The sequence below is a fragment of the Actinomycetospora sp. NBC_00405 genome (genome assembly GCF_036044095.1).
GTDB classification, from domain to species: domain Bacteria; phylum Actinomycetota; class Actinomycetes; order Mycobacteriales; family Pseudonocardiaceae; genus Actinomycetospora; species Actinomycetospora callitridis.
In genome coordinates this window covers 3,461,917-3,518,031 of the sequence record NZ_CP107938.1, presented here as the reverse complement: position 1 = coordinate 3,518,031, position 56,115 = coordinate 3,461,917, and the positions used below count along the sequence as shown (strand labels likewise).

Sequence of the window (56,115 nt, the reverse complement as noted above, 5' to 3'; positions counted from 1 at the left end):
CCACGGTCCTCGTCACCGGTGCGCTCACGACACTCCCTCCGGCGACGGAGCAGGGTGCCATCGCGCGTCCACTGCCCGGTACCCGCCCGTGCAGGTGGGTATCCGGTGTCGTGGCTGACACCGAGCGGGCTCTCGCCGACGCGATCGTGGGACTGCTCGACCAGCGGACCGACGGCGCGACCATCTGCCCGTCGGAGGCCGCGCGGCGTGTCGATCCGGAGTCGTGGCGCGACCTGATGCCCGACGCCCGCGCCGTCGCCGCCCGGCTCGTCGACGACGGGACGGTCGAGATGACCCAGCGCGGCACCGTCGTCGACCCCGCCACGGCCCGTGGGCCGGTGCGGCTGCGTCGGGCGGGCGGGGGTGCGTCAGCCTGGGGACCAGGCTGATACCCAACCTCAGGAAATCCCCCATCTCGGGCCACGAACCAGCCGTGATCGTCGTCCGCCCCTAGGCTCCCGGCGTGGTGTTCCGTGTGCTGCGGCGCGTCCTGGCCGCCCTCCTCGCGCTCCCCCGTCCCCTCAAGAGACGGCTGGCCGGCCCCGAGATCACCCGCGACGGCCAGACCCTCGACCTCGACGTGCAGGTCGTGCTGCGCCTGCTCGGCCTGCTCGCCCGGGGTGAGGAGCCGTCGCTGGTCGACCAGCGCCGCGCGACCGACGAGGCGGCGGCCCTGTCCGTGGCCACGACCTCCGGGGTGGCGGCCCGCCCGACCACCGTCCCCGTCCCCGCGGGGCCCGGCCGGGACGTGCCGGGCGCCCTGTCGGCGTGCCTCTACGAGCCGGCCGAGGTGGGCGACGCCCCGTCCGGCCTGCTCGTGCACTTCCACGGCGGTGGGTTCGCGCTCGGCAGCATCGCCTCGAGCGCGCCGTTGTGCCGGGCGTTGGCCCATCAGGCCGGCGTGCGGGTGCTGTCGGTCGAGTACCGGCTCGCCCCCGAGCACCCGTTCCCGGCGGGTCTCGCCGACGCGGCGTCGGCGCTGCACCACGTGCTGACCCACCGCGACGAGTTCCGCGCGACGACCGTCGCCGTCGGTGGCGACTCGGCCGGCGCGAACCTCGCGCTCACCGCGGCGCACCAGCTCGCCCGCCGCGACCTCGAGACGGCGTCGTTCGTGCTCGCGCTCTACCCGGTCACCGACGCGGGACGCCAGGGCGGCTCGCGGGAGACCTTCGCCGAGGGGTTCGGGCTGCGCACCGTCGACATCGAGGTGTTCGAGCGCTACTACCTGCCCGACGGCATCGAGCCGATCCGCCCGACCGGCCTGCTCGAGGTGGACGACCTCGCGATCATGCCGCCCTGCTACGTCGCGACGGCCGGGTTCGACCCGCTGCGCGACGAGGGCGAGGAGCTCGCCGGGGCGCTGCGCGCGGCGGGCGTGCCCGTGGTGTCCCGCCGCTTCCCGGGCCTCGTGCACGGCTACGCGGGGTTCGCGGGCATCGTCCCGACCGCGCGCGACGCCGTCCTCGACGCCGCCTCCGCCCTGCGCGCGGGCCTGGCGCTGACGACGCGGGAGCGGGCCGGTTCCATGTGAGCGAAGTTCCCGGTCATGGCCGGGAACTTCGCTCACGGGGTCAGCGGCGCAGCATCCCCATCGCCGCGGCGGGGTAGCGCTCGCCGGACGCTACGCCCACCGGGGCGACCTCTTCGATGGCCCCGAGCTCCTCGGCGGAGAGGTGGACGTCGACCGCGCCCGCGTTCTCCTCGAGGTAGCGGCGGCGCTTGGTGCCCGGGATCGGGACGATGTCGTCGCCCTGCGCGAGCACCCACGCGAGCGCGAGCTGGGTCGGCGAGACGCCCTTGCGCTCGGCGAGCGCGTTCACCTCGTCGAGCACCCGCAGGTTTGCCTGCAGCGCCTCGCCCTGGAAGCGGGGCGAGTTGCGGCGCCAGTCGCCCTCGGGGAGGTCGTCGGTCGAGCGGATCGTGCCGGACAGGAAGCCGCGACCGATCGGGCTGTAGGGCACGAAGCCGATGCCCAGCTCGCGGCACGTCGCGAGGACGCCGTCGTCCTCGACGTCCCGGGTGAAGAGCGAGTACTCGGTCTGCACGGCGCTGATCGGGGCGGTGGCGTGGGCGCGGCGGATGGTCTCCGGCGCGGCCTCGGAGATGCCCAGGTAGCGCACCTTGCCGGCGTCGACGAGCTCGCCGAGCGCGCCCCAGGTCTCCTCGATCGGCACCTCGGGGTCGACGCGGTGCTGGTAGTAGAGGTCGACGTGGTCGGTGCCGAGGCGTCGCAGCGAGCCGTCGATCTGGCCGCGCAGGTAGTCGGGCCGGCCGTTGACGCGCCCGGTGCCCTTGCCGTCGGCGCCGATCTCGTTGCCGAACTTGGTGGCGAGGGTGACCTCGTCGCGCTGTGAGCTCAGCCCGGAGAGCACGGAGCCGAGGAGCTCCTCGTTGGTGTGCGGGCCGTACATGTCGGCGGTGTCGAGGAAGGTGACGCCCAGCTCGAGCGCGCGCTCGATCGTCGCGCGCGACTCGGTGTCGTCCTGGCCGCCGTAGGCGAAGGTCATGCCCATGCAGCCCAGGCCCAGCGCGGACACGCGCAGGCCCTGGCTGCCGAGAGTGCGTTGCTCCATGGGCGCTGGCTGCCCCGGGTGACGGTGCCCTGAACGTGTGCGGTGACGCTGGCCCACCGGAGGCGCTGCGGGTGGCACGGTGACCGGTGTGCGCCTGGTGCTGACGATGCTGGTGGTGGCCTTCCTGTCGCTGGGGGCGGGGACGGCGCTGGCCGACCCCGGTCTGGTGATCGGCGACGGTGCCCCGGTCGCGCCCGGCGCCACCGTGTCGGCGCAGATGGGCTGCGAGGAGCCGGAGACGACCCCGGCCGGCGGGCCCGGGGTGACGGGCGGCCCGTGGCAGCGCGACCCCGAGGGCCACCAGCCCTGGTCGGTCTCGTCGACCCTGACCGTCGCCGCCGACGCGGCCCCGGGTCCCGTCACCGTCACCGCGACCTGCGGGGGACGCCCGTTGGCGGCGACGCTCACCGTCGCCGACACCGGCTCGGGCGCCACCACCCTGCGCGTCCTGGGCGGCGCGGCGGTGCTGCTCGTGATCGTCGCGGCGATGCTCCTGCTCCAGCGCCGCCGGCGGGTCACTCGCTGAGTGCAAGCCCTGCGTCCACCGTATCGGCGTGCTCCCCTCTCAGCCAGGAAAGCCGCGTCGATCATGGGGCGCGCTCAGGCCAGCGCGCGTGCCACCTGACGCCCCGAGAACAGGCAGCCGCCGAGGAACGTCCCCTCGAGCGACCGGTAGCCGTGCACCCCGCCGCCCCCGAAGCCCGTTGCCTCGCCCGCTGCGTACAGCCCCGGCAGCGGGGAGCCGTCGGCGCGCAGCACGCGGCCGTCGAGGTCCGTCCACAGCCCGCCGAGCGTCTTGCGCGTCAGGATGTGCAGCTTGACCGCGACGAGCGGCCCGGCTGCGGGGTCGAGGATCCGGTGCGGCGGCGCGGTGCGGACGAGCCGGTCGCCGAGGTAGGCGCGGGCGTTGCGGACGGCGGCGAGCTGGCCGTCCTTGCCGTACGGGTTCGCGAGCTCGGCGTCGCGGGCGAGGACCTCGCGCTCGACGTTCGCGGCGTCCAGCAGCGGCGTCGGGGTGAGGGCGTTCATGCGGTCGACGAGGGTGGCCAGGTCGTCGGCCTGCACGAAGTCCGCCCCGGAGCGCTGGAACGCCGCGACCGGCTCGGTGGGCCCGGGGCGGACGCGCTGGAGCGTCAAGCGGACGTCGCGGCCGGTGAAGTCGGGGTTCTGCTCGGAACCGGAGAGGGCGAACTCCTTCTCGAGGATCCGCTGGGTGAGCACGAACCACGTGTGGTCGTGCCCGGTGCGCCGGATGTGCGCGAGCGTCGCGAGCGTGTCGAAGCCCGGCCACAGCGGCGCCGGCAGCCGCTTGCCCTCCGCGTCGAACCACAGTGACGACGGCCCGGGCAGGATCCGGATGCCGTGCAGCGGCCATACGGGGGAGTGGTTGGCGATCCCCTCGGTGTAGTGCCACATCCGGTCGCGGTTGACCACGCGGCCGCCGGCGTCCTCGCTGATGCCGATCATGCGGCCGTCGACGTGGGCCGGGACGCCGGAGATCATCTGCTGCGGCGGCGGCCCGAGGCGCTCGGGCCAGGCCGCGCGGACGGCGTCGTGGTCGCCGCCGATGCCGCCGGAGGTGACGACGACGCTGGGTGCGCCGAGGCTGAACGTGTCGACCGCCGTGCGCGAGCTCGACTCGCCGCGGGCGACGTCGGAGGGCTCGAGGACGGTGCCGGACACCCCGGTCACCGCGCCGGCCGTCACGTCGAGCGCGTCGACGCGGTGGCGGAAGCGGATCGTCACCCGCCCGTCGTCGACGGCCTGCTGCACGCGGCGCAGGAACGGCTCGAGGATGCCGGGCCCGGTGCCCCAGACGATGTGGAAGCGGGGGACGGAGTTGCCGTGGCCGGTGGCCGAGGCCCCGCCGCGCTCGGCCCACCCGACGACGGGGAAGAAGCGCACGCCCATCGCGTGGAGCCACGGGCGCTTCTCGCCGGCGGCCCACTCGACGTAGGCGCGCGCCCACTCGCGGCCCCAGCGGTCCTCGTCGGGGCGGTCGAAGCCGGCGCTGGAGGTCCAGTCGGACCAGGCGAGGTCGAACGAGTCGCGCACGCGCAGCCGGCGCTGCTCCGGGCTGTCGACGAGGAAGAGGCCGCCGAACGACCACCACGCCTGCCCGCCGAGCGACGCCTCGGGCTCCTGGTCGAGCAGGATCACCCGGCGTCCCGCGTCGGCGAGCTCGGCGGTGGCGACGAGACCGGCCAGGCCGGCCCCGACGACGATGACGTCGGCGTCGGACATGCCGGACATCGTGTCAGGGCGGCTCGGCGAGGATGTGGATTTGCTGGCGTCCAGTGCAAGCGTGGACGCAGGGCTTGCACCGGAGGTGCCGCTCCTACTGCAGGCCGAGCTTCTCCGAGCAGGTCGGCCAGGCGTTCCAGCCCTGCTCGTCCTGGACCTTCTTGGCCACGCGGATCTGCTCCTCGCGGGAGGCGTCGACGGGCGTGGACGCGAAGCGCTCGCCGCCGAACTCGCTCCAGGTGGATTCGGTGAACTGCAGGCCGCCCTTGAAGCCGTTGCCGGTGTCGGCCTCCCAGTTCTGGGTGCTCTCGCACATGGCGAGGCGGTCCCAGGTCGCGTTCGACTCGGGCGAGACCGAGGGTGCCGCCATGGCCGTGCCGGTGATCGCCAGCGGACCGGTGACCGCGGCGGCGGCGACGACCCCGGCCTTGAGCAGGGGGCGGGAAGCGGACGGGGCGGCGTGGCGACCAGACATCGGGGACTCCGGTTCATCGAAGGGCGGGACGGGACCTCGAGAGGTGACCCGTACGTCGCCCGGGGTGGTGCTGGGGAGCGGGACGACGCGGCAGGGACCGTAACCGAACCGAGACCTTTTGTGACGAGCCGTGACCGCCGGGCCGCGCTGCGTCGCGGTGAGTGGTCGATGGGTCGCGTCGGGCGGCAAACGGCCTAGTCGAGGCCATCAAGCGTTGCTCCGAACGGTGCGTCGAGCCGCTACGGCATCGGGCCGAACCGTGTTTGACGGGGGCCGGTCACTCAGCCCGGGACGAACCCGACCGCCGCGCGGTGCCCGCAGCAGAGCTCGCCCTCGGGCTGACCGGAGCGGCGGGGCTCCGGCCGCCACTGCGCCGCGTAGACGAGGCCGGGCTCGACGAGGTCGACCCCCTCGACCATGGCCGCGAGCTCGGCCCCCGACCGGTAGGTCACCTCGCCCCGCGGGTAGGCGCCGCTGAGAGCGCGCAGCGCCTCCACGTCGACGCGGGGGTCGTCCCCGGAGAGATGGGAGACCGCCAGCGCGCTCCCCGGCACGACCCGGGACACGTAGCCGGCGACCACCCCGGCGGGGTCCTGGGCGTCGGGCACGTGCTGGAGCACCGAGAACATCAGCACCCCGACCGGGCGGGACAGGTCGAGCACGTCGGTGACGCCGGGGGCGCCGAGCACGGTCTCGGGGCGGGTCAGATCGGCCCAGGAGACCGAGACGCCCTTCTCCCTCCCGAGCAGCAGCTCGCCGTGGGCGACGGCCACGAGGTCGATGTCGACGTAGGCGACGCGCGCCTCGGGATCGACGCGACGGGCGACCTCGTGGGTGCTGCCCATGGTCGGGATGCCCGAGCCGAGGTCGAGGAACTGGTCGATGCCCGCGTGCACGAGGTAGGTGACGACCCGGCGGAGGAACGACCGGTTCTCGCGGGCGATCGGGATCACGAGCGGTACGGCGTCGATCATCTCCCGGCCGAGGTGCCGGTCGACGGCGCCGTGGGACGTCCCGCCGAGCAGGAAGTCGTAGACCCGGGCCGAGCTCGGGCGGTCGACGTCCGGGACGCCGGGGGCCGACGTGGTGAGGCGGCGAGGGAAGGGGTCGACGACCACGGTCCTCCCTCCCGGCTGGCCCCCGTCCGGGCAGTACGGACGGGCCGGCGGCCGCCCGATGCCCGCCGGAGATGTCCAGTAGCCGACAGTCGGCGACGCCTGTCAATACAGGTGGGTCCCCCGACCATCCCAGCGCCGTGCAGGATCTCGACCCTCCGTGGTCGCCACGCCGCGGTGAGCGGGGACGACACGCCGTCGGATCCGTATCGTCCGGCCTGTTGTTGACGGTCGGTGACTTTCAGCGATCCCGCCCACAACCGGGGCGCGGACGGCCGGGCTCAGTGTTGGGTCGGTGTTGGGTCGGGCGACATGTCGTCGTCGGCCGACGGGGCTCCCGGGCCGGGAACGGTGCGCTCGTGCGCGTCGCCGTCGTGACCGAGTCGTTCCTCCCCGCCGTCAACGGCGTCACCAACTCCGTGCTCCAGGTGGTCGCCCACCTCCGGCGCCGCGGTCACGGTGCGATGGTCATCGCGCCGGGCGCCGGCCCCGACGAGGTGCCCGGCGCCCCCGACGTCCCCGTCGTCCGCGTCCCCGCCGTGGACCTGCCCGTCGTCGACTCGCTGCCCGTCGGGGTGCCCACCCCGGCCGTGCGGGCCGCGCTCGCGGAGTACCGCCCCGACGTCGTGCACCTCGCCTCGCCGTTCGTACTGGGCGCGCGGGCGCTGACCGTCGCCCGGCGCCTGGACGTGCCGGCCGTCGCCGTCTACCAGACCGACGTCGCCGGCTTCGCCTCGTCGTACGGGGTCGGGCTGACCGCACGGGCGGCCTGGCGCTGGATCCGCCGCCTGCACAGCGGGGCCGCACGCACCCTCGCGCCGTCGCGCTGGGCGGTGGACGCGCTGCGCGAGCACGGCGTGCCGCGCGTGCACCGGTGGGGACGCGGCGTCGACACCGCGCGCTTCCACCCGGGGCGCCGGGACGAGGACCTGCGCGCCGAGCTCGCGCCGCACGGCGAGATGCTCGTCGGGTACGTCGGCCGGCTCGCCGCGGAGAAGCAGGTCGAGCGGCTGGCGGCCCTCGAGGGCCTGCCCGGGGTGCGCGTGGTCGTCGTCGGCGACGGCCCCTCGCGCGCCCGCCTGGGCGAGCTGCTGCCCACCGCGCACTTCCTCGGCTTCCGCGGCGGCACCGAGCTGGCCCGCGCGTACGCCTCGTTCGACGCCTTCGTGCACACCGGCCCGCACGAGACCTTCTGCCAGGCGGTGCAGGAGGCCCAGGCCTCGGGCCTGCCGGTGCTCGCGCCGGACGCGGGCGGGGTGGCCGACCTCGTGGCCCCGGGACGCACCGGCTGGCTCTACGACCCGGCATCGCCGACGGCCGGGGCGGAGATCGTCGGGCGGATCGCCGCCTGGCGCGACGACCCGGACACCCGGCGGGCCGTCGGCGCCGCGGGCCGCGCGGCCGTGGCCGACCGGACCTGGCCCTCGGTCTGCGAGGAGCTGCTGGGGCACTACGCCGCCGTGCTGCACGGCGACACCCCGCTGCCGCGCACCCCGGAGACGCCCCGCGCGGCCTGAGCCTGCGGCCCTGAGCGGGCGGTGGAGCACCGAGTTCACCCGCATCACACCCGGCCGTCACGCCGGGGTGGGCCCCCGGGCGATCTCGGCCCGTAGACACCGGCCCATGGCCACTTCCCAGGTGCTGGCGCGGTCGAGCGGACCCGCCCCCGAGAGCCACGACGGGCACGGTCCCGTCGCCACGTCCACCCTCCCGCCCACCGGTCCCGCGCCGGCGGTCGACCGCAGGGAGGTCGCCCCCGCCGAGGCCGCCGGCCGCTACAGCCTGCTGCTGACCCGCGATCCCGACCACGTCCTCGCCGCGCAGCGGCTGCGCCACGCCGTGTTCGCCGGCGAGCAGGGAGCCCGCCCGTCGACCACCGACCCGGTGGCGGTCGCGGCCGCCGCGCAGGGCCGCGACGCCGACGCGTTCGACGAGCACTGCGACCACCTCGTGGTCCGCGAGGACGCCTCCGGCGCGATCGTCGGGACCTACCGGATGCTCACCCCCGAGGGCGCCCGGGCGGCCGGCGGCCTCTACTCGGACACCGAGTTCGACCTCTCCGCCCTCGACCCCCTGCGCCCCGAGATCGTCGAGGTCGGGCGCTCCTGCGTGCACCCCGACCACCGCCACGGCGTCGTGCTCGCGCTGGTCTGGGCCGGGATCGGGCGCTACATGATGCTCACCGGCCGCCGCTGGGTCGTCGGCTGCGCGAGCATCCCGCTGACCCCGCAGGCCGCCCTGCCCGGCGGGGTGTGGTCGATGGTCGCGTCGCGGCACCTGGCGCCGGCGTCGCGACGGGTGCGCCCGTGGTGCGAGGCCCCGGTCGGGCCGTACGACCCGGAGGCGCCCGGCGCCGGACGGGCCGCCCGCGCCGCGCTCCCGCCGCTGCTGCGCGGCTACCTGCGCCTCGGCGCCGAGATCGGCGGGCCGCCGGCGCTGGACCCGGACTTCGGGGTGGCCGACCTGTTCATCCTGCTCGACCAGCCCGCGATCGACCCGCGCTGGCGGCGCTTCCTGTTCGGGGAGGGCGGGTGACCAGTCCGTACGCGCCCACCTCGCCCTGCGACCCGGGCTGCCTGCCGGTCCCCGAGGCCCTGCGCGGCGGGCACCGCGCCCGTCGCCTCGCCCGGCTGACCGTGCGCTCCCTCGCGCTCGTCGTCGTGCTGCTCGCGGGCCTCGCCGTGGCCGTCGTGCTGCCCCTGCTCGGGCCGGCGGCGCGCGGGCGGGTGCAGACCCGCTGGACGGGTGCGGTGCTCGCCGCGTGCGGGGTCCGCGTGCGGCGTCGCGGCCCGGCCGCGCCGCCCGGGGCGCTCGTCGTCGCCAACCACGTCTCCTGGCTCGACGTCATGGCCCTGTACGCCGTGGCCCCGGTCCGGATGCTCGCCAAGCGCGAGGTCCGCCGCTGGCCGCTGCTCGGCGTCATGGCGGCGAGCGCCGGCACGGTCTTCCTCGACCGCGACCGGCTGCGGACCCTGCCCGACGCCGTCGCCGGCCTGGCCGCGGCCCTGCGCGCCGGTGCCACGATCGGCGTCTTCGTGGAGGGCACCACCCGCTGCGGCCGCGACCTCGGCCCGTTCCGCCCGGCCGCCTTCCAGGCCGCCCACGACGCCGGCGCGCCCGTGGTGCCGGTGGCGGTGCGGTACCGGCGCCGGGGCGAGGGGCCCGTCGACGCCACGGCCGCCTTCGTCGGCGACGACACGCTCGCGTCGTCGCTGCTGCGGGTCCTCGCCGCCCGCGACCTGGTCGTCGACGTCGACGTCCGCACGGCTCTCGACACCCGCGCGGTCCCGACCGGTCCCGCCCGCGCCGACGCCCGCCGCGCGCTCGCCCGGGCCTCGGCGGCGGCGATCGCCGCGGCCCTGCCCGCCGATGTCGGGGGCCATCCCGCCGCCGTGCGCCGGGCGGCGACCACCCCACCCACGTCGCCCGTCCTCCCGGAGCTCGAGCATGCCGCCTGACCCATCTGGCGAAGCCCCGCGCGAGGCCTCGCTGGCCGACCGGGCGGTGTTCGCCGCGCAGTTCGTCCGCGCCCCGCTCGCGACGGCGTCGGTGTGGCCGAGCAGCAGCGCGCTCGCCCGCGCGATGGCCGACGCGGCCCTGCGCGCCGCCCGCCCGGCGCCGGTCGTGGTCGAGCTCGGCGCGGGCAGCGGGGCTTTCACGGGCCTGCTCGCCCACCGCCTGGCGGGACGGGGACGCCAGCTCGCGGTGGAGATCAACCCGGTGCTCGCGCACCGCCTCGCCGAGCGCTTCGCCCACGTGGAGGTCGTGCCCGCCGACGTCGCAGAGCTGCCGGCCCTGCTCGCGCTGCGGGGCATCGCCGGGGCCGACGTGGTGGTCAGCGGCCTCGGCTGGTCGGCGACGCGTCCCGGCCGCGACGACTCGCTGGTGCCCGGCATCGCCCGCGCCCTGGCCGACGACGGCGTCCTCGTGCAGTTCGCCTACTGCGCGACGTCCTGGGCCGCGCCGGCACGTGCCCTGCGCGCCGAGCTCGGCGAGTGCTTCGACGAGGTGGAGACCTCGTCCGTGGTGTGGCGCAACCTGCCCCCGGCCGTCGTCCATCGGGCGTGCCGTCCGCGGCGGTGAGATCCCGGCGGTGAGATCCCGGCGGTGAGGCTGAGCTCCAGAGGGGCGCCAGAGGGTGACGGCACCGCTCGCCCGGAGGTCCCGGCGACCGACGCCTCGCGATCCGCCCAGGTCAGGGACGGGGCGCCCGTGAGGTTGGTGTACCGTCCCGCAACCATCGGCCCGGGCGACCGGTTCGCGGCGAGTCCGCGGCGTGGCGCGCGGTGCCGACCGACCGTCCGTGTGACCGTCGGTGCGACCGGTCCGACCGACGTCGCGGGTCCCCCGTGACGACACGCACCACAGAGAGGGGAGACACCGCGATGGCCCTCCCGACGTTGACCCCCGAGCAGCGCGAGGCCGCCCAGGCCAAGTCGCGCGAGGCCCGCCAGGCCCGCTCCGCCCTCCTCGCCGGCATCAAGAGCGGCGACGAGACGATCCCCGCGGTGCTCGACCGCGGCAAGAGCGACCCGATCGCCGGCAAGACCAAGGTCTCGCAGCTCGTGCGGGCGCTCCCGGGCTACGGCCCGGCCAAGGCCTCCGCCGTGCTCGAGCAGGCCGGCATCCCCGAGGACCGGCGCGTCGCCGGCCTCGGATCCCGTCAGCGTGAGGCGCTGGTCAGCGCGCTCGGCTAGAGCACGCGAGCCAGGCACGAACGACACCGGGGCGGCCGGTGGGCCGGGAATCCGGACCACCGACCGCCCCGGTCGTCTGTGTGGGGCCCGGTCGTCTGTGGGGGTCAGTACCCGCCGGAGGACGAGGTGTCGTCCTGCGACGCGGCACGATGACGCCCGCCGTCGCCGTCCTCCGAGGACCGCACCGCGGCGGACGCGGCGGCCTCGGCGACGTCCGGCGTGCGGATCTCGCCCGTCGTGGGCGTGCGGTCGGCCGCGAGCACGGCGCCGCCGCCGACCACCGCGACCCCGCCGCCCGCGAGGGCGCCGACGAGGGCCAGCGCGCCGGCGGTGCGGGTGGGCAGCGTGACGCGGCGACGACCGAGGTCGCGGCGACCCACGGCCTGCACCGGGTGCGACGGGGTGGGAGGTGCGAGGGCGCTCGGCACGGCCGCGGGGAACGCGGGGCGCGGCGTGCCGCCCGTCGTCGTTCCGGCGTCCGGGCGGCGGTCGGCCGCGGTGCGCGGCACGGCGACCGCGCCGGTGGCCGCGGGCGAGGAGCCCGCCGGCGGGAGCCCGGCCTGGCGCACGCTCGCGGCGGCCAGGGCGATGGCCGCGAGGTCGAGCGGCGAGGTGGGCGGGTCGGCGCGCGCCGGGTCCCGGGCAGGCTGCTCGATCCGCGTCTCTCCGGTACGGGCGCCGGAGCGCCGGTCGGAGCGCGAGCGCCCGGCCCGGGGCAGGGGCCCGGACGGGTGCTGCTCGCCGAAGCCCTGGCGGGGCACGAGGTCGAGGTCGGTCCGGACGGTAGGGGCCACCGGAGTAGGGGGAGGTGCCGCCGCTCGGGCGGTCGCCGCACGGTGTCGGGACATGCGCGTCTCCGTCGCGTCGCCGTTCGACCTGGTCAGGGGGGAGCGAACCAGGTGCCGTGTCGCCGGTGGGGAGTCCGACGCGACGGCGTTCCGGCCCGTCCACGCGTGGTTCGGGGGCCACGCTCGCCGGACGGGCCAGGGCGGGACGAGCGCGGGTCCGGCAGCTGCACGAGCATCCGGACAGCGCCCACACTAGGAGTCCGGGGAAGCCCCCCGACGCCGCCGGGCCACCCGTTCGAGGGGCGCGCGCAGGCCGCGTACTCCCTGTTCAGGAGCGCCGACCGACGGTCACGCCGACAGTGCGGCGAGGTCTCGGTCCGGTCACGAAGTGATACACATCACAGTCAAGTGCGGCCTTTTGGACGAGAACCCGTCGCGAAGGGTCGTCAGACGGGTGGTCACAGTGAGGATCGCATCGCCGCATGCCTCGACAGCGCCCGGACGAACCGGTTGCATCGGGAGCATCCCCCGACCGACGCGGGTCCGCGCCGGGGCCACCCGCCCCGCCAGGACGCCGCGGCGACCACGGCGGTCCCGGTTGCCCGCCGGGTCCGCGGAGAGGCGTCGATGAGCGACCGGGACTTCCCACTCCCCGATCATCACGATCCCCATCCCGAACGTCCCGGCTCCGCCGGCGAGCACGTGCTGCAGGACGCGATGGGCACCGGGACGCGTGCCGAGCGGTTCCTCTCCGACCAGATGAGCGACCGCCTCGTGCCCTCCATGCAGGAGTTCATCGCCCGCATGACGATGGCCTTCGTCGCGACGGCGGACGCCCACGGCGAGTGCGACTCGACGCTGCGCGCGGGCCCGCCCGGGTTCCTGCGGGTGCTCGACGACCGGCGCGTGGCGTGGCCGGAGTACCGCGGCAACGGCGTCATGGCGAGCCTCGGGAACATCACCGAGAACCCGCACGTCGGGCTCATGATGATCGACTTCACCGATGAGCTGATCGGGCTGCACGTCAACGGCGCGGCCCGGCTGGTGGAGGACGAGGAGCTGCGCCGCGAGCACCCCGACCTCCCGGTGGAGACCGTGCCCGGACGTCGCGCCAGCGTGTGGGTGGAGGTCACCGTCGGGGAGGCCTACATCCACTGCCGCAAGCACATCCCGCGGATGGTGCCGGTCGACGACCGGCGGGCCTGGGGCACCGACGACGTGCGCCGCAAGGGCGGCGACCACTTCGGCGTCGCCGCGGCACGGAAGGCTGCCGCGGCCTCCCAGGAGGAGATCGACGCGGCGCAGGCCGACCCCCGCGAGACGGTGCGCGCCGGGGCAGGGGCACCATCCGGGGAGTGATCTCCGATCGGCACGCCTGGAGCAGGCCCGAGCTCGAGACGGTCGTTCCCGGCGTCCACCGCCTGCCGTTGCCGTTGCCCACCGACGCGCTGCGGGCGGTCAACGTCTACCTCCTCGTCCCCGAGGGCGGCAGCGCCCGGGGGGACGACGCGGAGCTGACCCTCGTCGACGGCGGCTGGGCGATCGACGCCTCGCGCGACGTCCTCGGCCGCCTGCTCGGCGAGCTCGGCCTCGCGACGGGCGACGTGCGGCGGTTCCTCGTCACCCACGTGCACCGCGACCACTACAGCCAGGCCATCGCGCTGCGCCGCGAGCACGGTGCCCGCGTGGCGCTCGGCGCCGGGGAGCGCGACTCGCTGGAGGTCATCCACCACCGCGAGGACGGGCTGGACGCCCAGACCGCCGGGCTGGACCGGGCGGGGGCCCACGACCTCGCGGCCGAGGTCCGGAGGTGGGTCGCCGCGGCCGAGGCGCCGCCGGCCGAGGACTTCGCCGACCCCGACGAGTGGCTCGCCGACGGGCAGGAGCTGGCGGCCGGGGGTCGCTCCCTCGTCGTCCGCGAGACCCCGGGGCACACCCGCGGGCACGTGGTGTTCGTCGACGAGACCACGGCGGACGCGGGGATGCTCTTCGCCGGCGACCACGTCCTGCCGCACATCACGCCGTCGATCGGCTTCGAGCCCGCCGCGCGGCCGGGGGCACTCACCCGCTTCCTGACCTCGCTCGCGGCCCTGCGCGCCGAGCCGGACCGGCTGCTGCTGCCCGCCCACGGCCCGGTGGCGCCGAGCGTCCACCAGCGCGTCGACGAGCTGGTGGCCCACCACGACAAGCGCCTCGACGAGATCGCCGCGGCGGTCGTCGCCGGCGGGTCCACCGCCCTCGAGGTCACCGGCGCCATCCGCTGGACGCGCCGCGAGTACCACCTCGACGAGATGGAGACGTTCAACCGCATGCTCGCGGTGCTGGAGACCGACGCGCACCTCGAGGTCCTCGCCGCGCAGGGACGGGTGCACCGGGATGCCGACGCGGACACCAGCGTCAACCACCACGCACCGGCCTGACGGTCACCTCCCGGACAGGTCTCGACCGCCGATGTGGCGGCGCGGTGCCGGGGTGCGGCGCTACGGTGGATGGTCGTCCCGGCACAACGACGCCGGACCTCGGAGCTGGAGAAGGCCTGCGTGACCCGAACGTCCTCGTCCGCTGCCGACACCTCCCCTCGTGACACACACGACGGGACCGGCCCGGACGCCGATCCCGTCGCGCCTGATCCCGTCGCGGCGGAGCAGCCGTATGTCTCGATGCTCTACGGCAAGCTCGACGACCGCCGCGCCGAGACCGCCGGCCTGCTCGCGCGGGTGCTGCGCGACGAGACGACGGGCACGCCGCAGGCCGTCTCCGAGCGCGACGCGGCCGCGCAGATGTACTCCGAGCAGCTCGCGACGCTCTCCGCGGTCGAGAACGGGCTGTGCTTCGGGCGGCTCGACCTCGACCCGGACCGCCCGCCGCCCCCGCCCGCCGACGGCGTCGGCGACCCCGACGTCGAGGGCCTCGACCAGGACGTCCTCTACGTCGGGCGCCTCGGGCTGCTCGACGAGGACCACGACTACGAGCCGCTGCTGATCGACTGGCGTGCGCCCGCGGCCCGGCCGTACTACACGGCCACCGCCGCCTCGCCCGACGGCGTGCGACGTCGGCGCCACATCCGCTCGCGCAGCCGGCGCGTCACCGCGGTCGACGACGAGATCCTCGATCTGGAGGAGGCCGCCCGCGTCGGGGCCACCACCCAGCGCACCGGGCTGACCGGCGAGGCGGTGCTGCTCGCGGCGCTGTCGGCCGGGCGCACCGGGCGGATGGGCGACATCGTCGCGACGATCCAGGGCGAGCAGGACCGGGTCATCCGCTCCAGCGCCAACGGCGTCGTCGTGGTCGAGGGCGGCCCCGGCACCGGCAAGACGGCCGTCGCCCTGCACCGGGCGGCGTACCTGCTCTACACCCACCGCCGCCAGCTGGCCCGCCGCGGCGTGCTCGTGGTCGGGCCCAACCCGACGTTCCTGCGCTACATCGAGCAGGTCCTGCCCTCGCTCGGTGAGACCAGCGTGCTGCTCTCGACGGTCGGCGAGCTCTACCCCGGCCTCGCCGCCCGCCGCGCGGAGCCGGCCCGGGCGGCGGCGCTCAAGGGCCACGCCGACATGACCAAGGTGCTCTCCACCGCGGTGCGCGACCGCCAGGAGCTGCCGCGCCGGCCGATCCAGCTCGTCGTCGACGGCGAGCCCGTGGTGCTCGACCGCGACCTCGTCGCCCAGGCCCGCACCCGCGCCCGGCGCACCCGGCGCCCGCACAACGACGCGAAGCGGACGTTCATCCGGGAGATCACCGACCAGCTCGCCCGGCGCGAGGTCGACCGCGTAGGGCGTGACCTCGACGGCCGGTCGAACCTGCTCGACCGCGGCGACCTCGCCGACGTCCGCGCCGGACTGCGCGCCGACCCCGACCTGCGGGCCGCGCTCGACGGCCTGTGGCCCACGCTCAGCCCGCCGCAGCTGCTCGCCGACCTGTGGACCTCCCCCCAGCGCCTGCGCGCGGCCACACGCGGCTGGCGCGACGCCGACCGCGACCTGCTCGCCCGCGACGCGCCGCCGGCCGACCCCGTCGACGGCGCCTGGTGGAGCCCGGCCGACGCGGTGCTGCTCGACGAGGTCGCGGAGCTCCTCGGGGAGGACGACACCGCCGCCCGCGAGGCCGAGGAGCGCAAGCGGGAGGCCGACGAGGCCTACGCGGCCGGCGTCCTGGAGATCCTCGCGATGGAGGAGGACTGGGACCCCGAGCTGCTGCGTCCCACCGACGTCGTCGACGCCAGCGTGCTCGCCGACCGCACCCGCGAGGCCACCTACGCCTCGGCGGCCGAGCGCGCCGCCGACGACCGCACCTGGACGTTCGGCCACGTGATCGTCGACGAGGCCCAGGAGCTCTCGCCGATGGCGTGGCGGGTCCTGATGCGCCGCTGCCCCAGCCGGTCGATGACGCTGGTCGGCGACGTCGCGCAGACCGGGTCGCGGGCCGGGGCGTCGACGTGGGGCGAGGTGCTCTCGCCATACGTCGCGAAGCGCTGGCGCCGCGAGGTGCTCACCGTCAACTACCGCACGCCGGCCGAGATCATGGCGGTCGCCGCCGACGTGCTGGCCGCGATCGACCCCTCGGCCACCCCGCCGGAGTCGGTCCGCGAGTCGGGCGTGGCGCCCCGCGCGGTGGCCACCGACGAGGCCGGCCTGGTCGGCGCCACGGTCGCGCAGGCCCGGAAGGCCCGCGAGGCGGTGGTCGACGCCGAGGGGGCGGGCCGCGTCGCGGTGCTCGCGCCCGCCGGACGGGTGGACGCGCTGGCCGCCGCCCTCGGGGTGGACGCCGGGCCGACGGGGGCCGGTGACGCCGGGCGGGCGGGCGATCCGACGGTCGACCTCGCGGCCGAGGTCGTCGTCTCCGAGGTCGCCGACGCCAAGGGCCTCGAGTTCGACGCGGTCGTCCTCGTCGACCCGGCCGGCGTGACGGACGACTCCCCACGCGGCCTCAACGATCTGTACGTGGCCCTCACCCGGGCCACACGTTCCCTGGTCGTGGTGCATCCGGGCCCGTTGCCGACGGTGCTCGACCGCCTCGAGTGGGAGTGACGGCCCACCCGATCAGGTAACACCAGCCCCGTGGGGTTCGAAGGACCCAGGTGGGCCGGGCGCGGTCGTCGCCCCCGCGGTGTCGCCGAGGCGCGGCGGCACGCCGCGGGGCAACCCGCCGTTCGGGCGACGCGCCGCCCGGGAGGTCACGCAGACGAGGGACCCGGTCGTACGGGATGATCGAGGCCCAGAGGCGGCACATCGGGAGGCCGCGGACCGGGAGGGAGGGCCGGCAGTGAGCACCGATACCGGCCCGCCCGCGACGGTGGGCGGCCGCTACACGGTCGGCGACCTCATCGGCCGCGGCGGCGCCGCGGACGTGTTCCGGGCCCGCGACGAGCTCCTCGGCCGCGACGTGGCCATCAAGATGTTCAACGCCGCCGGCTCGGTCGTCGCGGAGAACGCCTCCCCGGGCGATCCCGCCGATCCCGCGGAGAAGATCGGCGACATCGAGGAGGGCCAGGAGGCCCGCCACCGGCGCGAGGTGCTCACCCTCGCCGGGCTCTCGCACCCCGGGCTCGTGACGGTCTACGACGTCGGCGACGAGGACGGCCGCGCGTACTTCGTCATGCAGCTCATCGAGGGCGACACGCTGGCGCAGCGGATCCGATCGGGACCGCTGCCGGTCGTCGACGTCGTCGCGCTGGGCGCCGCGCTCGCCGACTCGCTGGCCTACGTGCACCGGCGCGGGGTGGTGCACCGCGACGTCAAGCCCGGCAACGTGCTGCTCGACGCCGAGGGCCGCGCCCACCTCTCGGACTTCGGGATCGCCGCCGTCCACGACGCCGCGCCCGTCACCGCCGCCGGCATGGTCATCGGCACCGCCTCGTACCTGAGCCCCGAGCAGGTCCGCGGCGAGCCGATCGACGGCGCCGTCGACATCTACGCGCTGGGCCTGGTGCTCATCGAGTGCCTCACCGGGCGCCGCGAGTACCCGGGCAACGCCCTCGAGGCCGCCGTCGCCCGCCTGCACCGCCGTCCCGTGGTGCCGCCCGGTCTCCCGCCCGGCCTCGAGGTCCTGCTGACCGCGATGACCGCCGACGAGCCCGGCGACCGCCCGACCGCCGAGGAGACCGTCGCCGCCCTGCGCGGCGTGTCCCGCGAGGTCGGCATGGAGGCCGAGACGGTCCTGTCGCCGGTGCTCATGAGCGCCCCGACGGGCGTGGTGGGCACGCCGGCGATGGCCGTCGGACCCGCGACCGAGGCCCGCGCGCCCGAGCTCGAGGCCACCGGCGCCTCGCCGCTGGCCCGTCCCGGCCGCCGACGCCGCCGGGTGGCCGCCGTGATCGCGGCCGCGGCGGCGACGCTGCTCGTCGCCGGCTCCGCGGTCGCCTACGCCGTGCTCTCCGACGACCAGCCGCTCCCACCGGTGCCCTCGGCCACCCTGGCGCCGCCCCCGCCACCGCTGCCGGTGGTCCCGCAGGTCACGACGACCACGCAGGACGAGACCGAGGCGGCCACCGCGCCGCGCACCCGGACGACGACCACCACGCCGCGCCGGACGACGACCACCACCACGACCACGACGACCACCACGACGGCCGCGCGTCCACCGGTGATCGTCCCGCCGCCGGTGGTCGAGGAACCACCGGAGGTCACGACCACGACGACGACCCTGCAGCGCCGCCAGCCCTGACCGGCTGCTGACCGGCCTGGCTAGCCCCCGGCGGGCAGCGGGGTCAGCGCGTCGGTGATCGAGAGCACGGGGCCCACCGGCAGCAGGCCGACCACCGCGCCCGGCGCGGGTGGGAACGCCTCGCCGAGGCCCAGCGCGGCGGCGGTCTCCGGGTCGGGCACGGCCGAGATCGTCCCGGCCCCCGAGACGACCGTCGGGCTGCCCGGGGCGTCGGGACGGCCGGCGGGCACCGCCCGCACGGTGACCCCGCCGCCGGGGAGCGCCACGGCGTCGACCCGGTCGCCGGAGCCGTCGGCCTGGGCGAGGGTGGTCGGCGGCACCGCGGTGGCGGGCGGCTCGGTGCCGACCGTGAGCACCACGGCACCGGCGCCGTCGGCGCTCGCGCAGGTGGTGGGGGCCTCGGCCATCGGCACGGCGCGGGGCACCGGGTCGGGGTAGGCGCTCACCGCGATCCCGCGGGCGGTCGCGAGCGGGCGGAGCTGGCCGGGGGAGACGACGGGCACGGGCGCGGCCGCCCGCGCCGGGTCGGCGTCGGAGAGGCGCACGAGACGGGCGACGACCTCGGGCACCTCCTGCACGCCCTCGCGCTGCACGACGTACCAGCGGTCCTGGGTGCCGGGGCCGACGAGGCGGACGACGCCGCCCACCGGCTCGCCGACCAGGGGGCCGCCCGGCGGGACCCGGCCCCGACCCGCGATCACCGGCGCGACGATCGCCGGCCCCTCGGTGAGCGTGTTGAGCAGGCTGGTGCTCACCGGCCGGGGGAGCTGGCCCTCGAGGTCGAAGGCCACCACCACCGCCGGGTCGCGCAGGTCGAGGCGGGAGCGCACGCCGTCGTGCACCAGCCAGGTGCCGTCGAAGCGGTCGCGCAGCAGGAGGCCACGCCCGGGTCCCAGGGTCTGGCCCGGCGCCGTGGGGCCGGCCAGCACCGTCGTCCACACGCGCGGCTGCTCCCACGGGCGTACCGCGCCGGGCCGGGGGCTGCCGGTGTCGCACACCGACCAGACCGGCGGCACCGGCGCCCCGGCCGGCGGCAGCGGGGGCGCGTCGACGATGCCGACCCCGCGCTCGCGGGGGGCGGTGGCGAGGTCGGACTCCGCGACCTCGACCGGGTCCGGGTTCCCCGTGGGCCCGCCCGCCGCGGCGAGCCCGGCCAGCACGAGCCGCGCCGAGGCGAGGTTGGGCACGGGGACCAGCCGGTCGGGCCCGTGGACGACGACGTAGAGCGCCCCGGAACCCTCCGCCACGACGACACCGGCGGTGCGCCAGTCGGCGGGCCGGTCCAGGAGGCCCCACACCGCGGCCACCCCGAGCGCCAGCACGGCGATCAGCACCCCGGCGAGCGTCGCCCGGTGCTGCGCACGCAGCGGGTCGACGCCGGGCACGGCCTGGCGCCGGACCAGCGCGGACTGCAGCCGGCGCAGCCCGAAGCGGTAGGCGTGGACCTGGTCGGAGGTCGTCGTCGGCGGGGGCATCTCGCCGCGGATCGTGGCACGACCGGCGGCGCCGGGTGACCCCTTCGGCTCAGGCCGCCACGGCGGCGCGCGCGGGACGCGGGGAGATCCGCAGCGTGATCGTCGCGCGGACGACCTCGGTGCCGGCGACGTCGGTGAGCGTGACCTCGGCGTCGACGTCCTCGCGCGCGTCGGAGAACGCGGGCGGCGACGGGAAGGTGGCGACGGCGAGGAGGTCGGTCTCGGCCTTCGCGAGGTACTGGACGTTCATGCCGCGCGGGATCCAGCGGTGCGACGGCGGCACGGTCGCCTCGGCCAGCACGCCCATGGCGTACTCGGCGAGGTTGCAGGAGGCGATGGCGTGCACCGTGCCGAGGTGGTTGTGCACCAGCCACCAGTTGCGCAGCGACACCTCCGCGCGCCCCGGCTCGAGGCGCCGGATCACCGGCGCGGCGGTGAGGAAGTACGGCGCGCGGACCCAGACGGCCGCGCTGACCAGCAGGCGGCCCGGCCACGAGCCGGAGAATCGATGCCAGGCGCCCAGCACGCTCGGAGTGCTCACCGCGCGGATGTTACCCGGCGGTAGCACGCGCCGGGGGAGCCGATGGTGTCCGGACGATCATCGACGCACCGCTGAGTGGTGGATTGACGAACGGTCGTTCGGGGAAGGAACTGGGTGCGCGACCCTGCGCTCCCGCCGGGAGGACACGATGAGCACTCGTCCCGACAGCCCCTCATCGCCCCCGGCCGCCGGGATCGCCGAACGCCTCGCGGCGGTGCTCGGTGACCTGACGTTCCCCGCGCAGCGCTGGCAGGTGCTCACGGTCGGCGACCTCTACGGCGTCGACACCACCACGCGCAGCCTCCTCGAGCGCCTCCCGCAGCGCCGCTACCACTCGCTCCGCGACGTGGCGGCCGTCCTCGCCGCCGTGCTCTCCGGGCGCCCCGTGGGCGAGGTCGGCCAGTCCGGGCCACCCCCGACGCCCCGCGTCGCCCCGCGTCGCGTGCCGGCGGGGTCCCGGCCGCAGCACGTCGTCGGCCGCCGCCCCGTGCGCTCCACGCCGGTGGCCTGACGGGCGGTCAGCCGCCCGCCGAGGGCCCGTCCGACGAGGGTCGTGCGTTCAGCCCTGCTCCTCGAGGTCGAAGGCGTCGTCGCCCACCCAGACACGCAGACCCTCGCCGTCGTCGGTGATCGCGCCCTCCTCCTCCTCGGAGAGCTCGCGGGCCGCGCCGAGCGAGCGCTCGTCGTAGGCGACGGTGCCGTCCCCGACGTCGCGGGGCCGGTACTCCGAGGCGAGCACCGCCGTCCGGCTGCGGGTCGCGAGGAACGTCGCGTTCTCCTGGCCGACCTCGGCGATCCACCGCTGCTTGCGCACGCGTGAGGGTCTACTCGCCTGCGCCGCACGGCACAACGGCACACGTCGGAAAGCGGTGGACCTCGACCCCGGTGCACGCCCTACCGTCGCGGTGCCCGTCCCGATCAGGAGGTCCCGATGCGCGCGCTGCGCCCGTTGCGCCGCTCCGCCTACCGGCGTCTCGCCACGGCGCTCGCGCTCTCGGTGCTGGCCGAGGGGCTGTGGACGCTCGCCGTCGTCTGGCAGGTGGTCGAGCTCGGGGGCGGTCCCGTCGAGCTCTCGCTGGTGTCCGGCGCGCTCGCGCTGGGCGTGATCGTCATCGCGTTGCTCGGCGGTGTCCTCGCCGACCGCGTCCCGCAGAAGTGGATCCTCGTCGGCGTCCTGGCGATGCTCGCCATGTCGATCGGGTTGGTCGCCGGCCTCTCGGCGCTCGGCGCCCTGTCGGTGCCGCTGCTCGTGGCCGTCGCGGCGGTGATCGGACTGTCGATGGGCCTGTTCTTCCCCGCGTACTCGGCGCTCGTGCCGGCGATGGTCGACGCCGACGAGCTGCTCGCCGTCAACGGCTTCGAGGGCGTGGTGCGCCCGGTGCTGCTGCAGGGCGCGGGCCCCGCGCTCGCCGGTGTCCTCGTGGCCGTCTGGTCGCCGGCGGCGGCGCTCGGGGCCACGGCGGTCACGTGCGTGGCGGGGCTCGTCGCGGCCCTGGCGCTGCCCGCGCGGGCCCTGCGCCGCGACCTCACCGGGGAGAGCACGGGCCATCCGGTGCGGGCGGTCGTCCGCGACCTCGTCGAGGGCTTCCGCTACATGGTGGGGACGCGCTGGCTGCTCGTGACGCTGGTGTTCGCGTCGCTGATGATCCTCCTCGTCCTGGGGCCGCTCGAGGTGCTCGTCCCGTTCGCGATCATCGAGCGGGCCGGCGGCGGCCCCGGCGGGCACTCGCTCGTGCTGCTCGCGTTCGGCGCGGGCGGGGCGATCGCGTCGATCGTCGTCGCGTCGCTGCGCCTCCCGCGCCGCTACCTGACGGTGATGATCGTGCTGTGGTCGGTGGCCTGCGTGCCGATGGTCGTCTTCGGCGTCGCGACGACGCTCTGGCCGATGGTGGTCGCCGGGTTGGTGCTGGGCGGGCTGTTCAGCGCCCCGCAGGTGATCTGGGGGACGCTGCTGCAGCGCCGCGTCCCGCCGGCCCTGCTCGGGCGGGTGACGAGCCTCGACTTCTTCGTCTCGCTCGCCTTCATGCCCGTCTCGATGGCCCTCGCCGGCCCCGTCAGCGTGGTGGCCGGCCTGACGCCGGTGTTCCTGGTCGCGGGGCTGGTGCCGCTGCTGTTCGGGGCCGTGGCGCTCGTCGTCGGCCGGCTGGGGCCCGACGAGCTCGCCCACCCCCTCGACGCCGCGGACGAGGTCCCGACGCGGCCCTGAGACGCGTCACTGGCTGGTATCGCTCGCTGAGCGAGCGATACCAGCCGGTGATCACCGGTGCCGGGATCAGCTCGTCGGCTGCGTGAGGTCGTAGACGGTCGTGCCGCCGACGTCCGTCGCCGTGTAGTGCGCGGCGACCCACTCGCTGATCCGGGTGCCCACGCTGTCCTCGCCGCCCCCGGGGCCGCCGCCCTGCCCGCCCGAGGCGACGACGTAGTGCACATCCCCGGCGGCGACGTAGGCCTGGAACTGCGCGAGGCTCGGCGCGGCGTCGGAACCGGTGAACCCGCCGATGGCCATGACCGCCGTGCCGCTGGCGAGCTCGAGGCCCGACGCGCTCTGGGCGGAGACGGTGGCCGCCGCCCAGCGGCTGTCCGACGCGGTGAGCAGGGCCACCAGCTCGCTCGACGTCGCGGACACGCCGGGCCCGCCGCCGCCCGGAGGCGTCTGGCCGGCGGCCGGCCGGCCGCCTCCGGGACCACCCTGGACGCCCCTCGGACCGCCGCCCATCTCCGACCCCGTCGACGGACCCGCGCTGACGATCGAGCCCTGGTGCGCCGTCGCGGCCGTCTGCACCGCGTACGCGACCGAGCCGCCGGCGCCGGCCAGCAGGGCGCCGAGCAGCACGACCGGCAGCACCCGGCGTCCGGCGTCGGGTCCGAGGCGCTGCCACGTCGCGGCGGGCACCACCAGGGCCACCGCGGCGACGATCCCGGCGATCGCCACGACCCACCGCAGCCACGGCAGGAACTCGGGGGTACGCCGCAGGAGCACGACGCTCCAGCCCGCGGTCCCGGCGACCGTGAGCGCGAGGGTGACGTCGGCGACGAGGTGGCCGCGGCGCCGCCACACCTCGCGCCCGCCGACCACGAGCGTGCCCACCAGGCCCGGCGCCAGCGCGACCGCGTAGTACGGGTGGATCGTGCCGCTCATGTAGCTGAAGACGAGGCCGGTGACGATCATCCAGCCGCCCCAGAGCACGAGCGCGGCGCGGGTGCGGTCGGTGCGCGGCGCGCGGCGGGTCAGCCAGAGGCCCGCGACGAGGGCGACGAGCGCGGCGGGCAGCAGCCAACCGATCTGACCGCCGAAGGCGCTGTTGACCATCCGGCCGATGCCGGCCGTGCCGCCGAACCCGGTGCCGCCGCCACCGCCGCCGCCACCGCCGCCGTTGCCCTCACCGCCGAGGAGGCGGCCGAGGCCGTTGTAGCCGAGGACGAGGTCGAGCAGCGTGTTGTCGGTCGAGCCGCCGATGTAGGGACGCGAATCGGACGGCCAGAGGTCGACGAGCAGGACGTACCAGGCCACCGAGGCGACGAGCGCCGCCGCGCCGGCGGCGAGCTGGACCACGCGACGGCGCAGCGGGGCCGCCGGGGCGAGCAGGAGCACCGCCGCGAGCGCGGGCAGCACGAGGAACGCCTGCAGCATCTTGGTGAGGAAGCCGAGCCCGATCAGGGCGCCCGCGAGGGCGGTCCACCAGACGCCGGCGCGGGTCGCGGCGGCGTCGACCGCGCGCACCACCGCGTAGGCCGCCGCCACCAGGCAGAGCACCAGCAGGGCGTCCGGGTTGTTGAAGCGGAACATCAGCACGGCGACCGGCGTCAGGGCCAGCGCGGCCCCGGCGAGCAGCCCGGCGCCCGGCCCGGACCAGCGCCGCACGGTCGCGTACAGCAGCCCCACCGCGGCGACGCCCATGAGCGCCTGCGGTGCGAGCATCGACCAGGCGTTGAACCCGAAGATCCGCCCCGACAGGCCCATGACCCACAGCGCCGCGGGCGGCTTGTCGACGGTGATGAAGTTCGAGGAGTCCATCGACCCGAACAGCCAGGCCTTCCACGACTGCGTCCCCGCCTGCACCGCGGCGGCGTAGTAGGTGTTCGCGTAGCCCGAGGCGCCGAGGCCCCACAGGTAGAGCACCGCGGTCCCGATCAGCAGCGCGCACAGCGCCGGAGGCACCCACCGGGGGTCGGTGACACGCCCGCCCCAGAGGGTGGTGCGCCGGGCGTGGCGACCCGCCCGGGTGAAGGATGCGTGAGCGGGGGCTCCTCGGGGCACGCGCAACGCGGTCGTCAGACCGTCTCGGACCGTCATGGGAGCGACTCTGCGTCCCCGTCATGGCGGTCCCGTGGGGCGAGCGTGTGCGCCGGCTGTGAACGGGCCGGCCGAATCTCACGCGGGCCGCACGCGCTGCTCCAACGAGTGGCGATCTCTGAGATGCCCTGCACTGAGAGGTGACGCCGGGACGAGAAGGGGGAACGCTGTTCCTGTGGTCGGCCCCTTCCTGCGCTCGCGGCGCGTGCGATTCTTCGCGCGTCTCGCCCTGGGCGTCCTGTCGGTGGCCGTCCTCCTCGCTTCCGCCTTCGGGTGGGCACAGCTGCGCGCACTGGATCGATCCACGCCCTCCGCGGCCGTCATCGACACGCCCGAGCCCGCGGCGACGGGCGAGCAGAACATCCTGCTCGTCGGTCTCGACACCCGCACCGACGCGCAGGGCAACCAGCTGCCCGGCGACATCCTGGCCGCGCTCAACGCCGGCGCGAGCGATGCCGGCGGCGGGACGGCCGACTCGCTGACCGTCGTGCACGTGCCCGCCGGCGGTGGCCGCGCCACCGCGATCTCGGTGCCGCGCGACTCCTACGTCGACCTGGGACAGGGCCTCGGTCGCCACAAGATCAATTCGGCGTGGTCGCGGGCCGCGGCGCAGGCGACCGACGCGATGATCGGATCGGGGCCGACCGGCAGCACGAGCCTGTTCGCCGCCGAGGCCGCCGCGCCGCTCTCGCCGAACGACCCCGCGGTGGTGCGCGCCGCGTCCGCCGCCGGCGCGCGCGCCACGATCGGGGCCGTCCAGCAGCTGACGGGGCTGCCGATCTCGCACTTCGCCGCGGTCAACCTCGCGGGCTTCGCCGACATCAGCACCGCGATCGGCGGCGTGCCGGTGTGCCTGCGCGCGCCGGCCCGGGACTCGTACACCGGTCTGTCGCTGCCGGCCGGCCCGCAGGAGGTCGGGGGCTCGCAGGCGCTCGCGTTCGTCCGCCAGCGCCACGGCCTGCCGAACGGCGATCTCGACCGCATCGCGCGCCAGCAGGTGTTCCTCGCGGGCGCCACCGAGACGCTGCTCTCGACCAACACCCTCGCCGACCCCTTCGCCCTCGCGCGGATCTCCGAGGCGGTCTCGCGCTCGGTCACGCTCGACGCCGGGTGGGACGTGCTCGGCTTCGCCCGCCAGATGCAGGGCCTCTCCGCCGGCGCGGTCACGTTCCGCACGATCCCCACCGGCTCCGCGGAGCTCAGCACGTCGTCGGACGGCACGGCCGTGGAGGTCGATCCGGACGAGGTCCGTGCCTTCGTCGGCATCGCCATCGCCGCCGACGCCGGCAACCCGGCGGCCCAGGCCGCGCTCGCACCCCCGGTCCCCGCCGGCGTCTCCGACGCCTCGGTGAGCGCGGGGCTCGACCGGCTCGCCTCGGAGGACGACGCGTCGTCCTCGGACGACGAGCAGTCGGGGTCCTCGGACGACTCCGAGAGCTCCGAGGACTCGAGCAGCAGCTCGGCGCGTCCGGCCATGCCGGTGTCGCCCACTCCGCCGATCACCGCCGCGGCGCCCGGCTGCATCAACTGACACGCCCGTCCACGGCTCGCCCGGATGAGCGAAGGGCGCCTTCGCTGCGTCGGTAGCAGCGAAGGCGCCCTTCGTCCTGTAGCGGTCGGGTCGAGGTGGCGGGTCAGCTCGCGCGCTCGGAGCCGAGCGTCACGGGCACCGGGCGGGGCTCGCCGCCGGGGGAGGTGACCCTCAGAGTCACCTGGGCGCCCGGCTGCTGCGAGCGGATCGCCGCGACGAGGCTGTCGGCGTCGGGGATGACGCGGTCGTCGAGCCGGGTCACGACGTCGCCCTGCGTCAGGCCGGCGGCCGCGGCGGGCCCGCCCGGGGTGATCTGGCCGAGCACGGCGCCGTCGGCACCCTCGGAGACGCCGACGCCGAGCACGGCGCGGTTCGCGAAGCCCTGCGACACCAGCTCGTTGCCGATGCGCGCGGCCTGGTCGACGGGGATGGCGAAGCCGAGGCCGATCGAGCCGGACTGGCCGCCCTGGGACTGGCCCAGCGACGCGATCGCGGACGTGATGCCGACGACGCGGCCCTGCATGTCGACGAGCGCACCGCCGGAGTTGCCGGGGTTGATCGCGGCGTCGGTCTGGATCGCATCGAGGACGGTGGCCTGGCCGCTCTGCGCGCCGCCGCTGGCGACGGGGCGCTGGAGGGCGCTGACGATGCCGGTGGTCACGGTGCCGGACAGCCCGAGCGGGGATCCGACGGCGACGACCTCCTGCCCGACGCGCAGCTGCGACGAGTCGCCGAGCGTGGCCGGGGTCAGACCGGAGACGCCCTGGGCGCGCACGACGGCGAGGTCGGCGCTCGGGTCGGTGCCCACCACCTGCACGGGCGCGCGGTTGCCGTTCTGGAACACCGCGCTGAGGCCCTGGGGCGCGCCGGTGGCGCCGCCGGCCTCGGGGGTGCCGCCGCCGAGCGGTGACTGCTGCTGGGCGGCCTGCCCGGCCTCGAGGACGTGGGCGTTGGTGAGGATCAGGCCGTCGGCGGAGATGACGACGCCCGAGCCCTCGCCCGACGGGCCCTCGAGCTGGACGACGCTGGGCAGGACGGTGTCGGCGACCTGCTCCACCGAGCCGGCCGGGGCCGGCGACGACGGTGCGGTGCCGGAGCCCGACGGCGCCGACGAGAGCACGGAGCTCGTGCCGTCGTTCGACGACGCGGCCTCGTAGCCGACCGCGCCCCCGACGCCACCGGCCACGAGCATCGCCGCCAGAGCACCCGCGACGAGGGCGACCGGACGCCGGCGTCGCGGCGGACCGGGCGGGGGCATCGACGGGCCGGGCGTCGTGGGCGGGGGTCCGGGCGGGCCGGCCGGGACGTCGTGACGGGACCAGGGGTCGCCGGGCTGACCGGGGTAGCCGGGCCGGCCGCCGGCCGGGAGCCCGGAACCGGGCGGCGCGGTCGGGTAGCCGCCGGGTCGCTCCCCGGCGGGGCCCGGGGGCAGTGTGCCGGTGCCGGGGCCGCCCGCAGGGCGTGCCGACGGGTCGGTGGGGGAGGAGGGGCTCGTGTCGCTCACGTGCTCCAGGGTCGGTCCGCGTCCTGTGCCCACCCTGCGCCTGACCTGCGGACTTGCTGAGAGAAGGCCGCGAGGAGGGGGTGAACGGGACGGTCGGGAGCGAAGCGGACGGGGTCAGCGCACCACGCGGTACCAGTGCTCGGTCTCGCCCGGGAGGCGCTCGAGGCGTACCTGCATCCCGCCCGGGCGCCGGAACATCGGGGTGCCGTCGCCGAGGAGCACGGGTGCGAAGAACATCAGCACCTCGTCCAGCAGCCCGGCGTCGAGGCACTGGGCGGCGACGTCCGCGCCGAGGATGTTGACGTCGCGGTCGGCGGCGAGGGCCTTCGCCCGCTCGACGGCCGTGGGCAGGTCGGTGGCGAACTCGACGCCTTCAGGGGAGCACGCCGAGAGGGGGTCCTCCGGAGGCCGGTGGGTGAGCACGACGACGGGGCCGTCGTACTGCCCGCCGAACGCGCCCTCGGCGTCGGTGCCCGCGTTCGGGTCGTCGCCGGCGAAGGTGACGCGCCCGACGAGGATGGCGCCCGTGCGGGCGAGCACGCGGTCGGCAGTCGGGTCCTCGCCGCCGCTGTGCTCGGTCAGCCAGGACATGTCACCGCCCGGGCCGGCGATGAAGCCGTCGAGCGAGGCGGTCGCCGAGTAGATCAACTTGGCCATCGAGGGGTCCTCCGTCAGCGTCGGGGGTGGGCGGGCAGGGCGTCGACGAGCTGGTCCCAGGAGGCCGCGGGTGGCAGCTGGTGCCCCATGTCCGCGATCTCCAGCAGGCGGGCCCCGGGGATCGCCGCGGCGAGGGCGCGCCCGTGCGCGGGCGGGAACAGCGGGTCGGCGCCGCCGTGCACCACCAGGGTCGGCAGCCCGTCCAGCGCGCTCAACGCGGTGGGACCCGTCGTCCCGGACGCGGCGGCGATGAACGGGTTGGTGGTGCTCGCGGCGAGGTCCCGGCTGCGGCCGACCACCCGCTCGGCGATCGCGCGCACGCGGGTCTCCTCGAAGACCCCCGCGCCGGCGAACGCCCGCTCGCCCTCGACGAGGGCGTCGACGGCGGCGTCGTGGTCGCTCCAGTCGGGAGCGGGACCCTCGTCGGCGAACAGGGCCGCGATCGCCGGCGACGGCCCGGGCAGGTCGCCGACGGACGGGTCGATCGCCGTGGTCGCGAGCAGGGTCAGCGCGCCGACGCGCCCGGGGTGGGCGAGGGCCAGGCACTGCGCGACACCGGCGCCCGCGGAGAGGCCGACGACGTGGGCGCGGTCCACGCCGAGGGCGTCGAGCACGGCGAGCGCGTCGCTGACCAGGTCCGTCCCGGTGTAGCCCGGCGCGCCCGCGGGCCACGACGTCGAGGCGCCGGTGTCGCGCGCGTCGTAGCGGATCACGCGCCACCCGCGGGCGACGAGGCGGGCGCACAGGTCGTCGTCCCACCAGTCCCGCGACCAGCCCGCGCCGCCGATCAGCAGCATCGCCGGGGCGTCGGCGTCGCCGAGCACTTCCGCGTCGAGCTGCACGTCCTCGTCGACGTCGATGAGCACGGCGTCGCTCCTCCCGGTTGCGAAGTGCAACCAGTACTGAATCGGACATCGCGACCGGTCGTCAAGTGCGACCGGTTGCTCGCGCACAGCTCGCACGCACAGCCCGGGCACAGCGTCGGCACACGGCCCGTCCACGGACGCGCCCGACGCTGCGATCATGACCGCAGCGACCACGCTCCCCACTCCGTCCTCCCGCGCTCACCGGGAGCCCGTCGAGGCCACCGGGACCGCCGTCCTCGACGTCGTCGTCCCCGTGTTCGACGAGGAGCGCGACCTGGGCCCGTGCGTCCGGCGCCTGCACCGCCACCTCACCGACGCGCTGCCCTACCCGTTCCGGATCACGGTCGCGGACAACGCGAGCACCGACGCGACGCTCGCCGTCGCCGACGCGCTGGCCGACGAGTTCGCCGAGGTCACCGTCGTCCACCTCGACGAGAAGGGCCGCGGGCGGGCGCTGCGCGCGGTGTGGTCGGCGTCGGACGCGCCGGTGCTCGCGTACACGGACGTCGACCTGTCCACCGACCTCAACGCCCTGCTGCCGCTGGTGGCGCCGCTGATCTCCGGGCACTCCGACCTCGCGATCGGCTCGCGGCTCGCGCCCTCGTCGCGGGTGGTGCGCGGCGTGAAGCGCGAGGTGATCTCGCGCTGCTACAACGTCCTGCTGCGCGGGACGCTGCGGGCGCGCTTCTCCGACGCGCAGTGCGGCTTCAAGGCGATCCGCGCCGACGTGGCCCGCCGGCTGCTGCCGCTGGTCGAGGACACGGGCTGGTTCTTCGACACCGAGCTCCTCGTGCTCGCCGAGCGCTCGGGGCTGCGGATCCACGAGGTGCCCGTCGACTGGGTCGACGACCCGGACTCGCGGGTCGAGGTGGTGGCCACCGCGGTCGCCGACCTCAAGGGCGTCGCCCGCGTCGGCCGCGCTCTGGCCACGGGCGCGCTCCCGGTCGCGCAGCTGCGCCGGGAGCTCGGGCGCGCGGAGATCGGCGCGGCCGACGAGAGGGTGGGGGTGGCGCCCGGGATGACGGCGCAGATCGTGCGGTTCGCGGCGATCGGGATCGTCTCGACGCTGGCGTTCCTGCTGCTCTACTCGCTCTTCCGCGCGGCGCTGCCCGCGCAGGTGTCGAACCTGCTCGCCCTCGTGATCACCGCCGTCGCCAACACCGCGGCCAACCGCCGCCTGACCTTCGGCATCCGCGGGCGGCGCCACGCCGGACGCAGCCAGGTCGAAGGCCTCGTCGTGTTCGGGCTGGGCCTGGTGCTGACGTCCGGCTCGCTGGCCCTGCTCGGCGCCCTCGCCCCGGCCGCGAGCCACGGCATCGAGCTCGCCGTCCTCGTGCTGGCCAACCTCGTCGCCACGCTGCTGCGCTTCGTCGCCTACCGCGCCTGGGTCTTCCACCCGCGCCGTCAGCAGGTCTGACGAGATGTCAGCGGCGTGGCGCCGCTGACACCCAGTGTCCGAAATCTTCCGTCGATCACGAACCCGGAGAACCGATGACCACCGCGACCGACCCGGACGTCGCCGCGCCGAGCACCCCGCCGAGCGAGCCGCCGCCCGACACCTCGTGGCCCCGGCGCGCGTGGCGCGGGCGCGCCGACGACCCGCGCTGGGTGCGCCCGGCGCTGCTCGGTCTGCTCGCCGCGACCGCGGTCACCTACCTGTGGAACCTCGGCGCGTCGGGCTGGGCGAACTCCTTCTACGCCGCCGCCGTCCAGGCCGGCACGCAGTCGCCGACGGCGTGGCTGTTCGGCGCCCTCGACGCGCCGGGCCTCATCACCGTCGACAAACCGCCGGCGTCGCTGTGGGTCATGGCGCTGTCCGGGCGCATCTTCGGGTTCAGCTCCTGGTCGATGCTCGTCCCGCAGGCGCTCATGGGCGTCGCCGCGGTCGGGCTGCTGTACCTGACCGTGCGGCGGTGGTCGGGCCCGCGCACCGCGCTCGCCGCCGGCGCCCTGCTCGCGGCGACGCCGGTCGCGGTGCTGATGTTCCGGTTCAACAACCCCGACGCGATGCTCGTGCTGACCATGGTCGCGGCCGGCTGGACGACGACCCGGTCGATCGACTCGGCCGGGCGCCGCGCCGGGACCTGGTGGCTCGTCGCCACCGGCGCGCTCGTGGGCCTCGGGTTCCTCACCAAGCAGCTCCAGGTGCTCCTCGTCGTCCCGGCGTTCGCGCTGACGGTGCTGGTCGTGGCGCCGGCGCGGCTGCGGCGCCGGATCGGCGACCTCCTCGCGGGCGGCGCAGCCGTCGTCGTCTCCGCCGGCTGGTACGTGGCGCTCGTCGAGCTCTGGCCCGCGTCCTCGCGCCCCTACATCGGCGGGTCGACGACCAACTCGCTGCTCGAGCTCGCGCTCGGCTACAACGGCCTCGGCCGCATCCTCGGCGCCGAGGGCACTCCGGGCGGCGGTCCCGGCGGCGCTCCGGCGGGCATGCTCCCGGGCGGCATGGGCGGTCCGGGTGGGGGTCCCGGCGGCGGCTTCGGCGGCTCGCCGGGCGTCCAACGCCTGTTCACGTCCGAGTTCTCGGGCCAGGCCTCCTGGCTCCTGCCCGCGGCGCTCGTGCTGCTCGTCGCCGCGCTCCGGGCCCTGCGCCGCGCGCCGCGCACCGACCGCACCCGCGGTCTCCTGCTGCTCGGCGGCCTCTGGACGCTCGTGCACGCCGTCGTCTTCAGCGCGATGAGCGGGATCATCCACCCCTACTACGCGGTCGCCCTGGCGCCCGGGATCGCGCTCACGACCGCCGTCGGGGCGTCCGTCCTGTGGCGTCGCCGGTCGCAGGTCTGGACGCGGGGCGTGCTCGCGGTGGTGGTGGCAGGCACCGCCTGGTGGAGCGCGGTGATCCTCACCCAGCACGCGTGGATCCCGTGGGCGCGCTGGGTGCTGCTCGTCGCCGGGGTGCTCGGGACGGTGGCGCTGCTCGTCCCGCTTGCGCGCTGGCGACGGACCGCGACCGTCGGCGTGCTCGCGGCGCTCGTCGCCGTGCTCGGCGGCTCGACGGCGTTCGCGGCGGACACCGCCGTCACCCCGCACCAGGGCTCGATCGTCAGCGCCGGCCCCGGCGGCGCGATGGGCGGGATGCCCGGCGGATGGCGCGACCACGGCGCCGCACGCTCCGGGGGCCCGGAGAGCGAGACCCCCTCGCCCGCCCTCGTCGCCCTGCTGCGGGGCGCCGGCACTCGCTGGGCGGCCGCCACCACCGGCGCGCAGAGCGCGGCGTCGCTGCAGCTCGCCTCCGGTGTCCCGGTGATGGCGATGGGCGGGTTCATGGGCAGCGACCCGGCCCCGACGCTCGCCGAGTTCCAGGCCGACGTCGCATCCGGGCAGGTGCGCTACTACGTGGAGGGCGGTGGTCCCGCGGGCGGCGGCGACGGCCCCCGATCCGGTGACCAGGACGCCGGACGCCTTGGCGGACGGGACGTCCGGGGCGACAGTGCTCAAGTCCGTACCTGGGTACAGACTCACTTCACGCCGATCGACGTCGGAGAGCGCACCCTGTACGACCTGGGAGCACCGATGTCCTGAACGTGCCTCGCGCCGCACTCCAGGACCCTCGACCACCGGCTCGGCCGGTTATCGCGGGGGTCGTGCGGACCCTCCCCCCGGGTTCGCGCGGCCCTCGCCCGGCTTCCCCGGGCTCAGCCCGTCCGGTACGCCGCGGTGAGGTGGCCGAAGGCGACGATGTTCTCCTCGTAGGTCTGGGCGGTGTGGTCGAACACCCCACCGCAGGTGATCAACCGGATCTGGCTGTCCGGGGTCGGCCTGTAGACGGCCTCGGTGGGGAAGGCGTATTTCGCGTAGCGCTCGACGCGGTCGATGACGAACACGGCCGTGGTGTCGTCGTCGCGGTGCACCTCGACGGTCGAGCCGGCGGGCATCCGTCCGAGCCGGAAGAACGAGCCCTGCTCGCCGTCGAGGTTGACGTGCGCCGCGAGCACGGTGGGCCCGACGGCGCCGGGGCTCGCGCTCTCGTCGTACCAGCCCACGGTCTCGGCGTCCCGTGGCACCTCGAGGGAGTCGTCGGCGTTGCGGCCCAGGTCGGTGGTCTCCTCGGTGGACAGGCCGATCGAGGGGGCGTCCACGCCGGTCACGTCCGCCTCCGGCAGGGGGACGGGGACCGGCGCGCGCTCCCCGGGTGCCAGGGCCGCGGTGCGCGTCTCCTCCGGGCCGCCGCCACCGCCGCCACCGCCGGCGACGGCCGCCACCAGGACGCCGACGGCCAGCAGCGCGAGCACGAAGGCGAGGAGACGGCCGGACACGTCGTCGAGGATGCACCCACGACGGGGTGCACCCCGAACGACGCGCCCCGCCGGGCCGGATCAGGCCGGGCGGTAGGCGCCGGTGAGGTGGCCGAAGACGACGATGTTGTCCTCGTAGCTGCGGGTGCGCTCGTCGAACACGCCGCCGCAGGTGATCAACCGGATCTGGCCGTCGTCGGTCGGGCCGTAGACGGCCTCGGTGGGGAAGGCGTCCTTGGCGTAGCGCTCGACGCGGTCGACGGTGAAGACGGCCGTGGTGTCGTCGTCGCGGTGCACCTCGACCGCCTCGCCCGGTCGCATCTCCCCGAGACGGGAGAAGGCGCCCGGCTCGCCACGGAAGTTGACGTGGGCGGCGAGCACGGACGGCCCGGCCTGCCCGGGGACGGCGCTGCGCTCGTACCAGCCCACGGTCGCCGCGCTGCGGGGGACGTCGAGGGAGTTGTCGTCGCGCAGGCCCAGGGTCGTGGTGTCGGCGGCGGCCAGGCCGATCGAGGGTGCGTCGACGCCGGTGATCTGCGCCGGCGCCAGGGGCGTCGGCACCGACACCCGTTCGGCCACCGGCACCAACCGGCTCCGTGGCCCCTCGTCCTCCTCGCCGGAGTTGAGGAACGCCACGAGCACGCCGACGGCGAGCACGACGAGGACGAGCGCGGTGACGCGCCCGGTCAGCTTGTCCAGGAGCCCGCCACCGCGCGACGGGCCCTCGGGCGGCGCCTCGGGGGCGGCCACGTCAGGCGGCCTCGCGCTTCGCGACGACGATCTGGCGGCCCCGCGCGACCCCCGCGCCGGCGCCGATGCCGGCGATCGCCATGAAGATCACCTGGCCCGGCGTGGGGCCGGAGTCCGACCCGTCGCCGGCGGCGATGCCACCCACGGGGTAGCCGGTGTAGTGGCGTGGCCCGCCGACGCCCCAGTCGCAGGCCTGGCCGTCGTTGTCCCCGTCGAGGTTGTTCGGGTCCGACGGGTCGCGCATCAGCTCGGCCTGGGCGTCGGCCGTATCGGCGAAGTCCCAGCAGTTGAGGTCGTACCTCGACACCACCGGCGGGACGTAGTGGTAGTACGTGTTGCCCGGGCCGTAGACCACGGGCGGCAGGGTGACGGTGTGGGTCTCCGTCTCGGTGGTGGGGCGCGAGGACGACGAACTCGTCGGCGACGTGGTGGTCGTCGTTCCCCCGGTGCCCGGAAGCGGCAGCTCCGGGATCTCCGGGAGCGAGCCGTTGCCCCCGAGCGCGCCGGAGATGCTGTCGATGATGCCCCCGACCACGTCACCGATGCTGCCGCCCGGGTCCGAGATGTCGATCGGAGAGTCCGCCGCGGCGATCCCCGCCGAGGAGATCATGCCCGCCGCCATCAACCCGACCAGCGCGCTGACCGCGCGCCGACGTCCGTTCGCCATGTCCCGACCCGATTCGTTCGTCCCGACGTGATCGAGGTCGTCGGCCCGTGGCGACTCCCCCGATCGTTGTAACGCCGGAGCCGCAGGTTAGGTACGCGTCAGTAGGTAGTCCGGAGGCCCGCGGCGTCGAGACAATTCCCGTCCGCCTCGAGGGGCCCGGCGACTCCCACGACAGAACGTGATCGGTCCGGTTCGATCCGGAGGCGCTCCCGGTCCTGCGAGCCCGATCTCCCACGGGATCGTGCGAGACCTTCGCGGCACCGTCCGCCCGCGAGGCGGAGGTGTGGGGGTCGCTCCCATCCGCCGAGGCCAGGCGGTCGATTCGCGTGCCGAGACCTCTCGGCGAGGTGCCGGCGACCCCGCTGTCTCAGCCATTCGAGTGGATCTGTCGGGGGTCAGAGGGGAGATCTCGAGGAATGGGTAATGGACGTGACCCTCCGTGCGACGCGTAGAGCGAACGGCCGAACGTACTCGGCCGCGAGCGCACTGAAGGGGACAACGATGAAGGGTCGACGGAGCAGCCGCAGCGCCGCGGTCGTGCTGGCGGGCTGCGTGGGACTGGCGGTGATCGCTCCGGGGCTCGCGCTCGCGGCGCCGGTGGACGGCCTGACCAAGGCGCAGTGCACGCCTGACGTCGGCGTCTGGGATCCGCTGACCGAGACCTGCGAGGAGCTCGCGACCGAGAACACTGGGGGCACCGGCAGCGGGGGCACCGGCAGCGAGGGCACCGGCACCGAGGGCACCGGCACGGGCACCGGCACCGAGGGCACCGGCACCGGCACCGAGGGCACCGGCACCGGCACCGGCACCGGCACGGAGGGCACGGGCACCGGCACGGCGGGCACGGGCACCGGCACCGGCACCGAGGGCACGGGCACCGGCACCGAGGGCACCGGCACCGGCACGGAGGGCACCGGCACCGAGGGCACCGGCACCGAGGGCACCGGCACCGAGGGCACCGGCACCGAGGGCACCGGCACCGAGGGCACCGGCACCGAGGGCACCGGCACCGAAGGCACCGGCACCGAAGGCACCGGCACCGAAGGCACCGGCACCGAAGGCACCGGCACCGAAGGCACCGGCACCGAAGGCACCGGCACCGAAGGCACCGGCACCGAAGGCACCGGCACCGAAGGCACCGGCACCGAAGGCACCGCGACCGAAGGCACCGGCACCGAAGGCACCGGCACCGACGGCACCGCGACCGACGGCACCGCGACCGACGGCACCGCGACCGACGGCACCGCGACCGACGGCACCGCGACCGACGGCACCGGTTCCGAGGGCTCCGACGTCTCCGAGGACGACGTCAAGAACGCTGTCCCGAACGTTCAGGAGGAGATCGACAACCTGCTCCCGGGCACTGACAAGATCGGGCTCCCGAACCTGCCGACCATCCCGCAGCCCGTGGACGGCAAGTTCACCAACGTCAACGACGCCTGCCTGAACGCGATCTCGCAGCTGAAGTTCCCCGCCGGCACGTCGGGCCTCGGGAAGCTCAGCAACCAGCTGCAGGGCTTCTGCCGCGATCTGAACACGACCGACGTGCACGTCTGCCTCGAGCACCTGCGTGACGTGGTCAAGCACCTCTGCCCGACCGTGATCGAGTACAACACCACGATCAACTTCGTCAACACGCACGTGTCGTACGAGTGGTGGGGCGCCTACTGGCACCACCGCTACGACGTCGACTGCGACGAGCTGACCTACGACGAGGCCAACGCGATCCTCGACTGGGACCGCTCGGACCCGTTCCGCCTGGACCGTGACGACGACGGCGAGGCCTGCGAGGCCAACGCCCACGGCAATGACGTCGAGACCGTCGTGTACGACAGCTACCCCGTCGGCGGTGTCGCGACGGGCGACGGCAGCACGGACTCCGGCGCCTCGGGCGTCGAGGTCGCCCTGGCGGCCGGCGCGCTCGGTGGCCTTGGCGTGACCGGCCTGACCCTCGCCCGGCGCTTCGCGCGGCAGGGCTGATCCCATGGGCACCGTGATCGACCGCAAGGACGAGAAGACCGCAACGAGCGGGACCACCAAGGCGGCGATCGCCGTCGTCGTGGTCCTCGGGCTGCTGCTGGTGGTGGCCTACGTGATGGGCAGCTCCTCGCAGCGCACTGGCCCGACGAGCGTCGCGCTGCCCGCGCAGCGGACGGCCGTCGCGCTGCCGCTCGGGGCCTCCGGGACGACGAACCTGCAGGTCCCGTCGATCGGGGTGGACACCCGGCAGCTCGCCGAGCTCGGCCAGACCGAGGACCGGCGTCTCGAGGTGCCGAGCGACGCCATGACCGTCGGCCACTACGCCGGCGGCGCGGCCCCCGGCGAGCGCGGTCCGGCGGTCTACGCCTCGCACGTGAACTACCGCGGGGTCGACGGCGGCTTCGCCCGGCTCGCGGAGGTCGAGGCCGGTGACCAGGTGCTCGTCGAGCGCCAGGACGGGGTCACCGTCGTCTACGCCGTCGACCGGGTCGACATGGTCCCGAAGGACGCGTTCCCGACCGCCCAGGTCTACGGGCCGACCAGCGGGCCGGAGCTGCGCCTCATCACCTGCGGCGGCGAGTTCGACGCCGACGTCCGCAGCTACGAGGACAACGTGGTCGTGTACGCCCGCGCGGTGGAGGCCTACCGGGCGTAGGCGGCGACGACAGCGACGACGGCCGGGCCCCGGGACAGGGGGCCCGGCCGTTCTCGCTTCTCAGGCCCCGCACAGGCCGTCGTCAGCCGGACCACACCCGCCGCACGGACCGTGGCGACCATGACCACCCTCGCGACCGCCCCGACGGTGCCTCTCCTCGACGCGCCGGGGCGGAGAGGGGGAGTCGTGGCCCCGACGGCCGCCGTGGTGCTCGGGCTCGCCGCGGTGATCGGCTCCTACCTCGTCGCCGTGCTCGACCCGACGGGCCGGGCCCTCGACGACGCGGTGATGCGGACGGCCACCGGGCTGGGCCTGCGCGGGGAGGGGCTCGGGGTGCTCGAGCTCGTCGGCATCCCCTCGGTGGGCCTGGCGATGGTCGTCCTCGCCGGTCTCGCGCTCGTCCGCGGACGGGGCGACCGGGCCCTGACGGTCGTGGCCCTGGTGGCCGGCTCCCAGGTGGTGACCCAGCTGCTCAAGGCCGGCCTCGTCCGCCCCGACTCCGCCGAGGGCAACTCCCTGCCCAGCGGCCACGTCACGCTCGTCGCCTCGCTCGGCGTGGCCCTCGTGCTCGTCGTGCCGCGGCTGCTCCGCCCGCTCGCCGGGCTGGCCGCGGTCGCGGTGACCGGCCTCGCGGGGGTCGCGACGATCGTCGCCGGCTGGCACCGGCCCAGTGACGTCGTCGCCGCGCTCGGCGTCGTCGCGGCGACGACCGGCGTCCTCACCCTCGCGGGGGCGCTGCTCCGGGGGCGACGGCGTCCACGATCTGGATGAGCCCGTCGTGCGGGGTCGAGACGCGCACGAAACCGTGCCGGACGAGGGCGTCGGCGAGCTCGCCGCGACGGAACAGGCGGGCCTGACCCCCGCGGGCCAGGAGCTCGGTGGTGAACCGGAACGGTCCGGGTGCGTGGGCGGGCACGGCGGCCGCGAGGCGCCCGCCCGGTCGCAGCACCCGCGCGATCTCGATCAGCGCGGTGTCGAGGTCGGGCACCAGGTGCAGGCACAGCGAGCAGGACACGGCGTCGACGACGGTGTCGCGCAGCGGCAGCGACATCGCGTCGGCGCGGACGAAGACGGTGTTCTCCGCGGTGACGGCCTTCGCCGCGCGGGTGAGCATCGCCGGGGAGAGGTCCGCGCCCACGACCAGCCCGTCCGGCCCCACCCCGTCGGCGAGGTGGCGGGTGAGCGTCCCGGGTCCGCAGGCCAGGTCGAGCACCGTGTCGCCCTCGAGGAGGTCGAGCCGTCGCGCGACGTCGTAGAAGTCGCGCACGACGTCACCGCCGGCGAACCCCGGGATGCCGCCGCCGAACCGGTCGCCCGCGGCGAGGAGCCGGTCGTAGGCGCCGGCACCACCCCCGGTCTCCCACAGGTCCTGGACGCGTCCGCGCGAACCGGGACGACCCTCGACGAGGTCGATCCACGGCGTGCCGTCGTCCGGTGGCAGCGGGACCGTGAGCAGGTCCGCGAGGCGGTCGCGGGCGCTCACGCCTCGTCGTTCCCGGGGCCCCGCACCGCCGCACGCAGCGCCTCGAACTCCTCGACGACGGCGTCGGCGAGGGCGTGGAGATCGGGCATCAGCTCGGCGCAGGCCAGGAGCCCGATGTCGAGCTGGTCGACGTAGCTCTGGACCGTGATGTTCAGGCCCACCGGGTCGGCGATGGCCGAGACCGGGATGTAGTGGGTCATCCGCGCGCCGCCCAGGTACAGCGGCTCCCGCGGTCCCGGCACGTTGGACACGACGGTGTTGAACGGCGCCGGCGCGACCGTGCTCCACCGGGTCAGCGCACGGCTCACGGCGGTGACGGTGGCCGGCACGCCCAGCCCCGCCGCGTCGGGCGTGAGCTCGCCCGGCAGCGCGGCGAACACCTGCTTGGCGACGCGCAGCGCGTCGTGGGCCGCGCCCAGACGCGCGAGCGGGTCGTCGACGTCGGTGGGCAGCGCCGCCACGGTCGCCGACACCCGGTTGGTCCACTGCTCGTCCTCCCCGTCCTCACCGCCCTCGCGCAGCGACACCGGGATCATCGCGGTGAGGGGCTGGTCGGGCAGCTCGCCGCGGTCGAGCAGCCACCGCCGCAGCCCGCCCCCGCACAGGGACACCACGACGTCGTTGATCGTCGCGCCGGACTCCTTCCCGACGGCCTTGACCTCGGCCAGGGGGAGGGCGCGGTGCACGAAACGCCGGTAGCGGCTGACCGGGCCGTTGAACGGGGCGGGCGGCGTGACGAGCGGGGGCAGGCGGGGGAGGTCCTGCTCGGGATCGCGCTCGCGGCCGACGTTGAGCACCGATCCCAGGGGTCCGCGCAGGCTCCCGCGCACCTTGTCGGCGAGGTCGATCACCGCGGGGTTGCGGCTCGCCCGGGCCACGCTCTGGCCGGCCCGGGCCGCGAGCAGCAGCCCGCGCGCCGGGCGGCGCAGCCCGTGCGCGGCGGCGCGGGCCAGGACCCCCGCGGTGGAGGGCGGCTCCTCGGGGGTCCATTCGCCCGCGTGGCTCGGGGGCTCGGCGTCGGGGACGTCGTCGAGCATGAGCTCGAGGAGGTCCGCGCCCGCGGCGCCGTCCACCGCGCTGTGGTGGATCATGGTCAGGATCGCGAACCGGTTCTCGGAGAGCCCCTCGATGACGTGCGAGACCCACAGCGGGTGCTCACGGTCCATGGGCGCGGCGACGAGCCGGCCCACGAGCTGGTCGAGCTGGTCGTCGGTACCGGGCGGGGGCACCGCGCTGTGCCGGACGTGGAAGTCGAGGTCGAAGTCGGGGTCGGCGATCCAGTAGGGATGGTCGAGCCCGAACGGCACCTCGACCAGCCGCCGCCGCAACGGCTCGAGCTGGTGCAGCCGGTCGGCGAGCTGGCGACGCCACGCCGGGTAGGGCGCGAAGTCGGGGTCGTCGGGCCGCTCGAGGATCAACAGCTGGCTGACGTGCAGGAACTGGTGGTCGTCCTCGAGGTCGAGGAAGGCCGAGTCCAGACCGGACAGCTGCTTCACGGTGGGGACCTCCACGTCGACGGCCAAGGCGGGGGCACATTCTGTGGCCATCGGCCGTCCTGCGGCCACCCGGCGCATCCGGGGCACCGCGATTCACCTCATCGGTGGACTCAAGTCCTCGGCGACGGCGTTCGTAACCTCCGGACGTCACGTCCGTTGACCGTTCCGGAGGAGTGCTCACTCGATCGGTGGTGCACGCCGGACCTCCCGAGCGGACGGAGAGCCAGCCATGGGAAGGCACCAGTCGGCGGCATCCTCACGTCGTGCCCGGATCGCGCTCGGCGCGCTCCCGCTGGTCGCCACCGTCGGGGCCATCGGTGTCGGTTCCGTGGTGATGAGCCCGGCGAGCTCCGACGCCCCCCTCGGGCCGCCGAGCGTCGGCGGGGGCGCCGGGGCACCGGCGGCCGCACTCCCCCTCGGGCCGGGGCTCGCTCCCGCGCCGGTCACCGTGCTCGACCTCGCCGCCACGGACGGGTCGGTGGTCCCCCAGAGGGTCCCCGGCAGCACGCTCGGCGTCCGTCCCGGGAGCGGGGGCTCCCGGGGTGACGACGCGCCGGCCTCCGGTCGCGCGGCCCGCTCCGGTGCGACCGCGGGCAGCGGGGAGGTCGCCCGCGTCTCGTCGGTCCGCGACGCCGGGACCCCCGCGCGCGGTGGCGCGTCGGGCGGCGGTTCCACCGGCTCCACCGGCTCCACCGGCGACGGCGGCGGTGGTGGCGGCGCGGACGACGGCGGCTCCGGCGGCGGCTCGGCCCCGTCCGAGGGCTCCGGCGGCGGTGGTGGCGGTGGTGGTGGCGGCGGTGGTGGCGGCGGTCGTGGCGCGGACGACGGCGGCTCCGGGGGAGGCGGCCGGAGCGGCGGCCTGCTCGGGGGCGTCGTGGGCGGCCTGGGCTCGACCGCGCAGGGCGCGACGTCGCTGCTGTCCTTCGGCGGCGGTGAGTCCGAGGAGTCGGACTCGGTCCTCTCCTTCGACTCCTGAGCCGCTCGGGCTCCGTGCCCGCCGACACATCGACCGACAATATAGTTAGCTGATACAACGGTCCGGTGACGGCACCGATCGACGAGCGCCTGGCCACCGCGGCCGCGCTGGACGCCTTCGCGGCATGGGCGATCCGCTCCACCGCGGGGCGTGACCTCAGCCTGACGACCGCGTCCACGCTCGCGACGCTCGACCGCGACGGACCGCAGCGTCTCTCCGACCTCGCCGTGCGCGAGGGCGTGACCCAGCCGAGCATGACCGCGCTGGTGACCCGGCTGGAGCGCGACGGCCTCGCCACGCGCGGCGCCGACCCGAGCGACGGCCGGGCGGTCGTGGTGACGCTGACCCACGCGGGACGCGACGTCCTCACCGCGCGGCGGACCCGGCGCGCCTCGCGCCTGGCCGAGCTGCTCGACCACCTCGAGCCCGACGAGCGCGCCGCGGTCGACGCGGCCGCCGGGGCGCTGTCACGCCTGACCCGAACCGCACCCTCGCGAGGAGTGTCGTGAGCACGTCCCCCACCGCCAGCCCGTTCCGTCAGCCGAAGGCCGTCTGGGCCGTGGCGTTCGCCTGCGTCATCTCCTTCATGGGCATCGGCCTCGTCGACCCGATCCTCCCGGCGCTGGCCCAGCAGCTCGCGGCCACGCCCGCGCAGGTCTCGCTGCTGTTCACCAGCTACCTGCTCATCACCGCGGTGGCCATGCTGGTGACCGGCTGGGTCTCCAGCCGCATCGGCGCCAAGGCCACGCTGGTGACCGGCCTGTCGATCATCGTCGTGTTCGCCGCGCTGGCCGGCGCGTCGGGGAGCATCGGCGAGATCGTCGGCTTCCGGGCCGGCTGGGGGCTGGGCAACGCCCTGTTCATCGCCACCTCGCTGGCGGTGATCGTCGCCTCGGCCAGCGGCGGGTTCGCCGGCGCGATCATCCTCTACGAGACCGCCCTCGGCGTCGGCATCGCGCTCGGCCCGCTCGTCGGCGGCCTGCTCGGCTCGGTCAGCTGGCGCGCCCCGTTCTTCGGCGTGGCCGTGCTGATGGCGATCGCGCTGATCGCGACGCTGGTGCTGCTGGACAAGACGCCGAAGCCCGCGACGAAGATCGGCCTGCTCGACCCGATCCGGGCGCTGCGGCACCGCAGCCTCGCCACGATCGCGGTGACCGCCTTCGCCTACAACTGGGGCTTCTTCACCCTGCTCGCGTACTCGCCCTACTCGATGGGCGACCTGTCGGAGCTCGGCCTCGGCGCCGTCTTCACCGCGTGGGGCGTGCTGGTCGCGATCTTCGCGGTGTTCGTGGCCCCGGCGCTGGAGCGCCGTTTCGGCACCGTGCGGGTCCTCTACCACGTGCTCGGGCTGCTCGCGCTCGACCTGCTGGTCATCGCGGTCTGGAACGACACCCCGGGCGTCGTCATCGGGGCGGTGATCGTCGCCGGCGCCATGATCGGGCTCAACAACACGCTGGTCACCCAGGCCGTCATGTCCGTGGCCCCGGTCGAGCGCCCGGTCGCGTCGGCGTCGTACAGCTTCGTGCGCTTCCTCGGCGGCGGCCTCGCGCCGTGGATCGCCGGCCTCCTCGCCGAGGCGTTCCTGCCGAACACCCCGTTCTGGGTCGGCGCGGTCGTGGTCGCGGTCGGCATCCTCGTGCTGTCCACCGCCCACCGGCTCCTGCGCGCCGTCGAGACGGCGGAGGACGCGGAGACGGTCGAGGACACCGAGCCCGACGACGCACCCCGCCCGGTCCTCGTCGCCGTCGACGCCGCCCCGCAGGCCCCGGCGGTCGCCGCGGCGGGCGGGCGGCTCGCGGTCCTGCTGGACGCGCCGCTGGTCGTCGTCCACGTGCCCGAGCGGGCGCTCGTCGGCGACGCGGCCGCCGACGATGGTGCCGGTGGGGCCCTCGAGCGGTCCCTCGCCGCCGCCCGGGAGGCGGGCGGCCCCGGTGCGCCGGTGACCTCCGAGACGCTCGCGCCGGTGGGGACCCACGGCGACGTCGGCGGCGAGCTGGTCGCCGTCGCCCGTCGTCGCCACGCCCGGGCGGTTGTCGTCGGGCATCCTCGCGGCGGCGCGCTCGCGGCGCTGGCCGCCCCGAGCGCCGACCGGGCGCTGTGGACCCGCGGGCCCTGCCCGGTCGTGGTCGTGCCGGACGGGACCGACCCGGTCGAGCCGGTCGTGCCGGGCGAGCAGGCGGTGCCGGCCGCGCGCTGACCCCGGACACACGAACGGGCCCGGCCCACCGTGGCGGTGGACCGGGCCCGTTCGCGTGCGGGTGTCGTGCCTCAGGCAGGGATGCCCGGGAGCTCGAACTGGCTGGGCAGCTCCGGGAGGAAGTCGCTCAGCGGCGGGAGCTGCGGCAGCGTGGGGGCGTCCGGGAGACCCGGGACCTCGACGCCGTTGAAGGTGTTGCCCTGGCCGTTGCCCTGCCCGATGACGTTGCCGGTGTCGACCCCGATGTTGCTGCCCTTGGAGGTGACGTTGTTGTTCTCGTCGACCTCCGACTGGGCGGAGGCGAACGGGGCAGCGACCATCAGGCCGGCGGCGACGCCGACGGTGACGACGCCCATCTTCTTCAGCACGAGAACTCCTAAAGGTCTGTCGGGGGAACAGGCGGTGGGCCGGAGAGCTGAGGAGCGCGGCACCGACGCCTCGGATGGCTCAACGAGGCTGTGACGTCCTCGTGATCTCGAACTGCGGGATCGTCCCCGATCGGGGGATGTCCCTGCGGGAACTCCCGGCCGAGGAGTACGACGGCCCGGCCACCGAGAACGGTGACCGGGCCGCCGGGAACCTCGGGTCGAGGCTCAGGGGACGTCGAAGATCACCGGGTCGACCGGCGCCTCGGGGGCCTCGGGCGCCTGGGCGTCCGGCGTGGGCACCTCGGCCTCCTCGCCCAGCACGCTCACGGCGACGTTGTTGCCGCTGAGGTTGCCGTTGAGGATGTCGTTGCAGACGATGTTGAGGGCGTTGGCGCCACCCACCGGGGCCTGGACGAGGGCGTTGCCGAGGAACGAGTCGCCCTCGATGCCGCCGTTGGCCTCGGCCGAGCCGCCGGTGACGTTGCAGTCCGAGCTGTCGCTGCCGTGCGAGCCGTGGTCCGAGTCGTGGCCCGACTCGTGGCCCGACTCGTGGCCCGACTCGTGGGCGGAGGCGAACGGGGCGGCGACCATCAGGCCGGCGGCGACGCCGACGGTGACGACGCCCATCTTCTTCAGCACATGAACTCCAGGTGTGTCGGGGAGCGGGGTGGGCGGCTTGGCTGGGGAGCACTTCGCCCACGGTCCGAACGGCCCAACGACGACGTGACGGCGGCGTTACCTCTCGCGGCGCGAACCCCCCGAACGTGGCATGGAGTTCGAGGCCGCGGCGGCCGAGACGCACGAAGGCCCGGCCACCGATCGGTGGCCGGGCCTTCGCGTGGTCCTGGTGGTGTCCTCCGCGGCGAGTGCCGTCGGAGGATCACCGAGCTCAGATGGGCAGTGCGCCGCCGAGCACGCTCACGGCGACGTTGTTGCCGCTGAGGTTGTCGTTGAGGATGTCGTTGCAGACGATGTTGGCGACGTTGGCGCCGCCGACCGGGGCCTGCACGAGGGCGTTGCCCAGGAACGAGTCGCCGTCGATGCCGCCGTTGGCCTCGGCCGAGCCGCCGGTGACGTTGCAGTCCGAGCTGTCGCTGCCGCGCGAGCCGTGGTCCGAGCCGTGGTCGGAGTCGTGGCCCGACTCGTGGGCGGAGGCGAACGGGGCGGCGACCATGAGGCCGGCGGTGACGCCGAAGGTGATGACGCCGAGCTTCTTGAGCATGGGAACTCCTGGTGGTGTCGGGGGAGCAGGGACGGCGCCGACCGGATGAGCACCACCCGGCACCGCGACTCACACGGCTCAACGAGGACGCCGCGCTGCTGCTACGTGCGGATGCGCCATTACCCCCGAATGGGGGCTCAATTTCCTGTAACGCCCGGAAACGCACGAAGGCCCGGCCACCGGGAACCGGTGACCGGGCTCGCGCGTGCCGTCCTCGGGGGGACGGCCGGGGTCTCAGGAGGTCGGGACCTCGGGGAGCTCGATGGGGAGCTCGGGGAGCTCCGGCGCCCCGGGCAGCCCGGCGATGTCGACGGCGACGTTGTTGCCGCTGGCGTTGCCGTTGAGAATGTCGTTGCAGACGATGTTGAGGGCGTTGGCGCCACCCACCGGGGCCTGCGCGAGCAGGTTGCCGGCGAGCGCGTCGCCCTCGATGCCGCCGTTGGCTTCGGCCGAGCCGCCGGTGACGTTGCAGTCCGAGCTGTCGCTGCCGCGCGAGCCGTGGTCCGAGCCGTGGTCGGAGTCGTGGCCCGACTCGTGGGCGGAGGCGAACGGGGCGGCGACCATGAGGCCGGCGGCGACGCCGACGGTGACGACGCCCATCTTCTTCAGCACGAGAACTCCTGGATGATGTCGGGGGAGCGGCGGCATCGTCCGAGTGCATGACGACGCCTCGAACGGCCCAACGAACTCCCACGACCGCGGCAACGACCCGCGCGGCTGATTCCCCCGAATGGGCGTGTCACGGGGGGAACTCCCTGAACGGACGAAGGCCCGGCCACCGAGACGGTGGCCGGGCCTTTCGCGTGGTCCCGAGGCGTCCGGCGAGCGGACGCCGTCAGTGCCTCATGCCGTGCCTCAGAGGACGTCCAGGGCGACGTTGTTGCCGCTGAGGTTGTCGTTGAGGATGTCGTTGCAGACGATGTTGGCGACGTTGGCGCCGCCGACCGGGGCCTGCACGAGGGCGTTGCCCAGGAACGAGTCGCCGTCGATGCCGCCGTTGGCTTCGGCCGAGCCGCCGGTGACGTTGCAGTCCGAGCTGTCGGAGCCGCGGTGCCCGTCGTCGTCGCCGTGGCCGTGGCCCGACTCGGTGGCGGACGCGAACGGGGCGGCGACCATGAGCCCGGCGGCGACGCCGACGGTGACGACGCCCATCTTCTTCAGCACGAGAACTCCTGTGGTTGTCGGGGGAGCGAGCGCACGACGGGTGCCGGGCGCGCGTCTGGTGGATCAACGAGCGCGGGGCGTGCCCGCAACGTCGCGGTGCGCGGTCGACACGATCGAGTGACGACCGTCGGGGGCCGGACGGACCCCGGACACACGAGAGCCCGGCCACCGATCGGATGGCCGGGCTCTCGTGACGTGTGCGACGCGTCAGGCGCCGCCGATCTCCTCGGCGTCCGGCACGCCGTTGCCGTCGATGTCCTCCGGGTCGACGACGGAGTCCTCGTCCTCGTCGGCCTCCTCGTCGTCGGCGCTGAGCACGCTGACGGCGACGTTGTTGCCGCTGAGGTTGTCGTTGAGGATGTCGTTGCAGACGATGTTGCCGAGGTTGGCCCCACCGATCGGCGCCTGCGCGAGGGCGTTGCCCAGGAACGAGTCGCCGCTGATGCCGCCGTTGGCCTCGGCCGAGCCGCCGGTGACGTTGCAGTCCGAGCCGCCGCCCTTGTGCTCACCCTTGTGCTCGCCGTGGTGGCCGCCGTGCTCGTGGCCGTGGCCCCCGTGCTCGGGCGCCTCGCCCGCCGAGGCGAGCGGCGCGGCGGCGAGCAGGCCGGCGGTGATGCCGACGGTGACGATGCCGAACTTCTTGAACACTGGTCCCCCAGGGAGATTCGTCGTGCTGCAGTGGTCGTTCAGGTGGCGGACGGGGTCGCCGGTCCGCCGGGGGTGGGCCGCACGTCAGTGCGGTCCCACCCGCGCGAAGGCCTCTTAGAGCAGGCCGCCGGCGATGTCGACGGCGACGTTGTTGCCGCTGGCGTTGCCGTTGAGAATGTCGTTGCAGACGATGTTGAGGGCGTTGGCGCCACCCACCGGGGCCTGCGCGAGCAGGTTGCCGGCGAGGGCGTCGCCGTCGATGCCGCCGTTGGCCTCGGCCGAGCCGCCGGTGACGTTGCAGGACCCGGAGTCCTCGTGCCCGCCGCCGTGGCCGTGGCCGCCCTCGGACGCGGAGGCGAACGGCGCGGCAACCATGAGGCCCGCGGCCACACCGACGGTCACGACACCCAGCTTCTTGATCACATGAACTCCTCGAAGAACTTGTCGGGGGAGCGGGACGCACCGGCTGGACCGCCCGGCCGGAGCCGGCAGGACGCGGACGGTGTGTCCCCCAGGAGTCACCGCCCCGGGCTTGATCGGCCCCGGGGGTGACGCCAGGGGTTCCAACGAGGTGGTCACGAGACGGTTACGCAGCGGATCGAGAACGGCCACTTCTGTCACGTTGTGTGGTTGCACTGCGCTGATCACCTCCACGGGCGACCGACTGTTCAGGGCTCGGGATATGCCCCGAACGGACCAACGGCGCCGCCGCGGGTGAAGTGGGCAGGGCCCCCGTCACCACATCGGGGCCCGTCCCGTCATCAGATCCACCGACGCTCTGGGTGACCCACCACTCGGACCCCTCTGCGCCGGACGTGCGCGACGATGTGCGCCGCACACAGGACTTCGGAGAGGCGGTGGGCGTGGGTCAGGCCCTGAGGGAGCTCGTGGACGACGTGCTCGATCTCGAGCGCATCGAGCGCGACATCTTCCGGGGCCGCAGCCCCCGGGAGTCGTTGTTGCGGGTTTTCGGCGGCCAGGTGGCGGGGCAGGCGATGGTCGCGGCAGGCCGCACCGTGGACGACGACCGCGGGGTGCACTCGTTGCACGGGTACTTCCTGCGGCCCGGGGACCCGTTCGCCCCGATCGTCTACGAGGTGGACCGCACCCGCGACGGGCGTTCGTTCACCACGCGCCGGGTCACCGCCGTCCAGCACGGCGAGACGATCTTCACGATGTCGGCGTCGTTCCAGCGTCCGGAGCAGGGCGTGGAGCACCAGGCGCCGATGCCGGAGACGCCCGGCCCCGATGGGCTGCACCGTCGCGACATGCCGCCGGTGCCGGCGGACCGCCCGGCCTGGACGACGACGGGCAAGGCGCTGGTGTGGCCGCTCGACGTCCGGTACGTCGATCACTCGCCCTGGGACGAGACCGCGGACCGCGATCCGACCAACCGCGTGTGGGTGCGCGCCGACGGCGAGCTGCCCGGCCCCGACTCGCCCTACGGCCGGCTGCTGCACGTCTGCGTCCTCACCTACGCCAGCGACCTCACCCTGCTCGAGGCGGCGGTGTTCCCGCACGTCGTCGGCGGCGCGGCCTCCGGCGAGGTCAGCCTGGCGAGCCTCGACCACGCCGTCTGGTTCCACCGCCCGTTCCGGGCCGACGAGTGGCTGCTCTACGTGCAGGAGTCGCCCAGCGCCGGCGGCGGCCGCGGTCTGGCGGCCGGGCGCTTCTACACGCGCGACGGGGTGCTCGTGGCCTCCGTCGTGCAGGAGGGGCTCATCCGGCGCCGGTCGTAGCGCCCGCCGTCGGTCCCGCCGTCGGACCCGTCGCCCCGGGTGTGGTCGACGGAGAGGAAGGCCCCGGTGGCCCGGTCCAGGCCGAGCTCCTCGGCGATCTCGCGGCGGCAGCCCTCGGCGGGCGACTCGCCCTCCTCGACCACGCCGCCGGGCACGTCCCAGCCGGGCTTGTCGGTGGGGTGCACGAGCAGCACCCGCCCGGCGCGGCGGCGACCCGTCAGGCGGGCACCGTCTCGGGCGAGTCCTCGCGCTGCGACGCCTCCTCCGGTGTCGGCGTGGCCGCGGCGTCGGCGGCCCGGCCGAAGAACTCGAAGTCGGTCGGGTCGAACCGCCGGGTCTCCCACCAGTACCGGACGGTGAAGCCCGGCCAGATCGTGCGGTTCACCCCGGCGGCGTCGAGGTACCAGCTCGTGCATCCGCCGCGGGTCCAGATGCCCTTGTCGAGGCGTCGCTGGACGGCGGCGTTGGACCGCTGCTGGACCTCCGCGCGGACGTCGAGCCCGCCCATCCCCATCGCGTGGACCGTGTCGATCGCCCGGGCGACGTAGCGCGTCTGGCACTCGATCATGAAGACGACGGAGTTGTGGCCGAGCCCGGTGTTGGGGCCGAGCAGGAAGAACATGTTCGGGAAGTCGGTGACGGTCAGGCCGAGGTGCGTCGCCATCCCGTCCTGCGCCCAGACGTCCCGCAGCGTGCGCCCGCCGCGCCCGGTGATCTCGAGGGCGTCGAAGGCGTCGGTGACGTGGAATCCGGTGCCGTAGATGATGACGTCGACGTCCCGCTCGGTGCCGTCGCCGTCGACAATTGACGACGCCCGGACCTCGCGGACGCCGGCGGTGACGACGTCGACGTCGGGGCGGTTCAGCGTGGGGTAGTAGTCGTTGGAGACCAGCACCCGCTTGCAGCCGATCGAGTAGTCGGGCGTCAGCTTCGCGACGAGCTCGGGGTCGTCGATCTGGCGCTCGATGTTCTTGGTGGCCAGCCACTCGACGGGCCGCAGGGCCGCGGGGTTCGAGTTGAACCCGAGGGCGCGCGACTCGAGCGCCGCGTACATCACCGACCGGTACGCCCGGTGGACCCGCGGGTGGCGGGCGAAGAAGCGCCTGCGGCCCTCCGGGAGCGGCTTGTCGTTCTTGGGCAGGACCCAGGCCGGGGTGCGCTGGTAGAGCTGCACCTCCGCCGCGACGCCGGCGATCTGCGGCACGAACTGGATCGCGCTGGCCCCGGTGCCGATGACCGCGACCTTCTTCCCGCGCAGGTCGACGTCGTGGTCCCACCGCGCGGAGTGGAAGGAGGGACCGTCGAACGAGGCGGCTCCGGGCAGGTCGGGCGTCTTCGGCAGGTGCAGGGCGCCGACGCCGTGGACGAGGAAGCGGGCCTGCCAGCTCCGTCCGCCGCGGGTGTGCACCGTCCAGGTGCGGCTCTGCTCGTCCCACGTCGCGCCGGTCATCTCCTGGCCGAAGCGCACGTGGCGGCGCAGGTCCTCGGCGTCGGCCACCCGCTCGAGGTACTCGCGGATCTCCGGCTGGGGCGAGTAGGACCGCGACCAGTCGGGGTTCGGGACGCTCGAGAGCGAGTACATGTGCGACGGGATGTCGCACGCGCACCCGGGATAGGTGTTGTCGCGCCAGGTGCCCCCGAGCGCGTCGGACTTCTCGAGCAGCACGACGTCGGTGATGCCGGCGCGGCGCAGCGCGAGCAGCTGACCGAGGCCCGCGAACCCCGAGCCGACGACGAGGACCTCGTGGACGCGCTCGGCCGTCCCGTTCGCGGACGTCTCAGGCGCTGACACGGCCGGCGTCCTCCTGCGGGATCACGGTGGTGGTCGGGGCCTCGGCGGCGGGCACGGCGAGCAGCCCCGCGATGTGGGCGGCGACCTCGGTGCTGCGCTCGAGGTTGATCATGTGTCCGGCGCCGGGGAGCAGGACGATCCGGGCGTCGGGCAGCGCGTCGGCGATGTCGCGGGCGCGCTGCTGGGGGCAGAGCCGGTCGTGGTCGCCGACCAGCACCACCACGGGGATGCCGCGCAGCGCGGCCAGCGAGCCCCGGCGCCGGTGCTCGCCGATCGACGCGCGGAAGGCGGCGACGCTCGGCGGGTGCGCGGCGAGCGCCTGCTCGGCGACGGAGAGGACGTCGTCGCGGCGGGCGTGGCGTCCGAACACCAGCGCCCGGACGCCCGGGGCCAGCAGCGACGCCCGCACCCGGGGCGCGTGCTCGCGGGAGCGGCCGACGGTGCCGATCTCCCGCGGCGGGGCGCGGTGCCCGAGCCGGGCGGTGAGCGGGACGAGGACGTGCTCCCCGCGGGCGACCAGCCGGCCGCGCCGCCCGGGGAGCCCGAGGGTCAGCTCGTCCATCTCGTCGCTGGCGGTCGCCACGAAGGCCACGGAGGCGACCCGGTCGGCGACCAGCCGGGGGTGTCGCTCGGCCAGCGCCATGAGGGTCATCCCGCCCATGGAGTGCCCGGCGAGCACCAGCGGGCCCTCGGGCACGCGCTCGGCGATCAGCGCGGCGAGGTCGTCGGCGGCGCGTCCCACCGTCGCGGTGCCCTCGGCGGCCGCGTCGGACCCGCCGTGCCCGCGGTGGTCGTAGCGCAGGATGCGCCCGGTGAACCCGGTGCGGCGCAGGTCGTCCACCACCCGGTCCCACGTCCGCAGGTCCTGCGACCAGCCGTGGACGAGCACGAGCGTCGGGCCCCCGGTGCCGTCCCCGGAGTCGCCGACGCGCAACTGCGCACCGTCGGGCGTGGTGAACCGGTCGACCTGTTCGCGCAGCACCGCGCTCTCCTCTTCTCCTCGCCCGGATCCCCCGTGTCGGATCAGCCCTCGGACAGGAGGAACGACCGGCGCCACCAGGTCATGCCCGGACGGCCGACGAGTCCCGCCTCCGTGAGGAACGGCATGATCTTCTCGCCGGCCCACCGGATCATCTCGCGGTGGTGGGGGTTGGCCAGCGCGGCGCGGCGGCCTTCCTTCGGGTCGATGCCGACGGCCGCGTAGACCTTCGGGTTGATCAGGCTGCGCACCACGAACATCGAGATGAACGCGACGATGAAGCGCTGGTAGGCCTTCTCGCGCGGCGAGAGCTGCGCCATGCCGCGGGTGACCTCGTCGCGGGCGAAGGAGACGTGGCGCGCCTCCTCCATGATGTGGATGCGGTTGACCTGGCGCATCAGCGGCTGGACGCGCTCGTCGTTCGCCTGCTCGCGCTGCAGGCGGTCGAGCACCTCCTCGGCGACGAGGATCGCGCCGTAGGACGCCGGGCCCCAGCTGACGACGGAGAAGAGCTTGCCGAGCTGGCGGATCGACTCCCGCGGCCCGTAGGGCTCGACGCCGGCCGCGTCGACCATGCGCGCGAACATCTGGGAGTGGCGGCACTCGTCGGCCACCTCGGTGAGCGCGTACTGCGCGCGGGGCGACGTCGGGTCCTCGGCGTAGAAGTCCTTGAGCAGGCGCTGCATGAGCAGGACCTCGAACCACAGGCCCACCGAGGCGACGCTGCAGGCCTCGTGCTTGCCGAGCTCGACGCGCTGCTCGGGGGTGAGGCGCTCCCAGAGCTCGGTGCCGTAGAGGGAGACGCGGTGCTCGGGCACCCAGATAGCGTCCGGCACGAGCGGGGCGTCCCAGTCGATGTCGACCGCGGGGTCGTAGGACTTCTTCGCCGACGACTTCAGGAGCCGTTCCGCGGTCTGGTGCCGGTCGGCCGTGGGCGCACTCATGGCTGGGTCCTCCTGCTCGCCGTGGAGCGGACTCCGGGTATCACGCACCTGGTGTACGTCTTACCGCTGGTAACTGTAACTGGTGGTAGCGTGCGGACCCGTGCCGGACGATGTCAAGCCGAACCGCTCGGGTCCCACCCCTCCGCGTGACGGACGTCGCACGCGGTGGGAGAAGCACCGGACGCAGCGCCGCGCCGAGTTCGTCGAGGCCGCGATGCGCGTCCTCGCGGACGTGGGGCCGGACTTCGGGATCGAGCAGGTCGCCGTCGAGGCGGGCGTCACCAAGCCCGTGCTCTACCGGCACTTCTCCGACAAGGCCGACCTCGTCGAGGCCATGGGCGAGCGCGCCACGGAGATCCTGCTCGACCGGTTGATCCCCGCGCTGAACAGCGAGGAGGCGCCGCTCCCGCGCATCCGCAAGTCGATCGACGCGTTCTTCGGGACGCTCGACGAGTACCCGAACCTCTACTGGGTGCTGGCGCGCCACACCCCGATCGACGGGCGCGGCTCCGACGTCGTCCGCGAGGACAAGGAGATCATCGCCACGGCGCTGTCGGCGCTGCTCGGCGACTACCTGCGGTCCTTCGGGCTCGACTCCGGGCCCGCCGAGCCGTGGGCGTACGGCGTGGTCGGCTTCGTCCAGAACGCGGCGGAGTGGTGGCTCGAGCGGCGCTCGATGAGCCGCGAGAGCGTCACCGAGTACCTCACGTTGCTGGTGTGGGCGGCGATCGACGGGTTCGCCCGTCAGCACGACGTCCTCATCGACCCCAATGCGCCCCTGGCCATCAACAAGGTCATCCAGTTGCACGCGGGAGACGTGCGGGCCCCGGCCAGGCGGCCGGGGGAGTCAGGCGGCCCGAGCGGCGGCCGAGCGAGTACCGATCGAGCAGTGAGGAGCCCGGAGCGATGACGCCGGAGGCAACACCCGCGCACGACCACGACGAGGACGGCTACGCCGGGCCCGCGACCCTCGAGGTCGACGGCACGGAGTACGACGTGCACGTCACCCTGCTCGGGCACTTCGAGCCCCTCGACGGGCGATTCCACTGGTACGGCCGCGTGGCCGTGCACGCCGAGCTGCATGCGGCCCTCGACGGCCGCAAGCGCCCCACGCGGGTCACGACGCCCGTGGGCGCCGCGGACGGCGAGCTCTCCGACGTCGACCCGTGGGGCCGCTACCGGATCGCCGGCGTCTCGACGCCGCCGTTCCCCGTCGGTTCGGAGGACACGCCCGCCGAGATCGCCGGGGTGCGCTGATGGCGCCCGGCGAGGCGGGCCGCGCGGTCGCGGAGCAGGTCTGCGACCCCGCCACCGTCCGCTCGCTCGCCACCCCGGAGCGCGCCGTGCGCGTCATCGGCGGCCTGATCGGCGACCGGGTGACCTTCGGCCCGGTGCCCGCCGGCCCGCACCACATGGCCACCGCCTACGCCGAGGGCGCCGTCGGCCGGCTGACGGCGCGCCGCGAGGGCGACCAGCTCGTGGTGGTCCGGGTCCCGGTGTCGCTCGACCTCACGGTCGTCATCGGCACCCGCAGGATCCCCGCCGACGTCGAGCTCCTCGTGCGCGTCGGCCTCGTCGCACGGGCGGCGCCGGACGCCGTGGAGATCGACGTCGAGCCGGTCCGGGACGAGGACATCGACGCCGACATCCGCACCAGCGGCGTCGGCGGCGTGTTCCTGCGCCGCCTCGGCGACCTCGACACCGAGATCCGCCACCACGTCGGCGTCTACGTCTCCACCGTGCTGGCCACGCCCGAGGCCGTCGCGGAGTGCCGCATCCCCCTGTGAGCCCCGCCCCGTGAGCGATGTTCCCGGCCATGGCCGCGAACATCGCTCACGGGGTCAGCGGGGGCGCGAGAGCTCGATGAAGTGGTCGCGGTCGACGACCTTGACCCGCGGCCGGCCGTGGGGCTCGCCGCGCCCGCGCTCGTGGGCGTCGATGGCCTCCCAACCCTCCTGGTCGACGAGGTCGGGGCAGCGCTCGCGCAGCCAGGCCTCGACGGCGTCGTGGTGGTCGTCGGCCTGCTCGATCGGCGCGCGCTCGGCGAGGTCGGCGAGCAGGTGGCGGACGGTCTCGTTGGCGTCCTTCTTGTTGGTGCCGATGATCCCGGTGGGCCCGCGCTTGATCCACCCGACGACGTACTCGCGGTCGTGCCCGTCGACGCGGCCCTCGGTGTGGGGCACGGTGCCGCTGTCGTCGTCGAAGGGCAGACCGGGCAGGGCGACCCCCCGGTAGCCCACGGCACGCAGGACGAGTCCGGTCGTGACGGTCTCGCGCTCGCCGGTGTCGACGGCGCGGGTGCGCCCGTCCTCGCCGGTCTCGAGGCGGTTGATCCCCAGCACGATCTCCTCGACCCGGCCGTCGCCGCGGATCTCGACGGGCGAGCGCAGGAACCGGAACTCCATGCGGTGCTTGGCGTCGGGATCGGGGCCCTTCTGCGCCCAGCCGCTGAACAGCTCGAGGTTGCGGCGCGCACCCTTCGTCAGCGTGTCGTCGTCGGCGATCCCGGGCGGGGCCTGCTCGGGGTCGACGACGACGGTGAGGTCGGCGATGTCGTCGAGCTCGCGCAGCTCGGTGGTGGTGAACGCGGCCTCGCGCACGCTGCGGCGCCCGCAGATCAGCGTCTCGCGCACCCCCGAGGCGACGAAGGCCTGGAGGGCGTGGTCGGCGGTGTCGGTGGCGCGCAGGTCGGCCTCGGGCAGCAGCAGCATCCGCGCCACGTCCAGGGCGACGTTGCCGGCGCCGATCACCACCGCGCGCTCGGAATCGAGCCGCGGGTCGAGGGCGGCGTGGTCGGGGTGGCCGTTGTACCAACCGACGAAGTCGACCGAGGCGATGCTGCCGGGCAGGTCCTCGCCGGGGATCCCGAGCCGGCGCTCGGTCTGCGAGCCCACCGCGTAGACGATCGCGTCGTAGCGCTCCAGGAGCTCGTCGCGGGTGATCACCCCGCCGCTCTCCCCGCTCGAGCGGAGCTCCTCGGGATCCCCCAGGTGCACGTGTCCGAAGAACCGGAACTCCTCGCGGCGGGCGGTCTTGTCGTACTGCGCGCTCACCGACTTGATCTTCGGGTGGTCCGGGGCGACGCCCAGCCGCACCAGGCCCCACGGGGTGGCCAACCGGTCGAACATGTCCACCCGGACGTCGAGCCCACCGCAAGTTCCCGCGTCGAGCAACGCGGCCGCGGCGTAGAACCCCGACGGCCCGGAACCGACGACGGCGACGTGGTGGGGTCGCGTCGTGTGATTCTCCACCAGAACATCGTGGCCCACCCGGACCTGCCGCGCACCCGTCTGCCGGAACGGTCGGAACCGGGTGTGCGGCGCCACACCGCGGCCGGACACGCCGACGGACGAGTGATCCCGAGCCGGGGCGTGGCCCGAGCCGTCCTCGGTCGAGGCAT

General features: G+C 75.0%; 57 protein-coding genes (1 of these 57 only partly in view). 27 read left to right on the top strand and 30 right to left on the bottom strand.

From position 1 onward, the window contains the following. Nucleotides 1-28: the start of an SRPBCC family protein gene (locus tag OG774_RS17330; protein ID WP_328302658.1), read on the bottom strand. The gene continues 407 nt to the left of window position 1, outside the view; 28 of the gene's 435 nt are visible here — the first part of the coding sequence; its start codon is at nt 26-28; its stop codon lies beyond the left edge, outside the window. An 82-nt stretch (nt 29-110) separates the two neighbouring features. On the opposite strand from OG774_RS17330, the gene OG774_RS17325 reads away from it, so the two are divergent. Continuing rightward, nucleotides 111-389, top strand: coding sequence for a DUF3253 domain-containing protein (locus OG774_RS17325; protein ID WP_328302656.1), 279 nt, complete (start codon nt 111-113; stop codon nt 387-389). A 74-nt stretch (nt 390-463) separates the two neighbouring features. Further along, nucleotides 464-1,534: an alpha/beta hydrolase gene (locus OG774_RS17320; protein ID WP_328302654.1), complete on the top strand. Its 1,071-nt coding sequence runs from the start codon at nt 464-466 to the stop codon at nt 1,532-1,534. A 40-nt stretch (nt 1,535-1,574) separates the two neighbouring features. On the opposite strand, the gene OG774_RS17315 is transcribed toward OG774_RS17320, so the two are convergent. Then, complete coding sequence (locus OG774_RS17315; protein ID WP_328302652.1) at nt 1,575-2,576, bottom strand: aldo/keto reductase; 1,002 nt, start codon at nt 2,574-2,576, stop codon at nt 1,575-1,577. A 79-nt stretch (nt 2,577-2,655) separates the two neighbouring features. Between OG774_RS17315 and OG774_RS17310 the strand changes: the two genes are divergently transcribed. Next, nucleotides 2,656-3,102 (top strand): hypothetical protein, encoded by a 447-nt coding sequence (locus OG774_RS17310; RefSeq protein WP_328302650.1) that lies wholly within the window; start codon nt 2,656-2,658, stop codon nt 3,100-3,102. Nucleotides 3,103-3,176: 74 nt separating this feature from the next. On the opposite strand, the gene OG774_RS17305 is transcribed toward OG774_RS17310, so the two are convergent. The 3 genes from OG774_RS17305 to OG774_RS17295 form a co-directional block, all read right to left on the bottom strand. Next, entirely contained in the window at nt 3,177-4,820 is a 1,644-nt protein-coding gene (locus OG774_RS17305) for an FAD-binding dehydrogenase (RefSeq protein ID WP_328302648.1), read from the bottom strand. 94 nt (nt 4,821-4,914) lie between these two features. Further along, nucleotides 4,915-5,295: a transglycosylase family protein gene (locus OG774_RS17300; protein WP_328302646.1), complete on the bottom strand. Its 381-nt coding sequence runs from the start codon at nt 5,293-5,295 to the stop codon at nt 4,915-4,917. A 281-nt stretch (nt 5,296-5,576) separates the two neighbouring features. Further along, nucleotides 5,577-6,413: an SAM-dependent methyltransferase gene (locus tag OG774_RS17295; RefSeq protein WP_328302644.1), complete on the bottom strand. Its 837-nt coding sequence runs from the start codon at nt 6,411-6,413 to the stop codon at nt 5,577-5,579. Between the two features lie 356 nt (nt 6,414-6,769). Here OG774_RS17295 and OG774_RS17290 point away from each other — a divergent pair, with 356 nt between their 5' ends. The 5 genes from OG774_RS17290 to mihF all read left to right on the top strand — a co-directional run bounded on the left by OG774_RS17290 (nt 6,770) and on the right by mihF (nt 11,107). Further along, nucleotides 6,770-7,927 (top strand): glycosyltransferase family 4 protein, encoded by a 1,158-nt coding sequence (locus tag OG774_RS17290; RefSeq protein WP_328302642.1) that lies wholly within the window; start codon nt 6,770-6,772, stop codon nt 7,925-7,927. 106 nt (nt 7,928-8,033) lie between these two features. Beyond that, a complete protein-coding gene (locus OG774_RS17285; RefSeq protein ID WP_328302640.1) occupies nt 8,034-8,945 on the top strand; it encodes a GNAT family N-acetyltransferase in 912 nt (303 codons plus the stop codon). Beyond that, the gene (locus OG774_RS17280) at nt 8,942-9,868 is read left to right on the top strand and encodes a lysophospholipid acyltransferase family protein (protein WP_328302638.1); all 927 of its coding nucleotides are present in this window, start codon (nt 8,942-8,944) and stop codon (nt 9,866-9,868) included. The genes OG774_RS17285 and OG774_RS17280 overlap by 4 nt, the downstream gene beginning before the upstream one ends. Then, the gene (locus OG774_RS17275; RefSeq protein ID WP_328302636.1) at nt 9,858-10,493 is read left to right on the top strand and encodes a class I SAM-dependent methyltransferase; all 636 of its coding nucleotides are present in this window, start codon (nt 9,858-9,860) and stop codon (nt 10,491-10,493) included. The genes OG774_RS17280 and OG774_RS17275 overlap by 11 nt, the downstream gene beginning before the upstream one ends. Nucleotides 10,494-10,795: 302 nt before the next feature. Continuing rightward, nucleotides 10,796-11,107: an integration host factor, actinobacterial type gene (gene mihF, locus OG774_RS17270; protein ID WP_274188370.1), complete on the top strand. Its 312-nt coding sequence runs from the start codon at nt 10,796-10,798 to the stop codon at nt 11,105-11,107. Between the two features lie 104 nt (nt 11,108-11,211). On the opposite strand, the gene OG774_RS17265 is transcribed toward mihF, so the two are convergent. Further along, on the bottom strand, nt 11,212-11,901 hold the full coding sequence (locus OG774_RS17265) for a hypothetical protein (RefSeq protein ID WP_328302631.1): 690 nt from the start codon (nt 11,899-11,901) through the stop codon (nt 11,212-11,214). 621 nt (nt 11,902-12,522) lie between these two features. Between OG774_RS17265 and OG774_RS17260 the strand changes: the two genes are divergently transcribed. From OG774_RS17260 to OG774_RS17245, 4 genes are all read left to right on the top strand, one after another. Continuing rightward, nucleotides 12,523-13,254, top strand: coding sequence for a pyridoxamine 5'-phosphate oxidase family protein (locus OG774_RS17260; protein ID WP_328302629.1), 732 nt, complete (start codon nt 12,523-12,525; stop codon nt 13,252-13,254). Next, nucleotides 13,251-14,315 carry an MBL fold metallo-hydrolase gene (locus tag OG774_RS17255; protein WP_328302627.1) on the top strand — a complete coding sequence of 355 codons (1,065 nt, stop codon included), beginning with the start codon at nt 13,251-13,253 and terminating at the stop codon, nt 14,313-14,315. Before OG774_RS17260 ends, OG774_RS17255 begins: the two co-directional genes overlap by 4 nt. Nucleotides 14,316-14,384: 69 nt before the next feature. Then, complete coding sequence (locus OG774_RS17250) at nt 14,385-16,919, top strand: HelD family protein (RefSeq protein WP_442873884.1); 2,535 nt, start codon at nt 14,385-14,387, stop codon at nt 16,917-16,919. 235 nt (nt 16,920-17,154) lie between these two features. Beyond that, entirely contained in the window at nt 17,155-18,555 is a 1,401-nt protein-coding gene (locus OG774_RS17245) for a serine/threonine-protein kinase (protein WP_328302624.1), read from the top strand. A gap of 20 nt (nt 18,556-18,575) precedes the next feature. Here OG774_RS17245 and eccB read toward each other — a convergent pair whose 3' ends face one another. Together eccB and OG774_RS17235 are read right to left on the bottom strand one after the other, a co-directional pair. Then, complete coding sequence (gene eccB / locus OG774_RS17240) at nt 18,576-20,030, bottom strand: type VII secretion protein EccB (RefSeq protein ID WP_328302623.1); 1,455 nt, start codon at nt 20,028-20,030, stop codon at nt 18,576-18,578. A 49-nt stretch (nt 20,031-20,079) separates the two neighbouring features. Beyond that, complete coding sequence (locus OG774_RS17235; RefSeq protein ID WP_328302622.1) at nt 20,080-20,571, bottom strand: hotdog fold domain-containing protein; 492 nt, start codon at nt 20,569-20,571, stop codon at nt 20,080-20,082. Between the two features lie 148 nt (nt 20,572-20,719). Here OG774_RS17235 and OG774_RS17230 point away from each other — a divergent pair, with 148 nt between their 5' ends. After that, entirely contained in the window at nt 20,720-21,082 is a 363-nt protein-coding gene (locus tag OG774_RS17230; protein ID WP_328302620.1) for a DUF2795 domain-containing protein, read from the top strand. A 48-nt stretch (nt 21,083-21,130) separates the two neighbouring features. Here the strand turns inward: OG774_RS17230 and OG774_RS17225 are convergent, their stop codons facing one another. Next, on the bottom strand, nt 21,131-21,385 hold the full coding sequence (locus OG774_RS17225) for a hypothetical protein (RefSeq protein WP_328302618.1): 255 nt from the start codon (nt 21,383-21,385) through the stop codon (nt 21,131-21,133). Between the two features lie 117 nt (nt 21,386-21,502). Here OG774_RS17225 and OG774_RS17220 point away from each other — a divergent pair, with 117 nt between their 5' ends. Further along, nucleotides 21,503-22,777, top strand: coding sequence for an MFS transporter (locus OG774_RS17220; RefSeq protein WP_328302616.1), 1,275 nt, complete (start codon nt 21,503-21,505; stop codon nt 22,775-22,777). Nucleotides 22,778-22,843: 66 nt separating this feature from the next. Here the strand turns inward: OG774_RS17220 and OG774_RS17215 are convergent, their stop codons facing one another. After that, on the bottom strand, nt 22,844-24,865 hold the full coding sequence (locus OG774_RS17215; protein WP_328302614.1) for an ArnT family glycosyltransferase: 2,022 nt from the start codon (nt 24,863-24,865) through the stop codon (nt 22,844-22,846). Nucleotides 24,866-25,070: 205 nt separating this feature from the next. On the opposite strand from OG774_RS17215, the gene OG774_RS17210 reads away from it, so the two are divergent. Beyond that, nucleotides 25,071-26,396, top strand: coding sequence for an LCP family protein (locus OG774_RS17210; protein ID WP_328302612.1), 1,326 nt, complete (start codon nt 25,071-25,073; stop codon nt 26,394-26,396). A 103-nt stretch (nt 26,397-26,499) separates the two neighbouring features. Here OG774_RS17210 and OG774_RS17205 read toward each other — a convergent pair whose 3' ends face one another. The 3 genes from OG774_RS17205 to OG774_RS17195 all read right to left on the bottom strand — a co-directional run bounded on the left by OG774_RS17205 (nt 26,500) and on the right by OG774_RS17195 (nt 29,423). After that, nucleotides 26,500-27,900, bottom strand: coding sequence for a S1C family serine protease (locus OG774_RS17205; RefSeq protein WP_328302610.1), 1,401 nt, complete (start codon nt 27,898-27,900; stop codon nt 26,500-26,502). 114 nt (nt 27,901-28,014) lie between these two features. Then, nucleotides 28,015-28,557 (bottom strand): dihydrofolate reductase family protein, encoded by a 543-nt coding sequence (locus OG774_RS17200; RefSeq protein WP_328302608.1) that lies wholly within the window; start codon nt 28,555-28,557, stop codon nt 28,015-28,017. 14 nt (nt 28,558-28,571) lie between these two features. Beyond that, nucleotides 28,572-29,423, bottom strand: a complete 852-nt coding sequence (locus OG774_RS17195; RefSeq protein WP_328302606.1) for an alpha/beta fold hydrolase — start codon at nt 29,421-29,423, stop codon at nt 28,572-28,574. A gap of 157 nt (nt 29,424-29,580) precedes the next feature. Between OG774_RS17195 and OG774_RS17190 the strand changes: the two genes are divergently transcribed. Continuing rightward, nucleotides 29,581-30,840 (top strand): bifunctional glycosyltransferase family 2/GtrA family protein, encoded by a 1,260-nt coding sequence (locus OG774_RS17190; RefSeq protein WP_328302604.1) that lies wholly within the window; start codon nt 29,581-29,583, stop codon nt 30,838-30,840. A 74-nt stretch (nt 30,841-30,914) separates the two neighbouring features. Continuing rightward, the gene (locus tag OG774_RS17185; protein ID WP_328302602.1) at nt 30,915-32,942 is read left to right on the top strand and encodes an ArnT family glycosyltransferase; all 2,028 of its coding nucleotides are present in this window, start codon (nt 30,915-30,917) and stop codon (nt 32,940-32,942) included. Between the two features lie 113 nt (nt 32,943-33,055). Here the strand turns inward: OG774_RS17185 and OG774_RS17180 are convergent, their stop codons facing one another. From OG774_RS17180 to OG774_RS17170, 3 genes are read right to left on the bottom strand one after another with little or no spacing between them, the layout of a single operon-like run. Then, a complete protein-coding gene (locus OG774_RS17180) occupies nt 33,056-33,676 on the bottom strand; it encodes a sortase domain-containing protein (RefSeq protein WP_328302600.1) in 621 nt (206 codons plus the stop codon). Between the two features lie 60 nt (nt 33,677-33,736). Beyond that, on the bottom strand, nt 33,737-34,405 hold the full coding sequence (locus OG774_RS17175; RefSeq protein WP_328302598.1) for a class F sortase: 669 nt from the start codon (nt 34,403-34,405) through the stop codon (nt 33,737-33,739). Nucleotide 34,406: 1 nt separating this feature from the next. Then, nucleotides 34,407-35,072: a hypothetical protein gene (locus OG774_RS17170; RefSeq protein ID WP_328302596.1), complete on the bottom strand. Its 666-nt coding sequence runs from the start codon at nt 35,070-35,072 to the stop codon at nt 34,407-34,409. Between the two features lie 501 nt (nt 35,073-35,573). Here OG774_RS17170 and OG774_RS17165 point away from each other — a divergent pair. From OG774_RS17165 to OG774_RS17155, 3 genes are all read left to right on the top strand, one after another. Beyond that, nucleotides 35,574-37,052 (top strand): hypothetical protein, encoded by a 1,479-nt coding sequence (locus OG774_RS17165; protein WP_328302594.1) that lies wholly within the window; start codon nt 35,574-35,576, stop codon nt 37,050-37,052. Nucleotides 37,053-37,056: 4 nt separating this feature from the next. Beyond that, nucleotides 37,057-37,707 (top strand): sortase domain-containing protein, encoded by a 651-nt coding sequence (locus OG774_RS17160; protein ID WP_328302592.1) that lies wholly within the window; start codon nt 37,057-37,059, stop codon nt 37,705-37,707. Nucleotides 37,708-37,827: 120 nt separating this feature from the next. Beyond that, nucleotides 37,828-38,478 carry a phosphatase PAP2 family protein gene (locus OG774_RS17155; protein WP_328302590.1) on the top strand — a complete coding sequence of 217 codons (651 nt, stop codon included), beginning with the start codon at nt 37,828-37,830 and terminating at the stop codon, nt 38,476-38,478. On the opposite strand, the gene OG774_RS17150 is transcribed toward OG774_RS17155, so the two are convergent. Next, entirely contained in the window at nt 38,426-39,190 is a 765-nt protein-coding gene (locus OG774_RS17150; RefSeq protein ID WP_328302588.1) for a methyltransferase domain-containing protein, read from the bottom strand. The genes OG774_RS17155 and OG774_RS17150 overlap by 53 nt on opposite strands. After that, entirely contained in the window at nt 39,187-40,686 is a 1,500-nt protein-coding gene (locus tag OG774_RS17145) for a WS/DGAT/MGAT family O-acyltransferase (RefSeq protein WP_328302584.1), read from the bottom strand. Before OG774_RS17145 ends, OG774_RS17150 begins: the two co-directional genes overlap by 4 nt. 229 nt (nt 40,687-40,915) lie before the next feature. On the opposite strand from OG774_RS17145, the gene OG774_RS17140 reads away from it, so the two are divergent. The 3 genes from OG774_RS17140 to OG774_RS17130 all read left to right on the top strand — a co-directional run bounded on the left by OG774_RS17140 (nt 40,916) and on the right by OG774_RS17130 (nt 43,859). Next, nucleotides 40,916-41,662 carry a hypothetical protein gene (locus OG774_RS17140; RefSeq protein WP_328302582.1) on the top strand — a complete coding sequence of 249 codons (747 nt, stop codon included), beginning with the start codon at nt 40,916-40,918 and terminating at the stop codon, nt 41,660-41,662. Nucleotides 41,663-41,727: 65 nt separating this feature from the next. After that, nucleotides 41,728-42,171 carry a MarR family winged helix-turn-helix transcriptional regulator gene (locus OG774_RS17135; protein WP_328302580.1) on the top strand — a complete coding sequence of 148 codons (444 nt, stop codon included), beginning with the start codon at nt 41,728-41,730 and terminating at the stop codon, nt 42,169-42,171. After that, nucleotides 42,168-43,859 carry an MFS transporter gene (locus tag OG774_RS17130; RefSeq protein ID WP_328302578.1) on the top strand — a complete coding sequence of 564 codons (1,692 nt, stop codon included), beginning with the start codon at nt 42,168-42,170 and terminating at the stop codon, nt 43,857-43,859. Before OG774_RS17135 ends, OG774_RS17130 begins: the two co-directional genes overlap by 4 nt. 71 nt (nt 43,860-43,930) lie before the next feature. Here OG774_RS17130 and OG774_RS17125 read toward each other — a convergent pair whose 3' ends face one another. From OG774_RS17125 to OG774_RS17095, 7 genes are all read right to left on the bottom strand, one after another. After that, nucleotides 43,931-44,227 carry a hypothetical protein gene (locus OG774_RS17125; protein WP_274198274.1) on the bottom strand — a complete coding sequence of 99 codons (297 nt, stop codon included), beginning with the start codon at nt 44,225-44,227 and terminating at the stop codon, nt 43,931-43,933. A gap of 225 nt (nt 44,228-44,452) precedes the next feature. Continuing rightward, nucleotides 44,453-44,866: a hypothetical protein gene (locus tag OG774_RS17120; RefSeq protein WP_328302573.1), complete on the bottom strand. Its 414-nt coding sequence runs from the start codon at nt 44,864-44,866 to the stop codon at nt 44,453-44,455. A 250-nt stretch (nt 44,867-45,116) separates the two neighbouring features. Then, nucleotides 45,117-45,449 carry a hypothetical protein gene (locus tag OG774_RS17115; RefSeq protein WP_328302571.1) on the bottom strand — a complete coding sequence of 111 codons (333 nt, stop codon included), beginning with the start codon at nt 45,447-45,449 and terminating at the stop codon, nt 45,117-45,119. A gap of 234 nt (nt 45,450-45,683) precedes the next feature. Further along, complete coding sequence (locus OG774_RS17110) at nt 45,684-46,061, bottom strand: hypothetical protein (protein WP_328302569.1); 378 nt, start codon at nt 46,059-46,061, stop codon at nt 45,684-45,686. Between the two features lie 243 nt (nt 46,062-46,304). After that, a complete protein-coding gene (locus tag OG774_RS17105) occupies nt 46,305-46,613 on the bottom strand; it encodes a hypothetical protein (RefSeq protein ID WP_328302567.1) in 309 nt (102 codons plus the stop codon). Between the two features lie 207 nt (nt 46,614-46,820). Next, a complete protein-coding gene (locus tag OG774_RS17100; protein WP_328302565.1) occupies nt 46,821-47,261 on the bottom strand; it encodes a hypothetical protein in 441 nt (146 codons plus the stop codon). 114 nt (nt 47,262-47,375) lie between these two features. Beyond that, nucleotides 47,376-47,684 carry a hypothetical protein gene (locus tag OG774_RS17095; protein ID WP_274195860.1) on the bottom strand — a complete coding sequence of 103 codons (309 nt, stop codon included), beginning with the start codon at nt 47,682-47,684 and terminating at the stop codon, nt 47,376-47,378. Nucleotides 47,685-48,148: 464 nt separating this feature from the next. On the opposite strand from OG774_RS17095, the gene OG774_RS17090 reads away from it, so the two are divergent. Next, the gene (locus OG774_RS17090) at nt 48,149-49,000 is read left to right on the top strand and encodes an acyl-CoA thioesterase (RefSeq protein ID WP_328302562.1); all 852 of its coding nucleotides are present in this window, start codon (nt 48,149-48,151) and stop codon (nt 48,998-49,000) included. Here the strand turns inward: OG774_RS17090 and OG774_RS17085 are convergent. Genes OG774_RS17085 through OG774_RS17070 form a run of 4 tightly spaced genes read right to left on the bottom strand, consistent with a single transcriptional unit; the run spans nt 48,934 to nt 52,715 of the window. Continuing rightward, complete coding sequence (locus OG774_RS17085) at nt 48,934-49,221, bottom strand: NUDIX hydrolase (protein ID WP_328310998.1); 288 nt, start codon at nt 49,219-49,221, stop codon at nt 48,934-48,936. The two genes, OG774_RS17090 and OG774_RS17085, sit on opposite strands and share 67 nt — an antisense overlap. Beyond that, the gene (locus OG774_RS17080) at nt 49,218-50,792 is read right to left on the bottom strand and encodes a flavin-containing monooxygenase (protein WP_328302560.1); all 1,575 of its coding nucleotides are present in this window, start codon (nt 50,790-50,792) and stop codon (nt 49,218-49,220) included. Before OG774_RS17080 ends, OG774_RS17085 begins: the two co-directional genes overlap by 4 nt. Continuing rightward, nucleotides 50,779-51,774 carry an alpha/beta fold hydrolase gene (locus tag OG774_RS17075; protein ID WP_328302558.1) on the bottom strand — a complete coding sequence of 332 codons (996 nt, stop codon included), beginning with the start codon at nt 51,772-51,774 and terminating at the stop codon, nt 50,779-50,781. The genes OG774_RS17080 and OG774_RS17075 overlap by 14 nt, the downstream gene beginning before the upstream one ends. Before the next feature lie 41 nt (nt 51,775-51,815). After that, nucleotides 51,816-52,715 carry an AurF N-oxygenase family protein gene (locus OG774_RS17070; protein ID WP_328302556.1) on the bottom strand — a complete coding sequence of 300 codons (900 nt, stop codon included), beginning with the start codon at nt 52,713-52,715 and terminating at the stop codon, nt 51,816-51,818. A 100-nt stretch (nt 52,716-52,815) separates the two neighbouring features. On the opposite strand from OG774_RS17070, the gene OG774_RS17065 reads away from it, so the two are divergent. The 3 genes from OG774_RS17065 to OG774_RS17055 are packed head-to-tail and all read left to right on the top strand — an operon-like array spanning nt 52,816 to nt 54,502. Continuing rightward, on the top strand, nt 52,816-53,625 hold the full coding sequence (locus tag OG774_RS17065; protein WP_274195866.1) for a TetR/AcrR family transcriptional regulator: 810 nt from the start codon (nt 52,816-52,818) through the stop codon (nt 53,623-53,625). Continuing rightward, entirely contained in the window at nt 53,622-53,972 is a 351-nt protein-coding gene (locus OG774_RS17060) for a DUF4873 domain-containing protein (protein ID WP_328302553.1), read from the top strand. Before OG774_RS17065 ends, OG774_RS17060 begins: the two co-directional genes overlap by 4 nt. Continuing rightward, the gene (locus OG774_RS17055; protein ID WP_328302551.1) at nt 53,972-54,502 is read left to right on the top strand and encodes a hypothetical protein; all 531 of its coding nucleotides are present in this window, start codon (nt 53,972-53,974) and stop codon (nt 54,500-54,502) included. Before OG774_RS17060 ends, OG774_RS17055 begins: the two co-directional genes overlap by 1 nt. Nucleotides 54,503-54,556: 54 nt before the next feature. Here the strand turns inward: OG774_RS17055 and OG774_RS17050 are convergent, their stop codons facing one another. Then, on the bottom strand, nt 54,557-55,966 hold the full coding sequence (locus tag OG774_RS17050) for an FAD-dependent oxidoreductase (protein ID WP_328302549.1): 1,410 nt from the start codon (nt 55,964-55,966) through the stop codon (nt 54,557-54,559). Nucleotides 55,967-56,115: the final 149 nt, after the last annotated feature.

Coding starts and splice junctions, on each gene's coding strand:
- OG774_RS17315 (WP_328302652.1), bottom strand. CDS start 2,576: ATGGAGCAACGCACTCTCGGCAGCCAGGGCCTGCGCGTGTCCGCGCTG.
- OG774_RS17305 (WP_328302648.1), bottom strand. CDS start 4,820: ATGTCCGACGCCGACGTCATCGTCGTCGGGGCCGGCCTGGCCGGTCTC.
- OG774_RS17300 (WP_328302646.1), bottom strand. CDS start 5,295: ATGTCTGGTCGCCACGCCGCCCCGTCCGCTTCCCGCCCCCTGCTCAAG.
- OG774_RS17285 (WP_328302640.1), top strand. CDS start 8,034: ATGGCCACTTCCCAGGTGCTGGCGCGGTCGAGCGGACCCGCCCCCGAG.
- OG774_RS17275 (WP_328302636.1), top strand. CDS start 9,858: ATGCCGCCTGACCCATCTGGCGAAGCCCCGCGCGAGGCCTCGCTGGCC.
- mihF (WP_274188370.1), top strand. CDS start 10,796: ATGGCCCTCCCGACGTTGACCCCCGAGCAGCGCGAGGCCGCCCAGGCC.
- OG774_RS17260 (WP_328302629.1), top strand. CDS start 12,523: ATGAGCGACCGGGACTTCCCACTCCCCGATCATCACGATCCCCATCCC.
- OG774_RS17250 (WP_442873884.1), top strand. CDS start 14,385: ATGGTCGTCCCGGCACAACGACGCCGGACCTCGGAGCTGGAGAAGGCC.
- eccB (WP_328302623.1), bottom strand. CDS start 20,030: ATGCCCCCGCCGACGACGACCTCCGACCAGGTCCACGCCTACCGCTTC.
- OG774_RS17230 (WP_328302620.1), top strand. CDS start 20,720: ATGAGCACTCGTCCCGACAGCCCCTCATCGCCCCCGGCCGCCGGGATC.
- OG774_RS17220 (WP_328302616.1), top strand. CDS start 21,503: ATGCGCGCGCTGCGCCCGTTGCGCCGCTCCGCCTACCGGCGTCTCGCC.
- OG774_RS17215 (WP_328302614.1), bottom strand. CDS start 24,865: ATGACGGTCCGAGACGGTCTGACGACCGCGTTGCGCGTGCCCCGAGGA.
- OG774_RS17200 (WP_328302608.1), bottom strand. CDS start 28,557: ATGGCCAAGTTGATCTACTCGGCGACCGCCTCGCTCGACGGCTTCATC.
- OG774_RS17190 (WP_328302604.1), top strand. CDS start 29,581: ATGACCGCAGCGACCACGCTCCCCACTCCGTCCTCCCGCGCTCACCGG.
- OG774_RS17185 (WP_328302602.1), top strand. CDS start 30,915: ATGACCACCGCGACCGACCCGGACGTCGCCGCGCCGAGCACCCCGCCG.
- OG774_RS17170 (WP_328302596.1), bottom strand. CDS start 35,072: ATGGCGAACGGACGTCGGCGCGCGGTCAGCGCGCTGGTCGGGTTGATG.
- OG774_RS17165 (WP_328302594.1), top strand. CDS start 35,574: ATGAAGGGTCGACGGAGCAGCCGCAGCGCCGCGGTCGTGCTGGCGGGC.
- OG774_RS17160 (WP_328302592.1), top strand. CDS start 37,057: ATGGGCACCGTGATCGACCGCAAGGACGAGAAGACCGCAACGAGCGGG.
- OG774_RS17155 (WP_328302590.1), top strand. CDS start 37,828: ATGACCACCCTCGCGACCGCCCCGACGGTGCCTCTCCTCGACGCGCCG.
- OG774_RS17140 (WP_328302582.1), top strand. CDS start 40,916: ATGGGAAGGCACCAGTCGGCGGCATCCTCACGTCGTGCCCGGATCGCG.
- OG774_RS17115 (WP_328302571.1), bottom strand. CDS start 45,449: ATGCTCAAGAAGCTCGGCGTCATCACCTTCGGCGTCACCGCCGGCCTC.
- OG774_RS17070 (WP_328302556.1), bottom strand. CDS start 52,715: ATGAGTGCGCCCACGGCCGACCGGCACCAGACCGCGGAACGGCTCCTG.
- OG774_RS17060 (WP_328302553.1), top strand. CDS start 53,622: ATGACGCCGGAGGCAACACCCGCGCACGACCACGACGAGGACGGCTAC.
- OG774_RS17055 (WP_328302551.1), top strand. CDS start 53,972: ATGGCGCCCGGCGAGGCGGGCCGCGCGGTCGCGGAGCAGGTCTGCGAC.